The organism is Hymenobacter sp. DG01, from assembly GCF_006352025.1.
In the GTDB taxonomy this organism is placed as follows: Bacteria; Bacteroidota; Bacteroidia; order Cytophagales; family Hymenobacteraceae; genus Hymenobacter.
In genome coordinates, this window is the sequence record NZ_CP040936.1 from 57,672 (window position 1) to 115,342 (window position 57,671).

The 57,671-nt window shown below is 57.7% G+C and carries 43 protein-coding genes (1 of these 43 only partly in view); 28 read left to right on the plus strand and 15 right to left on the minus strand.

Annotation, left to right across the window (positions count from 1 at the left end):
* Positions 1-8 precede the first annotated feature (8 nt).
* Positions 9-335, plus strand: a complete 327-nt coding sequence (locus FGZ14_RS00220; RefSeq protein ID WP_139920033.1) for a nucleotide pyrophosphohydrolase — start codon at positions 9-11, stop codon at positions 333-335.
* Between the two features lie 75 nt (positions 336-410).
* Here the strand turns inward: FGZ14_RS00220 and FGZ14_RS00225 are convergent, their stop codons facing one another.
* Positions 411-1,586, minus strand: a complete 1,176-nt coding sequence (locus tag FGZ14_RS00225; protein ID WP_139920036.1) for an HRDC domain-containing protein — start codon at positions 1,584-1,586, stop codon at positions 411-413.
* 303 nt (positions 1,587-1,889) lie between these two features.
* Between FGZ14_RS00225 and FGZ14_RS00230 the strand changes: the two genes are divergently transcribed.
* Together FGZ14_RS00230 and FGZ14_RS00235 are read left to right on the plus strand one after the other, a co-directional pair.
* Positions 1,890-4,856, plus strand: a complete 2,967-nt coding sequence (locus FGZ14_RS00230; protein WP_139920038.1) for a TonB-dependent receptor — start codon at positions 1,890-1,892, stop codon at positions 4,854-4,856.
* Positions 4,857-4,876: 20 nt separating this feature from the next.
* Complete coding sequence (locus FGZ14_RS00235) at positions 4,877-6,286, plus strand: RagB/SusD family nutrient uptake outer membrane protein (protein ID WP_139920040.1); 1,410 nt, start codon at positions 4,877-4,879, stop codon at positions 6,284-6,286.
* Positions 6,287-6,389: 103 nt separating this feature from the next.
* On the opposite strand, the gene FGZ14_RS00240 is transcribed toward FGZ14_RS00235, so the two are convergent.
* Positions 6,390-6,866 carry a hypothetical protein gene (locus FGZ14_RS00240; RefSeq protein WP_139920042.1) on the minus strand — a complete coding sequence of 159 codons (477 nt, stop codon included), beginning with the start codon at positions 6,864-6,866 and terminating at the stop codon, positions 6,390-6,392.
* 165 nt (positions 6,867-7,031) lie between these two features.
* Between FGZ14_RS00240 and FGZ14_RS00245 the strand changes: the two genes are divergently transcribed.
* Complete coding sequence (locus FGZ14_RS00245) at positions 7,032-7,292, plus strand: hypothetical protein (RefSeq protein ID WP_139920044.1); 261 nt, start codon at positions 7,032-7,034, stop codon at positions 7,290-7,292.
* A gap of 255 nt (positions 7,293-7,547) precedes the next feature.
* On the opposite strand, the gene FGZ14_RS00250 is transcribed toward FGZ14_RS00245, so the two are convergent.
* Positions 7,548-9,485, minus strand: a complete 1,938-nt coding sequence (locus FGZ14_RS00250) for a CocE/NonD family hydrolase (RefSeq protein ID WP_139920046.1) — start codon at positions 9,483-9,485, stop codon at positions 7,548-7,550.
* 201 nt (positions 9,486-9,686) lie between these two features.
* Here FGZ14_RS00250 and FGZ14_RS00255 point away from each other — a divergent pair, with 201 nt between their 5' ends.
* Positions 9,687-12,248, plus strand: a complete 2,562-nt coding sequence (locus FGZ14_RS00255; RefSeq protein WP_257883296.1) for a M14 family metallopeptidase — start codon at positions 9,687-9,689, stop codon at positions 12,246-12,248.
* Positions 12,249-12,396: 148 nt separating this feature from the next.
* Here FGZ14_RS00255 and FGZ14_RS00260 read toward each other — a convergent pair whose 3' ends face one another.
* The 3 genes from FGZ14_RS00260 to FGZ14_RS00270 form a co-directional block, all read right to left on the minus strand.
* Positions 12,397-12,714 carry a hypothetical protein gene (locus FGZ14_RS00260; RefSeq protein ID WP_139920048.1) on the minus strand — a complete coding sequence of 106 codons (318 nt, stop codon included), beginning with the start codon at positions 12,712-12,714 and terminating at the stop codon, positions 12,397-12,399.
* A 356-nt stretch (positions 12,715-13,070) separates the two neighbouring features.
* Complete coding sequence (locus FGZ14_RS00265) at positions 13,071-14,303, minus strand: S-adenosylmethionine:tRNA ribosyltransferase-isomerase (protein ID WP_139920050.1); 1,233 nt, start codon at positions 14,301-14,303, stop codon at positions 13,071-13,073.
* A 77-nt stretch (positions 14,304-14,380) separates the two neighbouring features.
* Positions 14,381-15,094 carry a class I SAM-dependent methyltransferase gene (locus FGZ14_RS00270; RefSeq protein ID WP_257883297.1) on the minus strand — a complete coding sequence of 238 codons (714 nt, stop codon included), beginning with the start codon at positions 15,092-15,094 and terminating at the stop codon, positions 14,381-14,383.
* A 289-nt stretch (positions 15,095-15,383) separates the two neighbouring features.
* On the opposite strand from FGZ14_RS00270, the gene FGZ14_RS21880 reads away from it, so the two are divergent.
* On the plus strand, positions 15,384-15,968 hold the full coding sequence (locus tag FGZ14_RS21880) for a hypothetical protein (protein WP_219601038.1): 585 nt from the start codon (positions 15,384-15,386) through the stop codon (positions 15,966-15,968).
* Between the two features lie 134 nt (positions 15,969-16,102).
* Complete coding sequence (locus FGZ14_RS00280) at positions 16,103-16,864, plus strand: hypothetical protein (protein ID WP_139920054.1); 762 nt, start codon at positions 16,103-16,105, stop codon at positions 16,862-16,864.
* Between the two features lie 11 nt (positions 16,865-16,875).
* Here the strand turns inward: FGZ14_RS00280 and priA are convergent, their stop codons facing one another.
* The 6 genes from priA to rpsF all read right to left on the minus strand — a co-directional run bounded on the left by priA (position 16,876) and on the right by rpsF (position 25,504).
* Positions 16,876-19,422 (minus strand): primosomal protein N', encoded by a 2,547-nt coding sequence (priA, locus tag FGZ14_RS00285; protein WP_139920057.1) that lies wholly within the window; start codon positions 19,420-19,422, stop codon positions 16,876-16,878.
* A 70-nt stretch (positions 19,423-19,492) separates the two neighbouring features.
* Complete coding sequence (locus FGZ14_RS00290) at positions 19,493-21,514, minus strand: thioredoxin domain-containing protein (protein ID WP_139920059.1); 2,022 nt, start codon at positions 21,512-21,514, stop codon at positions 19,493-19,495.
* A 90-nt stretch (positions 21,515-21,604) separates the two neighbouring features.
* Positions 21,605-23,959: a GSCFA domain-containing protein gene (locus tag FGZ14_RS00295; RefSeq protein WP_139920061.1), complete on the minus strand. Its 2,355-nt coding sequence runs from the start codon at positions 23,957-23,959 to the stop codon at positions 21,605-21,607.
* Positions 23,960-24,404: 445 nt separating this feature from the next.
* Positions 24,405-24,848 carry a 50S ribosomal protein L9 gene (gene rplI, locus FGZ14_RS00300; protein ID WP_139920063.1) on the minus strand — a complete coding sequence of 148 codons (444 nt, stop codon included), beginning with the start codon at positions 24,846-24,848 and terminating at the stop codon, positions 24,405-24,407.
* Between the two features lie 21 nt (positions 24,849-24,869).
* Positions 24,870-25,121, minus strand: a complete 252-nt coding sequence (rpsR, locus tag FGZ14_RS00305) for a 30S ribosomal protein S18 (RefSeq protein ID WP_044002832.1) — start codon at positions 25,119-25,121, stop codon at positions 24,870-24,872.
* An 8-nt stretch (positions 25,122-25,129) separates the two neighbouring features.
* A complete protein-coding gene (gene rpsF, locus FGZ14_RS00310; protein WP_139920065.1) occupies positions 25,130-25,504 on the minus strand; it encodes a 30S ribosomal protein S6 in 375 nt (124 codons plus the stop codon).
* A gap of 378 nt (positions 25,505-25,882) precedes the next feature.
* On the opposite strand from rpsF, the gene FGZ14_RS00315 reads away from it, so the two are divergent.
* The 21 genes from FGZ14_RS00315 to FGZ14_RS00415 all read left to right on the plus strand — a co-directional run bounded on the left by FGZ14_RS00315 (position 25,883) and on the right by FGZ14_RS00415 (position 52,785).
* The gene (locus tag FGZ14_RS00315) at positions 25,883-27,232 is read left to right on the plus strand and encodes a cytochrome c3 family protein (protein WP_139920067.1); all 1,350 of its coding nucleotides are present in this window, start codon (positions 25,883-25,885) and stop codon (positions 27,230-27,232) included.
* A 157-nt stretch (positions 27,233-27,389) separates the two neighbouring features.
* A complete protein-coding gene (locus tag FGZ14_RS00320; protein ID WP_139920069.1) occupies positions 27,390-30,431 on the plus strand; it encodes a TAT-variant-translocated molybdopterin oxidoreductase in 3,042 nt (1,013 codons plus the stop codon).
* A gap of 77 nt (positions 30,432-30,508) precedes the next feature.
* Positions 30,509-31,966: an NrfD/PsrC family molybdoenzyme membrane anchor subunit gene (gene nrfD / locus FGZ14_RS00325; RefSeq protein WP_257883299.1), complete on the plus strand. Its 1,458-nt coding sequence runs from the start codon at positions 30,509-30,511 to the stop codon at positions 31,964-31,966.
* Entirely contained in the window at positions 31,959-32,483 is a 525-nt protein-coding gene (locus FGZ14_RS00330) for a DUF3341 domain-containing protein (protein ID WP_110977108.1), read from the plus strand. The genes nrfD and FGZ14_RS00330 overlap by 8 nt, the downstream gene beginning before the upstream one ends.
* Positions 32,483-33,226, plus strand: coding sequence for a cytochrome c (locus tag FGZ14_RS00335; protein WP_139920071.1), 744 nt, complete (start codon positions 32,483-32,485; stop codon positions 33,224-33,226). Before FGZ14_RS00330 ends, FGZ14_RS00335 begins: the two co-directional genes overlap by 1 nt.
* Before the next feature lie 9 nt (positions 33,227-33,235).
* Positions 33,236-34,564, plus strand: a complete 1,329-nt coding sequence (locus FGZ14_RS00340; RefSeq protein ID WP_257883300.1) for a quinol:cytochrome C oxidoreductase — start codon at positions 33,236-33,238, stop codon at positions 34,562-34,564.
* Positions 34,565-34,644: 80 nt separating this feature from the next.
* Entirely contained in the window at positions 34,645-35,712 is a 1,068-nt protein-coding gene (locus FGZ14_RS00345) for a cytochrome c oxidase subunit II (protein WP_139920073.1), read from the plus strand.
* Positions 35,713-35,737: 25 nt separating this feature from the next.
* Entirely contained in the window at positions 35,738-37,597 is a 1,860-nt protein-coding gene (locus tag FGZ14_RS00350) for a cbb3-type cytochrome c oxidase subunit I (RefSeq protein WP_257883425.1), read from the plus strand.
* A gap of 177 nt (positions 37,598-37,774) precedes the next feature.
* A complete protein-coding gene (locus FGZ14_RS00355) occupies positions 37,775-38,857 on the plus strand; it encodes a heme A synthase (protein ID WP_139920075.1) in 1,083 nt (360 codons plus the stop codon).
* Between the two features lie 54 nt (positions 38,858-38,911).
* Positions 38,912-39,763, plus strand: coding sequence for a heme o synthase (cyoE, locus tag FGZ14_RS00360; RefSeq protein ID WP_139920077.1), 852 nt, complete (start codon positions 38,912-38,914; stop codon positions 39,761-39,763).
* 102 nt (positions 39,764-39,865) lie between these two features.
* Positions 39,866-40,453, plus strand: coding sequence for a cytochrome c oxidase subunit 3 (locus FGZ14_RS00365; protein WP_139920079.1), 588 nt, complete (start codon positions 39,866-39,868; stop codon positions 40,451-40,453).
* Between the two features lie 22 nt (positions 40,454-40,475).
* The gene (locus FGZ14_RS00370) at positions 40,476-41,246 is read left to right on the plus strand and encodes a cytochrome c oxidase subunit 3 (protein ID WP_139920081.1); all 771 of its coding nucleotides are present in this window, start codon (positions 40,476-40,478) and stop codon (positions 41,244-41,246) included.
* A gap of 88 nt (positions 41,247-41,334) precedes the next feature.
* On the plus strand, positions 41,335-41,676 hold the full coding sequence (locus FGZ14_RS00375) for a cytochrome C oxidase subunit IV family protein (protein ID WP_139920083.1): 342 nt from the start codon (positions 41,335-41,337) through the stop codon (positions 41,674-41,676).
* Between the two features lie 4 nt (positions 41,677-41,680).
* Positions 41,681-42,346, plus strand: a complete 666-nt coding sequence (locus FGZ14_RS00380; RefSeq protein ID WP_139920085.1) for an SCO family protein — start codon at positions 41,681-41,683, stop codon at positions 42,344-42,346.
* Positions 42,333-42,890, plus strand: a complete 558-nt coding sequence (locus tag FGZ14_RS00385) for a DUF420 domain-containing protein (protein ID WP_139920087.1) — start codon at positions 42,333-42,335, stop codon at positions 42,888-42,890. Before FGZ14_RS00380 ends, FGZ14_RS00385 begins: the two co-directional genes overlap by 14 nt.
* Positions 42,891-42,978: 88 nt before the next feature.
* Positions 42,979-43,239 (plus strand): hypothetical protein, encoded by a 261-nt coding sequence (locus FGZ14_RS00390; RefSeq protein WP_139920090.1) that lies wholly within the window; start codon positions 42,979-42,981, stop codon positions 43,237-43,239.
* The gene (locus FGZ14_RS00395; RefSeq protein ID WP_257883301.1) at positions 43,232-43,627 is read left to right on the plus strand and encodes a DUF983 domain-containing protein; all 396 of its coding nucleotides are present in this window, start codon (positions 43,232-43,234) and stop codon (positions 43,625-43,627) included. Before FGZ14_RS00390 ends, FGZ14_RS00395 begins: the two co-directional genes overlap by 8 nt.
* A gap of 100 nt (positions 43,628-43,727) precedes the next feature.
* Positions 43,728-47,471, plus strand: coding sequence for a HAMP domain-containing sensor histidine kinase (locus tag FGZ14_RS00400; RefSeq protein ID WP_139920091.1), 3,744 nt, complete (start codon positions 43,728-43,730; stop codon positions 47,469-47,471).
* Between the two features lie 184 nt (positions 47,472-47,655).
* Entirely contained in the window at positions 47,656-51,501 is a 3,846-nt protein-coding gene (locus FGZ14_RS00405) for a hypothetical protein (RefSeq protein ID WP_139920093.1), read from the plus strand.
* A gap of 342 nt (positions 51,502-51,843) precedes the next feature.
* Positions 51,844-52,101, plus strand: a complete 258-nt coding sequence (locus FGZ14_RS00410; RefSeq protein ID WP_219601039.1) for a hypothetical protein — start codon at positions 51,844-51,846, stop codon at positions 52,099-52,101.
* Between the two features lie 60 nt (positions 52,102-52,161).
* Positions 52,162-52,785, plus strand: a complete 624-nt coding sequence (locus FGZ14_RS00415; protein ID WP_139920097.1) for a hypothetical protein — start codon at positions 52,162-52,164, stop codon at positions 52,783-52,785.
* Positions 52,786-52,911: 126 nt separating this feature from the next.
* Here the strand turns inward: FGZ14_RS00415 and FGZ14_RS00420 are convergent, their stop codons facing one another.
* From FGZ14_RS00420 to FGZ14_RS00430, 3 genes are all read right to left on the minus strand, one after another.
* On the minus strand, positions 52,912-55,017 hold the full coding sequence (locus FGZ14_RS00420) for a beta-N-acetylhexosaminidase (protein WP_139920099.1): 2,106 nt from the start codon (positions 55,015-55,017) through the stop codon (positions 52,912-52,914).
* A 244-nt stretch (positions 55,018-55,261) separates the two neighbouring features.
* Entirely contained in the window at positions 55,262-56,617 is a 1,356-nt protein-coding gene (locus FGZ14_RS00425) for a DUF58 domain-containing protein (protein WP_257883302.1), read from the minus strand.
* 117 nt (positions 56,618-56,734) lie between these two features.
* On the minus strand, positions 56,735-57,671 hold the 3' portion of the coding sequence (locus FGZ14_RS00430) for a MoxR family ATPase (RefSeq protein WP_257883303.1). Its footprint extends 110 nt past the window's final position; the window shows 937 of its 1,047 coding nt (coding positions 111-1,047); its start codon lies off the right edge, out of view; it ends in the stop codon at positions 56,735-56,737.

Here is a 57,671-nt window from a genome sequence, read left to right on the forward strand (position 1 = left end):
ACTCTGCCATGACCATTGACGAAGCCCAGCAAACCGTAGATCAGTGGATTCAGACCACCGGCGTGCGGTATTTCAACGAGCTAACCAACCTGGCAATGCTTACCGAGGAGGTAGGCGAGGTAGCCCGCATCATTGCCCGCCAGTATGGGGAGCAGTCGTTTAAAGAGTCCGATAGAAGCAAAGTGCTAGCCGATGAACTGGCCGACGTACTGTTTGTGGTGATTTGCCTAGCCAACCAGACGGGCGTCAACCTCACGGAAGCCCTGCAGCGCAACCTGGAGAAGAAAACTCAGCGCGACGCCACCCGCCACCAGCAAAACGAGAAGCTACGCTAACGCGGATACCCGCTTAAAACAAGAAAGTCGGGAGTAGCTATGTGCTCCCCCCGGCTTTCTTGTTTAACCTAGTGTTTAGCCCTTCACTTCAAACGGGTGGGCCACCTGCTCGAAATCGAGGCCGTGGCGCTGGGCCGTGTCAAGCAAAAGCTGGTGCTGCCAGGGGCGCAGGGTGTAGTTGGCGCCTTGCTCTACAATGTCGGCGATGAGGCGGTTGCTGAGCACCAGGTTGGCCATAATAGGGCTATGATCCTCGGCCAGATGAGTTTTTAGGGTCATCAGCAGGGCTTCCCGGGCATCGGCCTGGGCGGCTTTGGCACCCGTGAGCCGGCGGCGGAAGGGGAAGCGCCGCTGCTCAGCGGGCAGCGGCGGCTCGGGTTCCCGGTCTTCCTGGGCCAGGGTTACCAGGCGCTCGGCGAAGGGGCTGCGCTTTAGCTCGGGGTGCAGGCCCGGAGCGTTGCGCAGGTGCCCCGTGCTGGTTACGGGCAGACGCGTCAGCTCGGCCAGCCGGTCGTTGCTGGCTACCATGTAGCTGGGCCGGTCAATGTGGCGGGCTACCTCGTCGCGCAGCAGGTACAAGTCGCGGAACAGGGGCAGCTCCTGGGGCTGAATCCGGTACTTGCCAGCCAGGCGCAGGTAGGGCCGCTCGTCGCGGGAGTAGCGAACTTCTTCCAGGGCTTTGTTTTCCTGTTCTGCCCAGGCCGTGCGCCCCAGTGCTGCAAGCTTGGCCGTCAGGCGGTCCGTCAGCTCAAAGAGGTACAGCACGTCGTTAGCGGCGTACTGCTTCTGGGCCTCCGTGAGGGGGCGCTTCAGCCAGTTCGACTTCTGCTCGCCCTTATCCACCTCCATGCCCAGCTCCTGCTGAATCAGGCGCCCCAGGGAAATATTATTGTCGGCTTCGGCTAAAAGCGTATATTGTACGCTGGTATCGGTAATAGTGCGGACATGAACCCCGTAGAGTTCATCGAGCAGTAGGATGTCGGACTTGCAGCTGTGAAACACTTTCTCCACGGCCGGGTCGCGTAGTACCACCCAGAGCGGCTCCAGTTCCTGCGCCGGGTTGGTAAGGGGTAGGGGGTCGATGAGAAAAACGGTTTCGCCGTCAAATATCTGAATCAGAGCCAGATTTCGACCGTAGCGGTGCCGCATATCGTCAAATTCCAGGTCGATGGCTAAACGTGGGCGCTGGTGAAGAGCCTGCGCTACCTGCGCTACTACGGGGCTTTCGATTATGTACTGGGTATCAGGCATTTAACGATACTGATTCAGGAGAGAAAAAGGGTGGCGGGCTGCTATACTGGCCCCCTGACGGTTTAGTAAAGGTAGTCAGCCCAAGTTACCAAAACCACTGCCCTGGCCCGGGGTAACGGGGCTATAGAGTTCGGATTTTATATTGCTAATTGCAACCACCTTACTTCCAATTCGGTCCGGCGCCGGTAGTTCAGTGCTATGCATGCCGAATAAATGCATGTACCTTGCATATTCACCCGCACTTGCCGGCTCAGCGGACCGGCTTTCTTTCACTCTAATCGGCCTCAAGGAGGGCCAGGTTGTATGAAACAAAATTTTCTCATTCCACTGGCATGCGGTGTGCTGGTAGCTACTTCGGCTACGGCACAAACGCGCACAGTAAGTGGACGCGTAACGGACGCTACCGGCTCAGCTTTGCCGGGCGTAACCGTACTTGAGCGAGGCACTACCAATGGCACCAGCACCGGGGCCGACGGTAGCTTCTCGTTATCGGTGCAGCCGGGGGCTACACTGGTCCTGAGCTCCATCGGTTTTGAAACGCAGAACGTAGTAGTTGGCGACCGTACGACGGTGGCCGTGTCGCTGAAAAGCAGTGCCACGGAACTAGGCGAAGCGGTAGTAGTAGGCTACGGCACGCAAACCAAGGCCGACGTAACCGGCTCGGTAACCCAGCTCAGTGCCAAAGACGTTGAAAACGTACCGACCGTAAGCTTCGAGCAAGCCATTCAGGGCCGGGCGCCGGGCGTGCAGATCAACCAGACCTCGGGTAAGCTCGGGGCCGGGGTCCAGATCCGGGTGCGGGGTTCATCCTCGGTGACGGCCTCCAACCAGCCGCTTTACGTGATTGACGGCATTCCCGTGACCTCGCAGGACGTGGGCTCTGATACCGAGCCGCTGAACCCGCTGGCCGACCTGAACCCCAACGACATTGCCTCGATTACCATCCTGAAGGATGCCGCCTCGTCGGCCATCTACGGTTCGCGCGCTTCCAACGGGGTAGTGCTGGTAACCACCAAGCAGGGCCGCCAGGGCAAGACCAAGGTGAACGTAGGCTACTATATCGGCACCAGCGAAACTACCCGCCGCCGCCAGTTCCTGAACGCCGAGCAGTACAAGGAGCTGTTTGCCGAAGCTGCCACGAACGAAGGGTACGACCCGGCCGAGCAGTTTGCCGACAACGGCCTCGACTTCAACTCGGACGTGGACCAGAAGTGGAGCGACGAGCCGTTCCAGCGCGGCAAAGTGTCGCAGTACGACTTCAACGTGAGCGGCGGCGACGCTAAAACGCGCTTCTACCTGAGCACGACTTACAACGACCAGACCGGTATCATCATCGGGAACCGGTACCGCCGGGGTAGCGCCCGTATTAACCTCGACCACTCCATTTCCGAGCAGCTGAAGGTAGGCTTTAACCTCTCCTTGACCCGTTCGGTCAACGACCGCACGCCCAACGACAACGCCTTCTCCAACCCGGTGCAGCTGAACGCGCTGCCTCCGATTCAGCCCAAAATTGACCCCGCTACCGGTCAGCTGAACAAGAACACGCTCTACTACAACAACCTGCAGGATCTGGAGAACGGCCGCAACCGGGCCGGTACTTACCGTTCGTTTAGCAACGTCAACCTGCAGTACCAGCCCCTGAAAGGTCTGACGCTGCGCACCGAAGCCGGCGCCGACTTCCTGAACCTGAACGAGGAACTGTACCGCGCCGCCGGCACCCAGGACGGGGGTAACACGGGCTACGGCTACAGCAACCAGGTGCAGGTAATCAACTACACCACCAACAACACCGCTACCTACCTCAAAACCATCGGCGAAGACCACAGCATTGAAGCGCTGGCTGGCTTCTCGTTCCAGCGCTCCGATGCGCAGGGCACGTCGGCCGAAGGCCGGGGCTTCCCGAACACGGAGTTTACCAAAGTAGCCAGTGCCGCCATCAAAACCGCGGGTTCGGGCTCCGACCGGGATGGTTTCTCGTTCGTGTCGTATTTCGGCCGCGTAAACTACGCCTTCCGCAACCGCTACCTGATTTCGGGCAGTGTGCGCCGCGACGGTTCTTCGCGCTTCGGGGCTAATAACAAGTATGGTACCTTCGGGGCCGGCTCCGTGGGCTGGGTTATCACGGAAGAAGACTTCCTGAAAGATAACGGCTTCGTAAACTTCCTGAAGCTGCGGGCCAGCTACGGTCTGACGGGTAATGCCGAAATCGGCAACTTTGCCTCCCGCAGCCTCTTCGGCTCGCTGCCTTACGCCGACCAGGCGGGTATTGCGCCCGGCACCGTGCTGGGTAACCCCAACCTGACCTGGGAAAGCACCGCCCAGGCCGACCTGGGTCTGGAATTCGGTTTCTTCGACAACCGCATTTCGGGTGAGGTGGACGTGTACGAGAAGAAAACCACGGACCTGCTGCTGAGCCGGCCGCTGCGCTACTCGGGCGGCTACACCAGCGTAACCGAGAACATTGGTTCGCTGCGCAACCGGGGTCTGGAAATCTCGCTGAACACGCGCAACATCGACAAGGAGTTCAAGTGGAACACCAACTTCAACATCTCCTTCAACCGCAACAAGGTTACCTCCCTGGCGGCTCCCATCCAGAGCCAGTACCTGGGTAGCGTACGCGAGGGGCAGCCGATTGGTATTTTCTACGGCCGCAAATATGCCGGCGTAGATCCGGCCAACGGGGATGCGCTCTACTACACGGCCGAAGGAACTACCACCAACAACCCCGCGTTGGCGTCCTTGCAGATCGTGGGTAACCCCAACCCTGATTTCCAGGGTGGTATCACGAACACCTTCTCGTTCAAGGGCTTTGATTTGAGCGCGCTGGGCCAGTTCACCTACGGCAACGATATTTACAACGCGGCCGGTATTTACCAATCGGTGAACGGGGACTACTTCGACAACCAGACGATTGATCAGCTGCGGCGCTGGCAGAAGCCCGGTGACATCACCGATGTACCCCAGGCGCGTCTGTACGCCGCCAACGGCACGCAGGTATCGTCGCGCTGGGTAACCGGCGGCTCGTTCTTCCGGGTGAAGAACATCACGCTGGGCTACACCCTGCCGGCTGAGCTGGTGAAGCGGGGCCGCATGTCGTCGGTGCGGGTGTATGTGCTGGTACAGAACCTGGCCACCATCACCAACTACGATGGCTACGACCCCGAGGTAAACACGGCCGCTTTTGGTGCTGCTAACTACCTCATCGGCCACGACTTCTACACGCCCCCGCTGCAGAAAACCTTCCAGGCGGGCATCAACGTGGGTTTCTAACGCTCTAGATCAACTTTCTGATGAAATCGATATTTTCTCGTTCTGCTTACCTGCTCGCCCTGGGGCTTAGCCTGAGCCTGACGGCGTGCGACAAACAGCTGGACATCGACCCGTTCCAGTCGGTAGATGCCAGTACGGCTCTGGACTCGGAAACGAAGGTAGGCAGCGCCGTGGTGGGTATGTACGCCCGCCTCGACAGCCCCAACCTGTACGGTACCGACCTGATTCTGGTGCCTGAGTTGCTGGCCCCCGACAACTACATCGGCTTCCAGGGTACTTTCACCAACTACCGGCAGCTGGCCCTGCGTACTACTAACGCCCAAAACAGCTCGGCTGAGGCTATCTGGCGTACCGCCTACCAGGCTATAAACCAGGCCAACCTAGTGCTGGAGGCCTTGCCGGTAGTATCAACAGCCAGCCTAAAGTCGCAGTACGAAGGAGAAGCCCGCTTCATCCGGGCCGATATGTTCTTTGAGCTGGTGCGTCTTTACGCCAAGCAGTACGAGGCCGGCGGCGCCAACACTCAACTGGGCGTGCCGTTGAGCCTGACGCCCGTGCGGAGCGTACAGGAAGCTTCCACCACCCAGGCCCGCAATACGGTGGCTGAGGTGTACAACCAGGTTATCACGGACCTAACCGAGGCCATTAAGTTGCTGCCGAACTCCAACGGTACCCGGGCCACCAGCTATACGGCTAAGGCCCTGCTGGCGCGCGTTTACCTGCAGCAGAGCCGCTTTGCCGAAGCCGGCGCCCTGGCCGACGACGTTATCAAAAACAGCGGCAAATCCCTCTCGCCCACGCTGCAGTCGGTATTTACCAACCGTAACTCCTCGGAAACTCTGCTGGAAATTCAGCAGAACGACCAGAACAATGCGGGCACTTCCAACAGCGGTCTGGCTACCTTGTTTGCCAGCATCGGGCAGCTGGGTCGCGGCGACGTGCGCGTACTGCCGGCCTTTGCCAACCTTTACGAGGCAACCGATGCCCGCGGCACGGCTCAGCTGCTGTACGTAGGCACGGGCGCCCGTCCGGGTAGCCTGCGTACGGGCAAGTACACCACCTATGGCCAGAACATTCCGGTGATTCGGCTGGCGGAGATGTACCTGATCCGGGCGGAAGCTTCGTTCCGGGCTGGCAATGCTGCCGCCGCTCTGGCCGATATCAACCGCATCCGGACCCGCTCGGGCGCTACTCCCCTCACGGCGGCGCAGCTCACTCTGGCTACCATTCTGCGGGAGCGGCAGCTGGAGCTGGCCTTCGAGGGCTTCCGCATCCACGACCTGAAGCGCACGAATACCGACATCTTTATTCCGGCTTCGGGCACCAACCCGGCTACTACCTTCCCCATTACGAGCAACATTCTGGTGTTGCCCATTCCGTTCCGGGAAATAAATGTGAACACGGCTCTGGTACAAAACCCCGGCTACTAACCTAGCGGTTACCCGGTAAGGCAAAAGGCCGCAACGCTCAGCGTTGCGGCCTTTTTATTGGGGCAGGGGCCAGCACCGCGGCCGCGGTGCCGGCTCCGGGCCATTATTCCTCATCCTCCTCCTGCAGGTGGCTGAAGTCGAGGGTAGGGGCTAGGCGAAGGGCTTCCCGAATCACATCATCCATCAGGGGTTGGGAGTCGGCGTCGAGGGCGCGCTCAAACAGGTGAAGCAGCTGTTCGCCTTCCTCATTGACGTAGAGGTTGGTATAGAGCCGTTCGAATACATTGGCTTCCTTGGTAATAGTGGCATCAATGGCCGCCACGGAGGTTGCCTTGAGGGCCTGGCGCAACACCTCCATCACGCGGCGGCTTTCCTCCAGGTCGCCGAGGTCGGTGAGCAGCTTCATCAGGGACAGGGCTACCCCCAGGCGTACCCGCTCGAAACGGAAAGACAGGTCCCGCGGGTCGGCTTCCTCGAAAGTGCGGTAAGCTGACAGGGTAGTAGCCGGCAGGTAATGAGCAGCATCGGGGGCGGCGGAAAAGGCGAGCTGCAGCAGCCGCTGATAAGGAGAAACAAGCATATAAGACAGAAAAACACCCGGGCCCGATTGAAAGCCAGGGCAAACTATAATCGGGACTGAACGTAACCCCACCATCCAAAGGTACGATTGTGTATTTTGGCACGGGTAGCGCGGCGCACCTACTGCGTTACCGGCTTTCCCACTCCTAAACTCCTTCGCTTGGCCATGACCCACAGAGACAAATGGTTGGTATTTGCCCCCGCCGGGCTGGTAACGGTTGGCCTGGGCGCCTGTCTGGTGCAATGGGCCGCCGATAAAAAGCGCAACGGCCACTCGACCTCGGAATGGGTAGCGGCCGGCACGGCGGCCTTGGTTGTCTTCAACGCCGGCCTGAGCCTGTTCGGGCGGGGCGTGGCCGAAAGTGTGCTCTACCAACTCAAAGAGAAGCCGCGCGAAATGGATTACGGCAACGTAGGCCGGTTGTAGCAACTCAGATGGCGAATTTGCCGTCTGACTTTTCCTGAAGGGTAGCTCCAGCAGGGGCTTACCCGGAACCACCTACCCCTTCCTCACCGCTCAAAGCTCCAACGGGCCAGCACTAGTCGTTGAACGATTGGTGCTGGCCCGTTGGGGCTTTGTTGAGGATCTATATTAGGTCTTGCTACCGATGCAGCGCTTCATTGGGGCTACCCCTCCGAAATCAATGAACCGGCAAACGGCTCCTGGCTGCTAACTCACCGCTTACAGCACCCGCACTTTTAGCTGGGAAGCGTGCTGCGGAGAGTGATAAAGACGGTGGGTTGCGGCCTGGAAGTCTTTTTCATTGGCCTCGAAGATATTAGGCACGAAGGTTTGAGGGTTGCGGTCCACCAGCGGAAACCAGCTGCTTTGTACCTGTACCATCAGGCGGTGGCCTTTGCGGAAGGTGTGGCAGAGGTCTTGCACGGTAAACGGCACGGCCGTTACCTGGCCCGGCACGAAGGCTTCCGGCTTGCTGAAGCTATTGCGGAAGCGCCCACGCATCACCTCCGAGCGCACCATTTGCTGGTAGCCGCCCAGCTTCACGGCCGGGTTCAGGCTGGGGTTGCTGGGAGTGTCGTCGGGGTACACATCAATGATTTTTACGACCCAATCGGCGTCGGTGCCGGTGGTAGCTACCTGCAGCAGGGCCTCAATGGGGCCGGCCAGCGTCAGGTCCTCGGCGAGGACGTCGGTCTGGTAGGTGAGCACATCGGGCCGGCGCGAGGCGAAGCGCTGGTCGTCGGTCATGTACTCGCGGGTCATGCCGGTGGCTGTAGCCTCGGTGAAGGGTACGGGGTGGGCCGGGTCGCTGAGATACTGGTCGAACTCGGGGCCGGCGGCTGCCTGCTCGAAGCCGATTTTGCCATTGGCCTGGAAAAATAAGGTACGCTCCTGCGCTTCTTTTGGTGGCCAGGTAGCAAACGTGCGCCAGCGGTTGGTCCCGCCCTCGAAAATGGTGGCCTCAGGAGTGGCAGCCGGCTTGCCGTCCTTCAGATACGATTTGAAAAAGGGCGCCTCAATTTCCTTTTGGTAGTACAGGGAAGGTGACTCGCCGTAGGCCACGTTGCCTACCATTTCGCCGGTGCCGCGGGCCCAGCCCCCGTGCACCCAAGGGCCCATCACGAGGCCGTTGCGCTGACCGGGGTTCTGCTTTTCAATGGTTTCATAAATCTTCAGAGCCCCGAAGAGGTCCTCGGCATCGTTGAAGCCGCCCACGGTCAGCACGGCCGTATTCTTGTTGAGGTTTTTGAGGTGAGGCCGCAGGTTGCGGGCCTGCCAGAACTCGTCGTAGTTGGGGTGCTGCGTCAGGTCGTTCCAGAAAGCTACCTGCCCTTTGTAATAGCGGGCGTCGGCGTTTTTGAGCGGCCCCATTCGCATGAAAAAGTCGTAGCCATCGGGGGTGCCGTGCTGGAAGGCCGGGTTGCCGGTGGGGGTAGGCTGGGGGCGAGGCAGCCCGAACGAAGCCAGGAAATTGAAGGCATGCGGCAGGAAAAAGGCCCCGTTGTGGTGAAAATCATCCCAGAACCAGTCGGCAATAGGGGCCTGGGGCGAGGAGGCCTTCAGGGCTGGGTGACGGCTGAGCAGACCCGTGGCGGTATAGTAGCCGGGGTAGCTGATGCCCCACTGGCCTACCCGCCCGTTGTTCTTAGGCCCTTTTTTCAGCAACCACTCAATGGTGTCGTACGTATCGGTGCCCTCGTCGGTGTCGGTTTTGCCTTGGTACGAGGTTTTGGCCGGCCGCACATCCACAAACTGCCCCTCCGACATGTAGCGGCCCCGCACATCCTGGTAAGCAAAAATGTAGCCCTCGTGCATCATGGTGCTGCTGGGCCCCAGGTTTTTCTTGTACTTGCCCGGCCCGTAGGGCCCCACTGCGTAGGGTGTGCGGTTGAGCATGATGGGGTACTTTACCTTATCGGCATCCTTGGGCGCGTACACGATGGTGTAGAGCTTTACCCCGTCGCGCATCGGAATCTGGTACTCGAACTTGTTGTAGTGCTGCTGAATGTAGAGCGTATCGGCCAGCACTACAGCCAGCTGCTGCTTGTCGGCCTCGGAGGGCAGCGGGTACGATACCGGAGTCTGGGCCTGGGCGGCACTGGCGGCGGCAACGAGCAGGGCGACCAGCAGGGCCCGGGGCGGGGTAGGGGTAGGCATACGGATGAAGGGGTAGGAAGGTGAAACAGGTAGCAGAGTAGTGGGTAAGGTAAGCAAGTGCCCGCTGGGATGCCAGCAGGTAGCACCGCAGCGCCGGAGCATGGCATCTTTTTCCGGCGCGGACGGTCAGATTCTGTTTTCTTTGGCTACCAAACCTTTCCTTAACCTCGCCGGCCTCTGCCGGTGCTACCCCGTACCCCCGTGCTTAACTCCCGATTACGAGCGGCTTACTTCTGGCTGCTTTGCCTGCTGCTCAGCCCTCAGCTGTTTGCCCAAACTCCCGGCGCCGCCGAAGGGGCCTTGCTCACCCCGCGCCAGTTTTTAGGCTACGAGCTGGGTACCGGCTTTACTCCGCACGCCGAGCTGTTGCGCTACGTAGAGCATGTGGTGCAGCATAGCCCCGGCCGCATGAAGCAGCAGCGCTACGGTCGTACCTACGAGAACCGCCCGCTGGAGCTGGTGTACGTGGCTACCCCCGACAATTTGAGCCGCCTCGACGACATTCGGCGCAACAACTTGCGCCTGGCCGGCCTGGAAAGCGGTGCCGCCCAGCGTCAGCAGCCGGCCGTGGTGTGGCTTAGCTACAATGTGCACGGCAACGAAGCCGTGTCGTCGGAGGCAGTGATGCAGGTGCTTTACGACCTGGCCAACCCCCAGGACCAGCAGATGCAGCAGTGGCTCCAGAACCTGGTGGTTATCGTGGACCCCTGCGTGAACCCCGACGGCCGCGACCGGTATGCGCAGTGGTACAACCGCGTGGCTAACCAGCAGCCCAACTCCTCGCCCCTGAGCTGGGAGCACCACGAGCCCTGGCCTGGTGGACGCTACAACCATTACTACTTCGATCTGAACCGCGACTGGGCCTGGCAAACCCAGCAGGAAAGCCGCCAGCGCATAGCCGTGTACAACCAGTGGCTGCCCCAGGTGCACGCCGATTTCCACGAGATGGGGCCCAACAACCCGTATTACTTCTCGCCTGCGGCCAAACCCTTCCATGCTGACCTCACGGAATGGCAGCGCAAGTTCCAGAACATCATCGGCGACTATAACCGCCGGGTATTCGACAAAAACAACTGGCTGTACTTCACCCGCGAAACCTACGACCTGTTTGCGCCCTTCTACGGCGACACCTGGCCTTCCTTCAACGGGGCCATCGGCATGACCTACGAGCAGGGTGGGGGTAGTCCGGCCGGCATCAGCTACACCAAAGCCGACGGCGACACCCTCACCCTGGCCCAGCGCATTGCCCACCACCACGCCACCAGTCTGGCGACCATTCAGGCCGCCGCCGACCGCCACGACGAGCTGGTTCGGGAGTTTCAGAAGTTCTACCTCGATGCCCGCACCAAGCCCCGCGGCGACTATAAGTCCTTTGTAGTGGCCGGGACGGCTGATGCCGGCCAGGTGCGCGCCCTGACCCAATACCTCGACCGCCAGCAAATCAGATACGGCTACGCCGCCAAGCGCAGCAAGCAGCGCGCCTATAGCTACGCTACGGGCCAGACGGAAACCGTGCAGATTGAGCCCCGCGACCTGGTAGTGAGCATGTACCAGCCCAAATCAACATTGGTGAAGGTGCTGTTTGAGCCCCAGGCAGCCCTGGAAGACTCCCTGACATACGACCTCACGGCCTGGTCGTTGCCGTATGCCTTTGGCCTGAAAGCCTACGCCCTGAAAAGCACAGTAGAGGCCAATAACTCGGCCCCGGCCAAGCCCGCTACCCCCACGCTGCCCGCCAACCCTCCCTATGCCTACGTGGCCCGGTGGAATAGCCTCCCGGACGTGCGCTTTCTGGGCCGCTTGCAGCAGCTGGGCGTGAAGGTGCGCGTGGCCGATGAGCCGTTTGAAACAGAAGGCCAGCAGTACCAGCGCGGCACCCTCGTGATTCCGCGGACGGGCAACGAGCGGTTGGGAGCCCGCTTCGACCAGCTGGTGCGTGCTCAGGCCGACTCGGCCGGTGTGCAGGTGCAGGCCGTGCAGTCGGGCCTCTCCACTAGCGGCGGCGACCTGGGTTCCCGGTCGGTGCGCCCTCTGCAGCAGCCCAAGGTGGCTATTCTGGCCGGCCCGGGTATAGATGCCACCGCATTCGGAGAGGTGTGGCACTTCTTCGAGCAGCAGATCGGCTACCCCGTGTCGGTGCTGGGAACGGATTATTTCAGCAGCGTGCCCCTGGCCGAGTTCGACGTATTGATTCTGCCCGATGGCCGCTACGACAACGTTCTGACAGAGCGCAGCCTGGAAAGCGTAAAGAATTGGGTGCGGGCCGGCGGCCGCCTTATTGCTCTCGAGGGTGCTACCCGCTTTCTGGCCGACAAGAAGGATTTCCTGCTGAAGGCCAAGCCCGCCGACAGCGCCACTACCAAGAAGCCTAACCCTTACGCCGCCCTGCGCCGTTACGCCGATGCCGAGCGGGAGCAGATTGGCGAACGGGTACAAGGAAGCGTGTACCGCGTACAGCTCGATAACACCCATCCGCTGGCCTTCGGCTACGGCAGCACCTACTACGCCCTTCTGCGCGATACACCCAACTACCGGTTTATGCCCCAGGGTGGTTGGAACGTGGGCGTGCTTAAGAAAAATGGCTATGCGGCCGGCTTTACGGGCCGAAAAGCCCAGCGCGCCCTCAATGACAGCTTTGTACTGGGCTCCCAGGATCTGGGCCGCGGGCAGGTAGTATACCTGGCTGATAATCCGCTGTTCCGAGCCTTCTGGCAGGGCGGTAAGCTGCTATTCGGCAACGCGGTGTTTATGGTGGGGCAGTAGCTCAGGGAGTCTGTGCGCTGCTCATTTCAGATGCTACGGCTTCTGGTCTGCCGGTGCTAAACACAACAAAAAGAGCTTGCCGAAAGGCAAGCTCTTTTTGTTGTATCCGACATCTGCGACATCTAGTGAGTCTGCAGAGGCTGCGGTTTTAGTCCACAACGTCCTCGGCTTTGTTTTTCACGGCTTTCGCACCTTTTTTCACGGCGTGACCGGTTTTCTTGGCGCCTTTTTCTACAACCGCGCCGGTTTTCTTACCGGCCGATTTTACGTCCTGTTTCGTATTGTAGGCTTTCTGACCGGCTTTGGTGCGGCCGGAGCGGGCTTCTACTTTCACGGTGCCGTTATCGCGCTCCGTTACGGTCGTTTTGGCGCCGGAAGCATCGTCGCGGACGGTGGTTTTGTCGCCTTGGGCGAAGGCGGCCGTCGAGAAAAGCGCGGCGGCGGCCAGCATTACTATCTTTTTCATGAGGAGAGTCTGCTTAGGTAAGTAGATTATGAGTCCTTATACGGGTTGCTGAAAATTGGTTGTGAAATGCCAACTTGCGGCTACCCTCACCTGCCGGCCCCGGTCCTGGTGCCTCAGCAACCATCACACTGTAGCCCTGCCATTGTACCCATTTCCAGTATGTTTTCTGCCATATTTGCAAGTATCAGGCAATCAGATAGATATATTGATGTGCTTTATAGATATGGGATGTTTGGAATCCGTAAAGCAAAGTCAGCTTCACGAATTTGAGAATGTAGGGAAAGGTAAAGCAACATATGTCACAGAATAAAAAAGCCCCATTCATGGGGCTTTTTCGGTTAAACCAGTTCAGCTACTCAAGGCAGCAGCAAAGAAGAGTCGCCGTAGCTCAGGAAGCGGTAGTTATGAGCCAGCGCGTGGTCATAAACGCGGCGCCAGTCAGGGCCCAGCAAGGCTGCAACCAGTAGAAGCAGCGTGCTCTCGGGTTGATGAAAGTTGGTAATCAGCCCCCGAATTACCCGGAACTCATAACCTGGCGCAATCAGAAGCTGCGTGGTAGCGTGCAGCGTATCAGAGTTGCTTTCTTCTAAATGGCGCAGTAGCGCTCTGAAAGCCTCAACAGCCGGCACTGCCGACTGACCCTGGTAGGGTTGCCATTGGCTTACGTGCCACACTGGTTCGGCCTGGGGCTGCAGCATGAGGCGCGCACCTAGCCAATATAGGCTTTCCAGAGTACGCAGACTAGTGGTGCCGACTGCAATAATAGGCTGGGGCAGGTGCTCCAGCAACTGCCGCAACGTGGCGGCCGTTACGCTGATCGGCTCTCCGTGCATGGGGTGGCCCTCCATGGAGGCCGCCTTAACTGGCTGGAAAGTGCCGGCGCCTACGTGCAGGGTTACGTGGGCCGCCGCAACAGACCGAGATGCTAGCTCAGCCAGCACGGCGTCCGAGAAGTGAAGCCCTGCGGTGGGCGCGGCTACTGCCCCTTCGTGCGCGGCGTAAACCGTTTGGTACCGGACGGCGTCGGCGGCCGTATCGGTTCGATTGAGGTAAGGGGGTAGGGGCAAATGACCGGCTCCTCGCAATACTTCCGCAAAAGGCAGCGCGGCCGGCTCCCAGCTAAATCGAATCAGGGCGTATCCTTCGCCCTGTTCTACCCGCTCAGCGGTGAGCACCGCGGCCTGGCCGGCAGCCTCGAACTCCAGCGTTACCGGTCCAGTTTTCCAGCGTTTCCCGTTTCCGACCAGGCATTTCCAGACGCAGCTGCCGGTTTGCTGCATGGCAGGCTCAATGGCGCGGTGCGGGGCTACCGGCTCCAAGCAGAATAACTCTACTATGCCGCCGGTTGGCCGCCGGGCAAACAACCGCGCCCGCACCACTTTGGTATCATTGAAAACCAGCAGGCTACTGGCCGGGAGCAAGGCCGGAACCTCGTAAAACTGCCGGTCGGAGATGGTGCCGGCCTGGTACACCAGCAGCTTCGACTGGTCGCGGTTAGGCAGAGGCTCCGGGGCAATGCGCTCCGGGGGTAGCTGGTACGTGAAGTCGTGGATGGAAAGCTGACGAGGATCGGACGAGGAAAAAGCCATAGCCCGCAAAGATAAAGCGGGGCGCCTGATGCCGCTTGCTACCCCATACAACTTGCGCCGGGGTAGGCTAAAACCACCTATTTCCGGAAAAACAGCAGATGCTGCTGGGGCAGAGTTTCCACCGAATCAGTGAGGCGCAGACCGATGGCTGCCATTTCGCGGCGGGCCTGGGCCACGCTCATCTTATGAATGCGTTTGATGGGCACGTTAGGGTCTTCGGCCCGGTACTCTACCAAGGCTACCCTGCCGGTGGGGCTGAGGGAGTTCCGAATGGCGCGCATCATTTCCCGTGGGTGGTCGAACTCGTGGTAGGCGTCCACAATCAGCACCAAGTCAACTCCTCGCTCAGGAAGGTTGGGGTTCTGGGTAGTTCCGCGCACCGGTATCACGTTGTGGATATGCTGCTTTCCGGCCGTTTCACGCAAAGCGGTCAACATTTCGGGCTGAATATCCACAGCCAGCACCTTGCCTTTGGGCACCAAAGGACTAATCCGAAAAGAGAAATAACCCGTCCCGGCCCCTATATCAGCCACTACATCGGTGGGTTTGAGCTTAAGCTCGCGCAACAAAATATCGGTTCCTTCTTCCTGCTGTCGGTCAGCGCGCTCAAGCCAGCCTGCGCCCTCATGCCCCATCACGTGGGCAATCTGGCGGCCCATGTAGTAGGTGCTGATGCCGTTGGGGTCCTGAGGAGCGCGCCGCTCGTAGCCACTGGTGTCAGGCAGGGCCTGCCGACGCGCTTCTACCAGTTGAGCAGCGGTACTTTCAGTGAGAGGCTGCGTGCAGGCCAAAGGCCCGAGAAGCAAACCGGTTGCTGCGCATAGCAGCAAATACTTTGAATGGAACGGCATATGCACGGGTGCAAATAAACAGCGCGACGATAACATCTGTCCAGCCCGAACCGTTCGGTGGGAGGAGGCAACAAAAAAATAACCCTTCGCTAAGTGCCTGCGTAGCCGCAAGGAAGCAACCTGACGGGCAGTTGCTGGCAGGGAATATATCCTGTTTTTTATTTTCATTCTTTAATTTGCCCGTACAAGTCCCGTTCGCATACCATTCACCCTAATTTCTTTTCCCCTTATGAAACACCTGTCCGGAATCCTGCACAAGCTTACGGCTGTGGCGGCTGTAGCAGTAGCTCTGACCAGCTGCAACCGCGCTGAGTATGCTATGCTGCCCAAAACTTCATCGGCTTACCACGGTACCCAGCGGGGAGTAGTGGTAGCACCCGCTGTGGCCGTGGCCCCGGAAGCTACCGCTCCTGTCGCCTCAGAAGCGGTAGTAGAGCCCGCAGCACCGGCCACCAGCGCCACCACTCCGGCCGCGCAGGCTCCGGTAGCCGAGCGCTCGGCTGTAGCTAGTGCTCCTGCTAAGGCTGCAGCCCCGGCCAAAGCCACTACGGCACCCAAGCTGAACCTGGCCCAGAAAGCTCTGGTAGCCAAGTTGGCCAAGAAAGCCGATAAGCTGGCCGCTAAAGCTCAAGTGAGCAAGAAATCGGAAACGGCGGCTAAGGAAGACGCCAACGCCATCAGCCGCAACATCAAGCTCGGCATCATCCTGCTGCTGGTAGGTATTCTGGTGGGCCTGATTATCCCAATTTTGGGTAGCGTAATTGCCATCATCGGTATTGTATTCATCGTGCTGGGCCTGCTCGACGAGGTATAGTAGGATAGTAACCCGCTTTTCTACAAAAAGCCCCGACTGCCAACTGGTAGCCGGGGCTTTTTTTATAGGCTGGAATTCTCGTGCTTAGAGCTAAATATATCTCCTTGACTATTCAACAAGCTCTATTATAAAGCATGAAATTTCAGACCCTAAGTCTGCTGCTGAGCGGACTGTTGCTAGTGGGCTGCCAGTCGGCTCGGGTTCCGGCACTGTTGCCTGCAGTTCAGGAGTACGGCCAGAGCTTAAACCATCAGCTAATTTCCCCTGCTAGTCAAGCTACCGAGCCGCCCCAACTGCTGGCTGACGCTTCTGCTGCTACTCCATCTCAAGAGAGAAGCCGACGTCTACCCCCTGCTGTCCAGATAAAGCTGGCTAAGCCAGTTAATATACCTTCCAAGCAAATAATTACTGCACCCGATACGGCGGTAACGCCTACCGTAGCTCAGGCCTCAAAACCCGATCCGGAGACTACTACTGTCAATCTAATTGGAGGGGCAATTAGCTTGAGCGCAATAATCGGGGCTCTGGTGGCATTCAATGCGGAGTTCTCTTCCGGCTGGACAAATATCGGTTTGCTCCTGATTTCCATAGCTTTGTTTCCAGTGGGTATAGCCTTGCTGCTTTATCAAGGGGAAAACGGCCGATTGCGGCTACGTCGGCAAGCCCGAAGGAAGGAGCGGCGAACAGCTAAAGTTGGCGTCGGTAGTGAGCCAAAAGAAGAAGCTCTCGTGAGCAAAAAGTCACGTCTGATCAGAATAGGCTCCGTTCTATTTCTTGCAGGTGCCTTAGTAACAGCTGCCGCATATTTGTTAGGAGGATATGCAATACTCTTTTTTGGACTTCCGGGTATTATTTTAGCCATATCAGGGCTGGTTGCTATAGTAGCAGCCTTGTAGTACGCTGTGCCCTACATCGGGTCCACGTCGGCGGCGATGCGCACCTGTTTGAACTCCTTCTGGTCGCGCACGAGGTTGATAGCCTCCAGGATATCGGCTTTGGCGGCGCGGAGCACGGTATGCTCGCGACTCAGCTTGACGGTAATTTCCTGCAAGTAGAAGTTGCGGATGCGGAAGATGTAGGGCGCTTCGGGGCCCAGCACGGCCTCGCGGCCCAGGCGGTCCACTAGTTCCTGGGTAAGCAGAATGGCGGCCCGTTCGCCCACCACGGCGTCCATGTGCTTCACGGTTAGCCGGATAATGCGCATGAACGGGGGGTAGCCATGCTCGCGTCGCTGCAGAATCTCGTACTCGTAAAACTCCAGGTAGTCGTTGCGGATTACCTTGTCAAAAATCACTTGTTGCGGGTCGCCGGTCTGGATAATAACGCGGCCCTTCTTGCCCTTGCGGCCCGCCCGCCCACTTACCTGTACGAACATCTGGAAGGCCCGCTCGTGGGCCCGGAAATCGGGGTAGTGAATAATGGAGTCGGCATTGATGATGCCTACCAGGCTCACGTTGGCAAAGTCGAGGCCCTTGGTTACCATCTGAGTGCCCACCAGCACGTTGGTATTCTGCTTCTCGAAGTCGGAAATAATCTGCTGGTAGGCGTTCTTAGCCCGGGTAGTATCCAGGTCCATGCGCTGCACGTTGGCTTCGGGCAGCATCACCTTCAGGTCGTCTTCCAGCTTTTCGGTGCCGAAACCCACTGTTTTTACGTTGCGCGAGCCGCAGGCCGGGCACTGCGCGTACATGCGCTCATGGTAGCCACAGTAGTGGCAGCGCAGCTCGTGGCTGTGCTTGTGGTAGCTTAAGCTCACGGCGCAGCTCTTGCACTTCGGAATCCAGCCGCAGTCGAGGCAGTTGATGAAAGGCGCGTAGCCCCGGCGGTTCTGGAACAGAATGACCTGCTCCTTAGCCGCCAGCTTGCCTTCCATGGCCTGCATCAGCTCCGGCGTGAAGTGGTTGTGCATGGTTTTCTGCTCCCGGCTTTTGCGGGTGTCCACCAGCTCTACTTCGGGCAGGCCTGCCTCGCCAAACCGCTTCGTCAAGGAAACCAGGCCGTAGCGGCCCGTGCGCGTCTGGTAGTAGGTTTCTACGGCGGGGGTAGCCGAGCCCAACAGAGTTTTGGCCCCCTGGAAGTTGGCCATCATCAGGGCTACTTCCCGGGCGTTGTAGCGGGGGCTGGGGTCGTACTGCTTGTAGCTCGATTCGTGCTCCTCGTCTACAATAGTCAGGGCGAGGTTATCGAAGGGCAGGAACACGGAGGAGCGCACCCCAATCACCACTTGAAACCGCCCCGACAGCACCCCGTTCCACACTTCTACCCGCTCGTTGTCGGAGAACTTGGAGTGGTACACACCCAGCCGCGAGCCGAATACGCGCATCAGGCGGGTTACAATCTGGGCGGTCAGGGCAATTTCGGGTAGCAGGTACAGCACCTGCCCGCCGCCATCCAGGGCCTGCTTAATCAGGTCGATGTAGATTTCGGTTTTGCCCGCGCCCGTTACGCCGTGCAGCAGCACAATATCCTTCTCCTGAAACTGCCGCATGATGTCATTGCGGGCTTCCTGCTGGGCCTCACTCAGGGTGAAGTGCATCTTGGCCTCGGCGTCGTCCTCATCCAGCGGAAAGCGCGACACAATCACATCGAACTGCTCCAGCACCCCATTTTTGATGAGCGTGTTCACGGCCGAAGGCGAGAGGTGCGGCGCGCTGGTCAGGGCCGCCTTTTCCATGCCTTTGTGGTTGGCGTACTCGTTCTGATACACCGGCACGCGCTGCAGATAGCGCATCAGCACATCCAGCTGCTTGCTTTTGCTGGCCAGTTGGGCGAACAGCTGCTCCAGCGCCGCCTCGGCTACCAAGTGGTGAGCCAGCCGCACCTTCTTCACCACCTTGGGCGAATACTTATCCTGCAAATGCTCGAACAGAAACACCACGTCCTTCTGCATTAGGGACTTGATGTACTTATGAAATGAGGCAATACCTAGCAGGTCGCCTACCTCCGTAAACGTCAGGGACTTGCCTTCCTCGCCGGTGCTCAGGGCATCTACAATCTTCTGTTCCTGCTCACTGAGGGGGTAGGGGTTGGTTTCGGGCTCGAAGGCGGGGTGTAGCTGTACGCGGCTTTCGGAGCTGAGCTTGAGGGCCGAGGGAAGGGCCGCATTGATGACTTCGCCTAAAGTGCAGAGGTAGTAATCGGCCATCCAGCGGAAAAGCTTCAGCTGGGGCTGGGTTACTACCGGGGCATCATCAATGAACTCCAGAATGTACTTGGCCTGATACTCCTTGGGCGGGTTTTCGTGCACGGCGGCCACGATGCAGCTCAGCGTTTTCTTGGCCCCAAACTGCACAATCACCCGGCCGCCCACTACTACCTGGTCGTTCAGCTCGAACGGAACGCGGTAGGTGTACAGCTTGGGCAGCGGCAGCGGCAGAATCACGTCGGCGAACAGCGTGAGGCGGTCGGCGGCGGGTTCCGGCTGGGGCTGGACAAAGTCAAACGTGAGGCTCAAGGGAAAATCAGACTGGAAGCGGAAGGTAAAGATAACACAGCCGGGGCCGGAACCGGTAGCCGCGGGCGCATCAAAGCTGAGCTAAGGCCTCGGCTACGGAGTGCACCGGCTGCCGGCAGGTCCGGTTAAAGCAGACATAGATAGTGGTCTGCGCGTTCCGGGCGGTTCGGCCTTGCAGCAGGGGTAGGGAGCTAGCGCCCACACTACCAGCTATAACCGCGTTGGGTAAATAATGTCGGCTAAGCTCCTGGCGAAATTGTTCGGCCTGGGGCCCCACAATGGCAATTTCCGCCGAGGGCCGCAGTAGCGCCGTGTACAGCAGGGCCCAGTTTGCGAGGCTTTGTGGTTCCTGTACTACCAGCGCCTGTACCTGCCGGATCATGGCAGCGGCTAGTTCCTGGTACCGGCTGTTTTCCAGGTGCAGGCCCAGCCGATGCAGGTTGTGCGCCATCACGGAGTTGGAAGCCGGAATGACATTGTCGAACAGCTCCTTTTTGCGGGCAATGAGCGCCTCTCCGTTATCAGCCGTGAAAAAGAACAGCTGCTCCTGCTGGTCGAGGAAATGGGCTAGCACGTGCTCGGTCAGCTGCTCGGCTTCCCGTAGCCACTCCTCTGCGAAGGTAACCTCATACAGGCTGATGTGGGCCTGAATCAAGAGGGCATAGTCCTCCAGAAAAGCCGGGATGGTAGCGCGCCCGTTTTTGTAGTTGCGCTGGAGTCCTGTAGCTGTCTGAAGCTTCTCACGCAGGAAACGGGCGTTCCGCAAGGCCAGCTCCAGAAACTGTGGCTCGGAGAAGGCCCGGTAGGCATCCGTCAGACCCTGCAGGAGCAGCGCGTTCCAGCCGGTCAGGATTTTGTCGTCGAGGGCCGGGCGGGTACGGGCGTCGCGGGCGGTTAGCAGCTTCTGCTGCCATTTTTTAACCATCGTTTGCAGCTCGGCCGGGGATAGGCCATGCTGTTGGGCAAACTCCGCATCCGGGCTGGTGCGGTGCAGAATGTTCAGGCCATGCTCCCAGTTGCCTACCGGTAAGCAAGAGTAGTAGGCCGAGGCCAGCGGCTCTTCGTCGCCCAACGCAGCCTGCAGCTCCTCCTGAGTCCAGACGTAAAATCTGCCTTCCACGCCTTCCGTGTCCGCGTCCAGAGAAGAGTAAAAGCCTCCCTCTGGGCTCAGCATCTCACGCTCTAGAAAGGCCACAGTATTATACACCACCTGTTGGTAAAGCGGGTCATTGGTTTCCTGAAACGCTTCCGCATACAAAGTCAACAGTTGCCCGTTGTCGTAAAGCATCTTCTCGAAGTGCGGAACCAGCCAGGCTTCATCCACCGAGTAACGAGCGAAGCCACCTCCTATCTGGTCATAAATGCCGCCGTGGGCCATCTGGCGCAAGGTCAGGTTAAGTTGGTTCAGGAGGGTAGGGCTGCCGCTGAGGGCGTGAGTATGCAGCAGAAAACGCCAGATGCTGGGCATCGGAAACTTCGGCGCCCGATTTAATCCTCCCTTCTCCCGGTCAAATTTCGAGGCCAGGTTGTACACCAGCAGCTTGAATTCTTCGTCCGACAAGCCATCAGCAGCCTCAGCCGGACGGTACTTATCCAGCTCACCGCGCCGAAGCACCTGCACAAACTGCTCGGCGGAGGCCTGTAGCTCGCTTCGGTACTCGCCGGCGTACCCGCGCCCGATGCTGGCTAGCAGCTGCAGCCAGTTTTGGGGCGGGAAATACGTGCCCCCATAGAAGGGCTTGGCCTCAGGGGTTAGAAAGACGTTCAGGGGCCAGCCACCCTGTATTCCCATGGCGTGCAAAGCATCCATATACACCTGGTCCACGTCGGGGCGCTCCTCCCGGTCCACTTTAATGCACACGAAATGGGCATTCATCACGGCCGCGACCTGCGGGTTCTCAAACGACTCGCGCTCCATCACGTGGCACCAGTGGCAGGCGGCGTACCCTATGCTCACCAATATGGGCTTGTTCTCAGCTTGGGCCCGTTGCAGGGCCTCAGCTCCCCACGGGTACCAGTCCACGGGATTGTGCGCGTGCTGCAACAGGTAGGGGCTCGATTCCTGGGCCAGACGGTTAGGGGGGAGGTTCATACGCAGTGAGGGGGTAGGAACTAAGAAATGCAACGCTAGGACGATGCCAGTACCAAAAGAAAACCCGGCCACTGACGGCCGGGTTTTTTATTAAGTGGTTTCGGGCGAGGAAGCGTCGGGTGCCGGTTTGCGGCGGGGCGCCCGCGCCCGTGGCTTGGCTGGCTCCGGGGCAACAGGCGAAGCTTCCGGCGTTGCGGCGGGGGTAGGCTCAGGGGCCGTTGGTTTTGTTGCCGGCCGTCGAGGGGCGCGTTTGCGCACGGCCGTTGGCGGCTCACTCGCAGTGGTAGCAGGTGCTTCCGCAGGGCTTACCTCAGGTGCCGCCTTCGGTGCCGCTGCTTGCCGCTTGTTGCGGGGCTTCGGGGCGGGTTTCTGAACGGGAGCCGCTGCATCCGTAGCGGCTGATATATCAGTGGGCAGGGTAGGAGCGGGCGTCACGGGTGCGGCTTCGGGCTCTGCCACCTGTGAGGTAGTTTCAGCGGTTGGCGCTGCCTTACGGCTTCTCGGCGGCCGGGCAGCTTGGGCAGGCGCCGGCTTGCGGGAGCGGGTAGCACGCGTAGCAGCGGGCAAAGCAGCTTCCAGAGCCGCTGCGTCAGGAACATCTGCATCGGCTGGACCGGTAGGAGCTGGTGGCTCGGGTGCGGGAGCTGCTGCCTCGGGTTGGGGTTGTGCCGTTATGGCTGGCTCTGCGACAGTGGGCTCCGGCACTAAGGGTGTAGCAAGGATCTGGTTAGCTTCGGGGCGGGCCTTTTCTGAGATAGAGTCGTCCGATTCCAGGTCTTCTGCAGCATACAATGGCCGCCGGCCATTACGGCCACCCGAGCGAGCTGGAGCGTCCTCCCGGGGTTCCCGGCGCCGGTTTCGGCTACGTCGGGCGAGCTTTTCCGGTGCAGTTTCAGTAGGTTCAGCAGAATCTGCAGGGGTAGCAGCTGGAGCTTCCTCCGTTTCTACCGTTTCCGGTTCGGAAGCTGGCAGCTGGCCTCGGCGCAGCTCGGCCTCAGTAATATAAAGCACCTCTGAGGTTGGCTCCAGGCTTATCGTTTCCTGCGGCTCTTCCAGGGGCGCCAAAGTAGCAGCAGTCACCTGAGCGGCCTCAGCTTCAGCAGCCAAACGGGCGTGCTTGCGCTTGGTACGCTTGGCTCCGCCTCTCGAGCGGCGTTTTTTCTTTTTCACCGGCTCTTCACCCTCAAAGAGTTCTGAGCCTGCTACGGCGTCAGTTGGCAAACTGGCTTCCTCTTCTTCATCCGTAGCCCCTGCCAGATAAGCGTGCTCATACGCCGAATCAGGCGTAATTTCCTCCTCTTCGGGTTCTTCTACCACCTCTTCTTCGGATTCAATCAGTACACCCGCTCCCCGCCCAACAAGCGCAGCTGCTGCCCCAGCTTCTTCCTCGCCGAGGTCACCAATATCAATGCGTTCTTCGTCATCGAAGTCCTCCTCGGGCTCCGGCTCTGCGGGGGCAGGAGGAAGGGGTAGGGCGGCCAATTCCCGCTCTACGTGCAGCGTCTCCATCCGGACATCAGCTTGGCCGCTGAGCCGGCGCAGCCGCTCCAGCGTACCCTCCAGGAACTGTCGGTGTTCCGGGGCCGCCGCGTAGAGCGGCCGGTGTCCCAAGGCTTGCCGAATGGTTTCCCATTCCTTTTTGAACCGACCAAAAGCGGCATCAAAATACGTCCGGGTGAAACGCTCCCAGATATAGTTCTCGGCTACTTCCGATGGGTGCAGCATATCGGAGCTATAAAACCGATAGTCGCGCAAATCGTCCAGTAGAAGCTCGTATGCCGGGAAATAGGTGACATCAGGCAGTAAGTCACTCAGGTAATGACATGCCACCCGCAGCATCGACTTGCTGACCGAGTTGAGAACCAACGTATCCTTGACGTGCCGAACCGGGCTAACCGTCAGAATAAATCGCAGCCTGGGATTAATTCGCCGCAGATAGGCATGGGTTTCTGCCACGGCTGCGATAATCTCATCGGCGGTCAGCAGCTCCTTGTTAAACTTTTCGGCCGGTAGCTTGTGGCAGTTGCTGATAATTTCGTCGGTTTCGCGTAACCGGTAAGCGTAGGCGCTACCCAGCGTCAGCACTACTGCGTCGGCCGTAGCTAGAAATACGCCCGTCTCCCGCGTCAGGGTCTGGATATGCTGCAGTAGCTCCACCGGATTGTCGGCTCCTACTTCAGCGTGTAGGTCGTGACTCTGCCAGCGGCCCCGGGCCTCTACCAAGTGCTGCTGCCAGTCGGTGTCCTCTCCGGCGGCGGCCCGCAACAGTTTGCAGGCTGAAATAGGATTGAACACGGTACCAAAAGGGTTCACCATGGTCGCAACCTTAAAGTCGCGCAGTCGGGATCCAATGGAGTCAGAAAAGCAGGAGCCTAGCGTCAGTACCCGCGCCGAGAGGGGCAGTTGTTGCGGGTGGGGCGTAAGCGGTAGTTCAGTACGAAACATTTCTATTAATACGGCCTTTGGCGGGCCAACGGACAGGCAACCTACTCAACATCCCGCGTTCAGCCAAAAAGCAGCAGGTGCTACTCTTGGCTTCGCGTGCTGAGCAGTAGCCTAAAAAAGCAGGTTCCTAGACTTAGGGCGCCGAAGTTAGCGCAGGGAAGGAAATCGAAGCAGGCGCCAGAAGATATATTCGTCTTCGGCCGTTACCGGGTTACGCGTCGCACCGTCCTCCTGAATAAGCCTGTTGCCTTTTCGCTTTTGATGCTGATGAGAGAGGTAAAACTCTAAGCTGCCGCCGAAAACCCGATGGCACTTAGGTATATCTCGGTATGAAATGTCCTGTATAGCGGCACCATTTGCGAATGAAGTGCTATATGCCACTATAAAAAACGCCCAACCACTGTAAAAGTAGTTGGGCGTTTCCAGTTGTTTTACCGAGTGTGCCTTATTCGGCAACTACGTTGAAGTTCAGCTTGTGCTTTACTTCGCGGTGCAGGTCAACGGTAGCAGTGTAAGAACCTACTACGCTGGGCTCCGAGTCGAACGACACGCGCTTGCGGTCCACCTCGATGCCTTTGGCTTTCAGGGCATCCGTCAGCTGCAGCGTGGTTACGCGGCCGAAGATTTTGCCGCTCTCGCCCACCTTAGCCGGAATATCCAGTACCACGTCACCGATTTTGTCAGCTACCGCTTGCGCGTCAGCTTTCACTTTCTCGGCTTTGTGAGCAGCCTGACGTACGTTCTCAGCTACGATTTTCTTGTTGGATTTGTCGGCCAGAACAGCCAGACCCTGCGGGAGCAGGTAGTTACGGCCGTAGCCGGGCTTTACAGTAACAATGTCGTTCTTGTAGCCCAGGCCTTTAACGTCGTCTTTCAGAATTACTTCCATGTCAGTACTACGGTTGGCGGGTTACTTCAGCGAATCAGTTACGTAGGGCATCAGCGCCAGGTGGCGGGCTTTAGCTACGGCTTGCGCTACTTTGCGCTGAAACTTCAGGCTGGTGCCTGTGATGCGACGGGGCAGGATGCGGCCCTGCTCGTTCACGAACTTCAGCAGGAAGTTCGGGTCTTTGTAGTCTACGTACTTGATGCCGTTCTTCTGAAAGCGGCAGTATTTCTTGCGCGTATCCTGCTTGTGGATTTTTTCGTTGGCGAGGCTCATTTTCTTAACTACTGGGCTACGGCTTCCGACTGTTTAGCTTTCTGCTGGTTCATCTCGCCTTTGCGACGACGCTCGGCGTACACTACAGCGTGCTTGTCCAGAACCGTGGTGAGGAAACGGATGATGCGCTCGTCGCGGCGGAAAGCCAGCTCCAGCGTGTCCACGATGTTTCCTTCGCCGGTGAACTCCACGAGGAAGTAATAACCGGTGTTCTTTTTCTGAATTGGGTACGCCAGCTTTTTGAGGCCCCAAGCTTCAGTGTTGATGATGTCGGCGCCATTTTCCTTAAGCACCTGCGAGAACTTCTCGACCGTCTCTTGCACCTGACCCTCGTTCAGTACGGGAGTCAAAATGAAGACCGTCTCGTAATTTCTTACTGCCATTACGACGGGGTGAAAATTGTGTGAAAAACTAAATGAGGGGCAAAGATAACAGGATTTGTTGCAAGTACCATTGCGTGGCTATACTTTACTTAAATAAACCACTGAAACTGATAATTAGCACTATGTGGGTGAAACTTTCTGGCTTGCAATGAGTTGAAAAATCGGGTGAAGCTGCTTTGCTATAGTGAGTATAGGTCCTGGGTTTAGCAAACCATCCTTCATCCTGTTCAGGTAGAGGCGGGCAGCAATTTTAGAATGATTCTAAGCTAGCTGGGCCAGCCGAAAATTAGCCAAAGCGGGTTTGTTCTCTGGGTTTCCCGACCTACATTTGTGGCCTTGAAGCACCCCCGCGTTTCTTTTTTCCAGTCAAATTGTGCTATGAATAGCATCCGACTTCGTCCCCTTTCCCGCCTTTTTCTCGCTCTTTTCCTGACCGTTGCTACCATTGGTGAATCTTTGGCGCAAGCGGTTGGATCGGCTCCGGCCGTGAGCAAGGAAGGTGTGGCCCCCGGCGCTACGGCTGCCGCAACTCCCGCCACGGCGGCCGCTCCCGCTGCCGGCGGTGGCGACGCTGCTGCTATTGCAGCCGGCGATGCTCTCTTCAAAGGTAACTGTGCCCAGTGCCACGCCGTGAACGAGGTGGTGGTAGGCCCGGCCCTCGCTGGTATCTCCAAACGCCGGCCTATGTCCTGGATCATTCCTTGGGTAAAGAACTCAAGCAAAATGGTTGCCAGCGGCGACGAGTACTCGGTGAAAATATTCAACCAGTACTCCAAGCAGCAGATGCCCAGCTTCCAGCTGTCTGATCAGGAAATCACTTCTATCGTTGCGTGGGTAACCTCGCAGGAAGGTAAGGCTACTGGCCCTAATGACAATGCCAATGGTACCGGCATCAAGCCCGGTGAGCAAGGCCCTGCTGGTGGCGCTGATACCGCTGAGGCTGGCGCCGGTAAGTACATGAACGTATTGCTGATTGTGCTGGTAGTAGTACTGATTGTACTGGTAGTAACCCTGGTTATTATCGCCAACATCATGAAAGATGTGCTCCGTGGCCGCAAGGACCTGGATGGTCGCGACCGGGAGATACTGGAGCAGCGTTTCGACTTCTCGAAGATTTACAAGTCAACTGCAGTTCGTGCCATTGTAGGGGTTGTATTCGTGCTGGCTGTGCTGTACGAATCTATCCAGGGTGCCATGGGGGTAGGCCTGCAGCAGGGCTACCAGCCCACGCAGCCGATTGCCTTCTCTCACAAGCTGCACGCTGGTGAGCACCAGATTAACTGCGCCTACTGCCACACCTCGGTATATAAGAGCAAGTCGGCCAACATTCCTTCGGCCAACATCTGCATGAACTGCCATTCGCAGATCAAAACGGAGTCGCCGGAAATCAAGAAGATCTACCGTGCCATTGAGCGGAAGCAGCCCATTCAGTGGGTTCGTATCCACAACCTGCCTGATCTGGCTTACTTCAACCACTCGCAGCACACGCAGGTTGGCGGCATTGAGTGCCAAACCTGCCACGGTCCTATCCAGAACATGGACGTAGTATATCAGTACTCGCCCCTGACTATGGGCTGGTGCATTAACTGCCACCGCGAAACTCCGCTGAATACCAAAGGCAATGGCTATTACGACAACCTCGTGAAACTGCACGACAAGTCGAATGGAGCCGTTCCGTTCACGGTTTCTTCGAACGGCGGTACTGAGTGCTCGAAGTGCCACTACTAGTATTACCCAGGGCTTAAGTCCCATCAGGCTTGGAATAACTGACCGGGCCTGATGGGGTTTAAGCCCTCATTTTCCTCTAAAAAAAGCTTGCTTAGAGACTGTCCCGCCCAACAAGTGACGTCCCTAAGTCTCTAAGACCCTAAGTTCCAAAAACACGATGCAAGAGTCGCCTAAGTACTGGAAGGGAGTTGAGGAACTGGAGAACTCGCCGGAGTTTGTGAAGAATGCACTCACTGAGTTTGCTGACTTCTTGCCGGTGAAGGACTCCAATGGCGGCGCCGATGCTACCATTGCGCCGCGCCGAGACTTCCTCAAACTGATGGGCTTCGGTATTGCCGCTGCCACCCTCGCTAGCTGCGAAGCCCCCGTCCGGAAGGCTATTCCCTACCTCAACAAACCTGAAGAGGTTGATCCGGGTATTGCCAACTTCTACGCTTCTACTTTTTTCAACGGCCAAGACTATAACAGCCTCTTGGTGAAAACCCGTGAGGGTCGTCCGATTAAGTTCGAAGGAAACCCCGAGTCTCCGGTTACCCGAGGTGGTCTGTCGGCTCGGGCTCAAGCCGTGGTGCTCAGCCTCTACGATGGCGGCCGTCTGCAGCACTTCGCCAAGAAGGGTGCTAAGATCGACAAAGACCAGCTGGACCAGGAAGTGCGCAATGCACTGGCCGGTGCGGGTCGCATTGCCATTGTTTCGCCTACTATCATCAGCCCTTCCACAAAGAAGGTTATTGCTGAATTTGCTGGTCGTTTTGCTGGTACTGAGCACGTCATGTATGACGTGAACTCTGCATCGGGTCTGCTGCGTGCCAATGGTGGTGTACTACCAGCCTATGACTTCAGCAAGGCAGATGTAATTGTGAGCTTCGGTGCTGACTTCCTGGGAACCTGGTTGTCGCCAGTGGAGTACGCTCGCCAGTATATTACTAATCGGAAGGTTTCGAAGGAGAAGCAGACGATGTCTCGTCACTTCCAGTTCGAAAGCAACATGAGCCTGACTGGCTCTAATTCCGATGTGCGGGTACCACTGAAACCCTCAGAAATGGGAGAGGCGGTACTGGCTGTTTACAATGCCGTAGTTGGCGGTGGCAGCGCCTCCTCATATAGCAACAAACAGCTGCAGACAGCAGCTGCTGAGCTGAAGCGCGCCGGTGCCCGGGGTCTGGTGGTATCGGGGTCAAATGATCCGGCCGTACAGACGCTGGTCACCGCTATCAACCAAGCACTCGGCTCGGCCGCAGTTGATGTAGCTAACCCGTCCTACATCCGTCAAGGCGACGATGCCCGGATGAGCCGTTTGCTGCGTGACATCAATAGTGGTCAGGTAGGCGCCGTGATTTTCTATCACGCCAACCCGGTATTCGACCACCCCATGGGCGCTGACTTAGCAGCGGCTCTGAAGGCAGGTAAAGTACGTACGACGATTTCGTTGAACGACCGTCTGGATGAAACCGGTGAACTGTGCACCTATGCTGCTCCTGACCATCACTTCCTGGAGTCGTGGAACGATTACGAACCGAAGCGCGGCTTCCTGAGCTTAGCTCAACCTGTAATTACGCCCTTGTTCGCAACGCGTCAGGCTCAGGATTCTCTCCTGACCTGGGCCGGTAACCCTACCACCTACTATAACTACCTCCGCAACCAGTGGAAAGGTGTATTGGGCGGCGACTTCAACAAAGCCTGGGATAAAGCCGTCCATGACGGAGTTGCTACCGGCACAGCTACTGCGGCCCCTGCCGCACAAGTGGCTCCCGCACTTGACGTGACTGGTGCCATTAGTGCTATCAAGTCGGCTCCCAAGCCTTCAGGTATTGAACTGGCCGTCTATGAAAAAGTAGGTATTGGTAATGGCTCTAACCTGTTTGCTAACAACCCTTGGCTGCAGGAGCTTCCGGATCCGGTAACTAAAGCTACCTGGGGTAACTATGTAACTGTACCGCGTGCTTACGCTGCCGCCCAGAAATGGGAGCAGGGGGATGTAGTAACGGTAACGGCAAACGGTAAGTCCATTCAACTGCCCGTTTTGATCCAGCCGGGTCAGGCTGCAGGTACAATTGGTATTGCCCTGGGCTACGGTCGCACCAACGCTGGTAAAGTAGGCAACGACCTTGGCAAAAACGTGCTGCCGTTGTTAGGCATGCGCAATGATGCTATCAACTACGTTGCTTCGGTTACCCTGGCTGCTACCGGTACTCAGGAGCCAATTGCCCAGACGCAGACTCACCACACCATCATGGACCGCAAGCAAGTGGTTCAGGAGGCTACGCTTAAGCAATACATCGAGAATCCGAAAGAGGTAACGGAATACGAGAAGATTTCGACTCCCGATGGCCTGGAGAAACCAAACAAAGTTTCTCTGTGGCAGGATTACGAGTACAAGAATCACCACTGGGGTATGGCCATCGACCTCAACTCATGCATTGGCTGCGGCTCTTGCGTGATTGGGTGTCAGGCTGAAAACAACGTAGCTGTAGTTGGTAAGCAGGAAGTAATCAACCGTCGTGAAATGCACTGGATGCGTATCGACCGGTATTACAGCTCTAACCACCACAAAACGGAGTTCGAGACAGAAGGCAAGCTGGATACATACGCTGCAATGGAGGACCCCTCGGAGAATCCGCAGGTTATTTTCCAACCCATGCTATGCCAGCACTGCAACCACGCTCCTTGCGAAACAGTGTGCCCCGTACTGGCAACTACCCACAGTTCGGAAGGTCTCAACCAGATGACCTATAACCGTTGCGTAGGTACACGCTATTGCGCGAACAACTGCCCGTACAAGGTTCGTCGTTTCAACTGGTTCTCGTACTACTCGAACGAGAAGTTTGAAACCGTAAACGGCCATATGTTCACTGATCTTGGTCGTATGGTGCTGAACCCGGATGTAACGGTTCGGGCCCGCGGGGTAATGGAGAAGTGCTCGTTCTGCGTGCAGCGTATCCAACTCGGCAAGCTGGAGGCTAAGAAGCAGAAGCGTCGCCCGCAAGATGGGGAAGTTGTTTCTGCCTGTGCTCAGTCTTGCCCCACCCAAGCCATCGTGTTTGGTGATATGCGCGACCCCAATTCCCGCATCTCGCAAATCCTGCGTCGCGAAGATGGTGAACGTGCTTTCCACGTGCTCGACTCCATCAACGTGCAGCCGAATGTCACGTACCTGACGAAAATCCGGAACACGGAGTCGTCAGAGTTTAATGCCTAGAAATTGAGCCACGGGGGAGGGTAGGAGCGCCCACTGCACTGCTACCCTCCCCATCTACTCCTTTAAGTCCAAAAACTATGCAGCACGTATCGCCTGTACGGGAGCCGCTCGTTACCGGGGGGAAAACGTACCACGACGTCACCCAGGACGTGTCGCGCCAGGTAGAAGCCGCCCCCAATATCCGGTGGATGGCAGCTCTGAGCGTTGCCCTTGTCCTCCTCGGTGTATTTTTCTACTCCGTGTATCGCACCCTATGGTACGGTATCGGTGAGTGGGGTCTGAACAAAACTGTCGGTTGGGCCTGGGACATCACCAACTTCGTGTGGTGGGTAGGTATCGGTCACGCCGGTACCCTTATTTCAGCAGTTCTGCTGCTGTTCCGCCAGAAGTGGCGGACCTCCATCAACCGCGCTGCGGAGGCAATGACCATCTTCGCCGTAATCTGCGCAGCTATGTTCCCTGTGCTGCATATGGGTCGTCCATGGCTGGCATATTGGGTATTCCCGCTACAGAACACTTTCGGTTCTTTGTGGGTGAACTTTAACTCTCCCCTGCTGTGGGACGTGTTTGCCATTTCCACCTACTTCTCGGTGTCGCTGGTGTTCTGGTACACGGGCCTGGTTCCTGACTTCGCTACCATCCGTGACCGTGCTAAAGGTCCTATCGCCAAAGTAGCTTACTCGCTGCTGAGCTTTGGCTGGAAAGGTTCAGCTAAACACTGGTCGCGCTACGAAACGGTTTCCCTGATTCTGGCTGGTGTTTCTACCCCGTTGGTACTCTCGGTACACACCATCGTATCGATGGACTTTGCCACCTCTGTAGTTCCTGGCTGGCACACCACGATCTTCCCGCCCTACTTCGTAGCTGGTGCTATCTTCTCGGGCTTCGCGATGGTACTGACGCTGATGCTGATTACCCGCGTAGTATTCAAACTGGAAGACTACATCACGATTGAACACATCGCCCTCATGAATAAGATCATGATGGTAACAGGTTCTATTGTAGGGGTAGCTTACATCACAGAGTTCTTCATTGCTTGGTATTCGCAGGTAGAATTCGAGCAGTACGCTTTCATCAACCGGGCCACCGGTCCTTACTGGTGGGCATACTGGTCTATGATGACCTGCAACGTAATCACTCCGCAGCTGGTGTGGATTCGTCGCGTACGCTACAGCATTCCGCTTACTTTCGTGCTGTCCATTATCGTGAACATCGGTATGTGGTTCGAGCGCTTCGTGATTATCGTGACCTCCTTGCACCGTGACTACCTGCCGTCGAGCTGGGTGATGTTCTCTCCCTCTATCATCGATATTGGCATCTACGTTGGTACAATTGGTCTATTCTTCACCTTGTTCCTGCTCTTCGCCAAATTCTTCCCGGTGATTAACATGGCCGAAGTGAAATCCGTCCTGAAATACACGGTGGACAATGGTCCAACCTACACGGGTCACGATCCGCACCACCATACTCCCCAGCCTGCTACCACCCACGGAGTTCCAGCCTCGGCCTCTGTAAACTACGATAAGCATGACTAAGCGCTTCGCCCTCGGCATCTTCGACGACGAAGACGTGCTGCTGCACGCCGTTGAAAACGTCCGCGAGGCGGGCGTTAAGATCTACGAAGTTTTCACGCCATTCCCAATTCACGGGATGGATGATGCTCTCGGTATCGAACGTTCCCGTCTTCCCATTGCCGCTTTCTTCTTCGGCCTGACGGGGTTGAGCTTTGCGCTCTGGATGCAGATTTATATGCTGGGTTTTGACTGGCCGATGATTATTGGCGGTAAACCCCACATAGCCTTGCCGTCCTTCATTCCGGTTTCGTTTGAGCTAACGGTGTTGTTCTGCTGCCACGGTATGGTAATTACCTTCTATACCATCAGCAAACTCTACCCCCGTTGGAAAACACCGGTACTGGACGTACGCTCTACCGATGACAAATTTGTGGTAGCCATTGAGGTGAATGAAAACACCGATATGACGAAGCTGACTCAGCTGCTGCGTGATAACGGAGCTTCGGAGGTGAACCAAAAAGAAATGTCTAAGTTCTAATGACGCATTCGCTGAAAGTAACTCTGCAAGCGTCGGCGGTTCTGCTGGCATCGGTGTTCACCACCGCCTGCAACCGCGCCGATGACCCTGGCTTGGAGTACGCTCCCGAGATGTACTATCCAATCCCTTATGAGCCGCTAAAGCAGCTGAGCTCTAATAAGGTGAACCCCATGGGCCTGAATATGCGTGCTCCCGCTATCGGGACTGTGCCCCGTGGTAAAGCCAATTACTACACCCATATTGCCAAGGATGACATAGCCACGGCTGAGGCAACCCTTCGCAATCCTTACGCTTACACCAAAGACGCTCTGGAAGAAGGCAAAACGCTATACGTGCGTAACTGCCAGCACTGCCACGGAGAGTCAGGGGCCGGTGATGGTCCCGTAGGTGCTAAGTTCAAAGGTGTGCCTAACTATTCAGTAGGCAATTACAAAACCATGAATGACGGGCACATCTACCACGTCATTCAATGGGGTAAAGGCCGCATGATGCCACACGGCTCTCAGGTAAACCCACAGGAGCGTTGGAAGATTGCCATGTATGTGCGTATGCTTCAGCAGGGTAAAGGCCCTGATGGGATGACGGACTTTCTCAAAGCTAATGGGGTAGCGAATGCCGCAGTAGCTGACTCGTCGCAGACCACAGACCAGCAAAACCAATCACCGGTACAGGAAGCTCAAGCTGATAAGGCTTCACAAACTCCTGGTCAGGGTGATAAAGCACGTAACGGCACGGCTCTTTAATCTTCTCCTATGGCAACTCTGACGCATCACGAAAGCGTTACGGCTGAATACCTGGAGGTTTCGCCGAATGCTCGTAAGAAATTTATCATGATCATCGTGGCGGGCGTTGTTGTCCTGGCTGTCGGCTTGCTGCTGGCTGCTCTGGGTATCGGCGCGGAACACCACGAAGGAGCCGCCGCTGCTCATGAGGCTACCAGCCATGGTGCTGGCCCTGCCGCTGGGCACCACGGCAGCCCAGCTTGGCTGAAACGCCTGATCGTGAGTCTGTGGCACAACAACGTCTTTTTTACGGGCGTCTCGGCTATCGGAACGGTATTCATGGCCATTCAATATGTAGCCTATGCTGGCTGGTCGGTACTGATCAAGCGCATCAACGAGGCGTTGAGTGCTTGGCTTATTCCCGGCCTGATCCTGATGATCGGCATATTCGCCATTAGCCTGATCAACCACGACATCTTCCACTGGACGATGCCGGGAATTATGGATGAAGGCAGCGAGAACTATGACCACATCATTGCTGGTAAAGCAGGTTTCCTAAACCTACCTTTCTACCTTATCCGAATGGTGTTGTTCTTGGGTCTTTGGGCATTCTTCACGAAGCGTCTGCGCGACTTGTCGCTAGCTGAGGATCTGAATGGTGGCACTGAGTACTTCCATAAGAGCATCAATGTTTCGGCTCTATTCCTGGTGATTTACGCTGTTTCCTCGCCTATTGCTGCCTGGGACTGGGTAATGTCAGTTGATACCCACTGGTTCTCTACCATGTTCGGCTGGTATGTATTCGCCTCTTGGTGGGTATCGGGTATTGCCGCAGTAACGCTCTGCACGATTCTGCTTAAGCAAGCTGGTTACCTGCGCTGGGTAAAAGAAGGGCACCTGCATGACTTGGGCAAATTCATGTTCGGCTTCAGCATCTTCTGGACTTACGTGTGGTTCTCTCAGTTCATGCTGATTTGGTACGCTAACCTGCCTGAAGAATCTGTGTACTTCAACCAGCGCTTGGGTGGCTTCGATGGCCGCTACACTTGGATGTTCTATGGTAACCTGGTTATCAACTTTGTGTTCCCCTTCTTGGTGCTAATGACCCGCGACGCTAAGCGTCAGATGATCATGCTCAAGATCGTGAGCATCGCCATCCTAATTGGCCACTGGTCAGACTTCTATCTCATGCTGATGCCTGGAACGATGAAGGCTGAAAACGGGTTTATTATTGAGATAGGCACGGCACTGATTTTCCTGGGGGCTTTCCTGTTGCTAATGACCAAGCGCCTCTCGCAGGCTTCACTGGTGCCGGTTCACCATCCTTTCTTGGATGAAAGCGTTCACCACACCACCTGATTTCAGACGCTGAGTTGGGAGAGGTGAGAACTATTCATCTCTCACTTCTCGCTCTCAGTACTCACTTCTACCTCCTGCTAATGACTACTCTTGGTATTCTTCTGGTGTTGGTGTTGCTGCTGGTCGTGTTTGGCCTGCTGTTCCGCCTCCAGATTATGACTTCAATTTTCTCGGGCAGTTCTTCCCGTGAAATTGGAGTTAGCAACCGTATTAACGCCATTCTGTTCATCATCTTCTTGATTGTTGGTGGTGCGGCCTTTACCTGGTCGTTCATCGATAACTATGATAAGATGAATCCGCCCATTGCCTCTGTGCACGGTCATGCTACCGAGCGCATGTTCTGGACGACTATGATCATCTTGGGTATCGTGTTTGCCCTAACTCAGGTTTTGCTGTTCGTGTACTCTTATAAGTACCAGCACAAAGAAGGTCGGCGGGCGTTCTTCTTCCCTCATAACAACAAGATTGAGGTTATCTGGACTCTGATTCCGGCTATTGTTATGGCTGGTCTGGTGTTTGCCGGCTGGAAAGAGTGGACCCGAATCACTGGCCCTGCACCTAAGGACTCTGTGGTGGTTGAAGTAATGGGCAAGCAGTTCAACTGGCTGGTGCGCTATCCTGGTCGTGACCAGAAGCTCGGCGTTGTTAACTACCGTCTGATTGATGCTACCAACGAGTTTGGTTTTGACTTGAGCGATAAAAATGGCATCGACGATTTTGTCGCTCCTGAAATCCACGTTCCAAAAGGCCACCCTGTACTTCTGAAGATTCGCTCGCGTGATGTACTACACGCAGTGTATATGCCTCACTTCCGCGTGCAGATGTACGCAGTGCCTGGTATGCCGACTAAGTTCTGGTTTACGCCAACTAAGACTACGGACGAAATGCGGGCTCAGACAGGTAACCCAAAATTCAACTACGAACTGGCCTGTAACCAAATCTGCGGGCGTGGTCACTTCGCTATGAAGCTGAACATCGTCGTTGATGAACCGGATGACTACGTAGCTTGGTACGGACAGCAGAAATCGTTCTCTGAGCAGAACCCTGATGTGCTGGCAAGCTTTAAACAGAAGTCGGATAAACTGGTTGAGAAAGAAACGGCTGCTTCTGCTGCCGCAGTAGTTCCGGCCGCTAAGGCTTCGCTCTAACTTCATTTAATTGCACGCTTCTACTATGGCTGCTAATCTTCCCACTCAATCGCAAGTGCAAGGCGGTGCCGGTGTTACTGAGCCAGGCATTGCGCACGATGAGCATGCGCATCACGACGAGCACCACGAGCAAAATTTCCTGCAGAAGTATGTCTTTAGCACGGACCACAAAGTAATTGCCAAGCAGTTCCTGATTACAGGTATTTTCTGGGCTATTATCGGGGGTACGCTGTCGAGCTTGTTTCGTCTGCAGCTGGGCTGGCCAGAATCTACCTTTGAATGGCTTTCGCCCTTCCTAGGCAAATGGATTGAAGCCGGCAAGCTGAACCCGGAATTCTATCTAGCGCTTGTAACGATGCACGGCACTATTATGGTGTTCTTTGTGCTGACGGCCGGATTGTCGGGGACGTTCTCGAACTTCCTGATTCCGCTGCAAATTGGTGCCCGCGACATGGCTTCGGGCTTCATGAACATGCTCTCGTACTGGTTCTTTTTCCTGTCGAGCGTGGTTATGTTTGCCTCTCTCTTCATTGAAACGGGTCCTGCTGCTGCTGGTTGGACAATCTATCCCCCGTTGAGCGCCTTGCCTCAGGCAATTCCTGGTTCGGGAGCTGGCCAAACGCTGTGGTTGGTATCGATGGCCTTGTTCATCGTTTCTCAGCTGCTCGGTGGTGTGAACTACATCACTACGGTTATCAACCTGCGTACTCAGGGTATGAGCATGAGCAAATTGCCCCTCACGATCTGGGCTTTCTTCCTCACTGCTATTCTAGGCCTGCTATCTTTCCCTGTGCTGTTCTCGGCAGCGCTGCTGCTGATCTTTGACCGTTCGTTTGGCACTTCCTTCTTCCTGTCGGATATCTACATTGCTGGTCAGGCTTTGCCTAACACCGGTGGCTCGCCTATTTTGTTCCAGCACTTGTTCTGGTTCCTGGGTCACCCCGAGGTGTATATCGTAATCATGCCTGCCATGGGTATGGTATCGGAGATTCTAGCTACCAATTCCCGTAAGCCTATCTTCGGCTACCGGGCTATGATCGGTTCGCTGCTCGGTATCTCGCTGCTCTCGTTTATCGTGTGGGCTCACCACATGTTCGTAACGGGCATGAACCCCTTCTTGGGCTCTGTGTTCATGTTCCTTACCCTGATTATTGCAGTTCCATCAGCGGTAAAGACATTCAACTGGCTTGCAACGCTCTGGCGTGGTAACATCCGGTTCACCACGGCTATGCTGTTCAGTATTGGCTTCGTATCGCTGTTCATTGCTGGTGGTTTGACTGGTATTGTGCTAGGTAATGCTGCGCTGGATATTCAGATGCACAACACTTACTTCGTGGTAGCTCACTTCCACTTGGTAATGGGCTCTTCAGCCTTCTTTGGTCTGTGGGCGGGTGTTTACCACTGGTTCCCGAAGATGTTTGGCCGTATGATGGATGAGAAGCTGGGCTACGTTCACTTCTGGCTGACCTTCCTGGGCGTGTATCTGGTATTCCTGCCGATGCACTATGTAGGTATTGCTGGCTTCCCCCGTCGCTACTACGCCTGGACTGGTTTTGATACGTTCAGCCAATTCGCTGACCTGAACAAGTTTATCTCAGCAGCGGCCATTATTGCCTTCTTTGCTCAGTTCGTATTCATTTTCAATTTCTTCTACAGCATTTTCCGCGGCCGTCGTGCTACGGAAAACCCCTGGAACTCGACGACGTTGGAGTGGACTACGCCAGTAGTTCCTGGTCACGGCAACTGGCCCGGTGCTATTCCGGCCGTACACCGCTGGCCTTATGACTACAGCAAGCCGGGCGCAGCCGAGGACTTTATTCCCCAGCACATTCCTTATTCACAGACGCAGTCGTCTAACCTGCCGTACGAAAAGGAAATGGAATAAGTCCTCTTAGCACTAGCCTTCTAAAATGGGCCGCTGTAGCTACGGCGGCCCATTTTATTTATGTATAAAGGGAAACCCGGACCGGCCGCGCCGGGCCCGAGTTTCCCTTTATACTTTTTTAAGCAAACCACGGGTTCGGTGGTTTATAGATTGAATTTTCGCGTAGTCACGTTGAGTATGTCAACTCCTAATTTTGTGAGCCGTTTTCGGTTCGTCGGAATTCTGACGGTAGTAGCTGTGTACGTCCTGATTCTGGTTGGTGGTATCGTACGGAGCACTGGCTCCGGCATGGGCTGTCCGGACTGGCCTAAGTGTTTTGGTACCTGGGTACCCCCTACGCAGTTAAGTCAGTTGCCGGCCAACTACAAGGAAATCTATACGGCTCAACGAGTTGAGAAAAACAAAAAGCTGGCGGCGAAGCTAGAGCGGCTAGGCTTTCACCAAGTAGCCGGTGATATCTTCGCCCATCCTACTCAGTATATTGAAACAGACTTCAACCCGGTGAAAACCTGGATTGAGTATGTCAACCGTTTGGTGGGGGCCCTGATTGGAGTATTTGTGCTGGCAACAGTTGTCTTTGCATTGCCTTATTGGCGTCGGGACCCTATTGTTTTCTGGTTAGCGTTTGCCTCCTTCGTGCTCACCGGAGTACAGGGTTGGTTGGGCTCTCTGGTAGTGTCAACCAACTTGTTGCCCATCATGGTAACTATCCATATGGGCCTAGCACTGGTTATTGTGGCCCTGCTCATTTACGCCGTTGACCGGTCGCAGCGGGGTAGGGAGGCCAGGGTAGAAGCTGTACAGAGTATTTCCGGGTTAATGATAGTACTCTGGGCTGCAGTGGCTCTCACGTTTGTGCAAATTGTTCTGGGTACCCAGGTTCGGGAACAGATAGACTTAGTAGCTTCTGCGGCTAATTACCTTAACCGTGCTGGGTGGGTGAATCAGCTTGGTGGTACATTCCGTTTCCACCGTACATTTTCGGCAGCGCTATTGCTGCTGAATGCGTACCTGGTGTACCGGCTATACACCCTACCTTCCCTACGACTTCATAAGCTGGCTACGGCCATCCTCGTATTTATAGTCGGAGAAATAGTGGCTGGGGTAGTGCTGGCTTACTTTTCGTTTCCGGCAGCAGTACAACCCGTTCACTTGACGCTGGCCACCCTACTCTTCGGTGCACAGTTTTTGGCGTTGGTTGCATATGGGCAGGCCACGAAGTTGCGGCGGCAGGTGGTTACTCCGCCGGTTGTTGCGTAACTTTGCGGCCCCGTTTGGCGGATTTTTCGCCGCACAACTTGTTTTCAGCAGTTGATGAGTAAGGCTAGGGCTTTCTTCCAGTTAATTAAATTCCGCTTGGCGCTTACGGTAGCTTTTTCCAGCGCCATCGGCTACCTGCTGGGAGCCCATGAGCTTGATTGGGGGCGTGCGGCATTGGTGTTGGTAGGGGGCTTAGCCGTTACGGGCGCTGCCAATACGATCAACCAGATTTTTGAGATAGATCTGGACAAGCTGATGAAGCGGACGGCCAAGCGGCCACTTCCGCTTGGGATAGTGAGCGTGCAGGAGGCCTGGATTTTTACTGTGATACTGGGCGTGGCGGGGTTGGCGCTGCTAACTTTTGTCTTCAACCCGGTTGCCGCCGCGCTTTCTCTGATTTCCCTGATTCTTTACGGGTTCATTTATACCCCCCTGAAAACAATTTCGCCCATTTGCGTGGCGGTGGGAGCCATTCCTGGCGGAATGCCGCCGCTGATTGGCTGGGTGGCGGCTACGGGCTACCTGGGTCCCGAAGGATGGATCCTGTTCGGTATTCAGTTTATGTGGCAGTTTCCTCACTTCTGGGCCATTGCCTGGGTACTCGATGAGGATTATAAGAAGGCAGGGTTCAAAATGCTGCCTACCCCCGGTAAAAAGGACTTGCGCACGGCTTTCCAGATCATGACCTACACCCTGGTCCTGATTCCGCTCAGCCTGCTGCCCTTCTACTTCGGGATGACCAGTACCACCTACCCCATGGTAGCCGCTATATGTGGAGTACTGTTTCTGATGCAGACCTTTTACCTGATGCGCACCGTCAGTAAGAAAGCAGCTATGAGCATCATGTTCGGCTCTTTTCTGTACCTGCCCATAGTGCAGATAGCCTTGGTGCTGGACAAAATATAGTTCTTCTGCTAGCGGTTAAGTATCGTGGGAAAGTGAGACAAAGCCTCCCTAAACCGTGTTAAGCAGGTAACACTTTCTTGTTTATAACTCACTTCTCATCATATGCATCCTTCCGAAGCATTAACGACCAAGCAGCCGGCCACTGGGATTCACCCTCTGCGCTTTCTGCTGGTGCTGATGATGGTCAGCATCTTCATGATTTTCGCCGCCTACACCAGTGCTTACATCGTGCGGCGCAACGAGGGCAACTGGCTGGAATTTGATCTGCCTTTTGGCTTCCTGATTACTACGCTCATCTTAGCGGCTAGCTCGGCCTCTGTGCAATGGGCATGGTTTGCGGCCCGGAAAGATGAACTGGGTCAGGTGCGTACTGCCCTTGTGGTAACTACTGTGTTAGGAGCCGCTTTCCTGGTAGGGCAGTGGCAAATGTGGGAACAACTGGTAGGCGCACGCATCTTTTTTGCGGGTACAGATGCCAACCCTTCCGGCTCATTTCTGTATGTACTAACCGGCGTCCATGCATTTCACCTGATTACGGGGCTTATCTTTTTGCTGATAGTTTTGCGTAAAAGCTTTAATTATCAGGTGCATTCCCGGCAGATGCTCTCCATCGGCAACGTCACCATTTACTGGCACTACCTAGGCGCGCTTTGGTTGTACCTGTATTTGTTCCTACTTTTGAATCACTGATTTTTGTCAACCCCCGCACGCTATGTCCACCATTTCCACGACGCAGGCAATTTCTGATTCCGCCCTGGATAAGCCGCGTACCGGCACCTGGGACGGCGGGAACGAGCCCTTTAAGGCAAGCTACGGCAAGCTGATGATGTGGTTCTTCCTGTTGTCAGATGCCTTCACCTTCGCGGCCTTCCTCACCACCTACGGCCTCATCCGCCACCGGCATGGGGTGTATGAAGGTACGCCCGAAGCGTTCAAGTTCTCGACCAATTACTGGCCCATCCCCGAGAAAGTATTTGATGCCTTTCCGGGCTTGCACGGTACTCACCTGCCGCTCGGCTTTGTGGCCTTGATGACGATGATTCTCATCTTCAGCTCGGTTACGATGGTACTGGCAGTGGAAGCTGGTCACCGCTTCGATAAGAAGGACGTACAGAAATGGTTGCTCTGGACAATTCTCTTCGGTGCTACCTTCTTGAGCTGCCAGGCTTGGGAATGGACTCACTTCATCACCGGCACTGAGCAAGGTACGCTAATGAACGATGGTACTGTCTTCCATGGCGCTAACCTGGCCATGAACCAGTACGGCCCGGTGCTGTTTGCTGACCTATTCTTCTTCATTACGGGCTTCCACGGTACGCACGTATTCTCGGGTGTCTGCCTGTTGGTTTGGGCTTTCATTGCTACCACCAATGGCACTTTTGAAAAGCGTGGCCATTACGAAATGGTGGAAAAGATTGGCCTGTACTGGCACTTTGTAGACCTGGTGTGGGTGTTCGTTTTCACCTTCTTCTACCTCGTTTAATTTTTCTGAGCCACTGAGCAGTCCAGCACTTTATCTGTAGCTGGGCTGCTCAGTGGCTTTTCTCTCCGTTACTCAGCTACTCAACCTCATGGCTCAGCACGCAACGCACGATACCGTTCCGACGGGTGAGATTCCGAAGCCGAATACGGCTTGGATCTGGAAAACCTTCTGGATTATCTCGGCTATTACGGCCCTGGAATTTGTTATTGCCTACCTCATGCCGGCTAGCACGTTCCGCAACTCCATATTCATCATCCTGACCATCTTCAAGGCCTTTTTCATTGTGGCCGAGTTCATGCACCTGAAGCATGAAACGAAGGGTCTGATCTGGAGCATTCTGATTCCGATGGCTCTGCTTATCTGGCTGCTAGTGGCTCTGATAACGGAGGGTTCCTACATTGGTGAAGCAGTTCAGAACCTGATCAACTAACTCCATGAGGCCCCAACAAACGCTGGTGTTGGGCCTTATTCTGCTGGTTCCGGTTCTGGCTTTCTTATTCCTGAAAAGCTTCGGTACTAACCGTTACGCGCTGCCAACTTTCCTGCCCGACCGAGTAGATTCTACTCAGGTTGCCGGAAAGTGGCAGCGCGATACTGTTTATCACCAGATGGGTGATTTCCGGTTGGCGTCGCAATCAGGCAGGGAAGTCACGGAATCGGAGCTACGCAGCAAGGGTCTGTATGTCGCCAGCTTTTTCTCTTCTGCCTGCACTACCGACTGTCCGCGCATCAATGGGCAACTGGTTCGGGTGCAGGAAAAATTCCGGCAGGAGCCGCGGGTACGCCTTGCATCCTTCTCTGTTAACCCGGAGCAGGACTCTGTGGGAGTGCTGACGCGCTACGCCGAAGAATACGGTGCCATTGCAGGCAAGTGGTTTTTCCTTACCGGTGACAAATCGGCGGTGAACCGGTTAATTACACAGGACCTTCGCCTGCCGGCCCCAAGCGGGACCGGGCCCGGAATTGTGCACAGCTCGGAGGTGTTTCTGATTGACCGCACCGGTCACGTCAGAGGGCGCTACAATGGCACCAATGAGCGGGACATGAACCGGCTCATCACTGAAATAGAAGTGTTGCTTTACACCTATGACCACCAATGAATCGTCGGTTGCCAACCCTGGCAACTTCACCAAGTACAAAGTAGCGGCCGGTATTCTCGGGGCCGTAGTGCCGCTGGCTGTTGCCGTGCTGTATTTTTTTCCGGGAGTGTTTCGCATTCCCGGGGCCGATGTGAGGGTGTTACCCGCCGTGAATGCCGTGCTCAACTCCCTGACGGCGGTATTCCTAATGCTGGGCTACTACTTCATCCGGCGCAAGGATGTAGCTAAGCACCGTGCCATGATGGGCGTGGCCTTTCTGCTGGGCTCCCTGTTTCTGGTTTCCTACGTGGCATACCATTCCCAGGGCATTGTAACCAAATTTGGGGGGCAGGGCCTGATTCGGGGGGTGTACTATTTCATCCTGATTACTCACATTCTGCTGGCGGCCATTACCGTGGCGCTGGTGCTGTTTACCCTGTATTTCGCTCTTACGGAGCAGTTCCAAAAACACCGGCGTATTGCCCGCTGGACTTACCCCGTGTGGTTGTATGTATCCGTGACGGGGGTTATTGTGTACTTCATGATTGCGCCTTACTACCCTTAGTCTGGGCGGGAAGTTGTGCTGATCGGTCGGGGCAACGAACTAAGCAGGGGAGAGGGCCGTTTTCTTTTTAACGAAATCAGTTCACGCCATGAAAAAAGCAATGTACAGCGGCTTGGTAGCGCTGTTTCTAGGAGTACTACTAAGTCTGCTGCCCGCGGCCGCGCAGGCGCAGTGCACTATGTGTAAGACCCAGGTGGAGGCCTCGCGCCAGGAAAAGGATGGCTATGATACCACGGGCCTGAATAAGGGGATTCTGTACCTGATGACGATTCCCTACGTACTGATCGGAACGGTAGGATATTTCTGGTACCGACACAGTCAGCAAAAGAAGAAAACCACGCATGGCTAACACTAGCTCCTCTCTGGTAGGAATTCTGCAGCAGCGTTGTCCGCGCTGCCATCAGGGGCCGTTGTTCACGCACTCGGCCCTGAATCTGGCTCATTTCACGGAAATGCCGACGGCCTGTCCGGTCTGCCATCAGGTGTATGAGCCGGAGCCGGGATTCTACTGGGGAGCTATGTACATCAGCTTTGGCTTTTCGACGGCTATTATGCTGGTAGTGGGTTTCGCGGTGTATTACCTGCTGGGCGACCCGGATACCTGGGTGTACATTACAGCCGTAGCCGTGGTAGCATTGTTGCTGACTCCCTTGAGCTTACGGTACTCGCGTACCCTCATGTTGTATCTGTTTGGTGGGGTGCATTATGATGCCCGCTACGCTACCGGCCGCCGTTAACCAAGCGCCTGGGGCCAACAGTTAGGAAATGCCGCCATTGGGCGGCATTTTTGTTTGGTACCAAGCTTGCTCTGAACCGCTTTTACCATTCTCCTGACTTTTGAAATTCCTTCGTTTTCCCCCGGTCTGGCTGCTTGCGTTGGCGCTGCTCTGCTTTGGCGGCGCTTATCTCAGCAACCGGTATAGTCAGAATCCGGAGGTAGCCCTGCAGGCCTCGGCCACCCGCCTGCAAGACCTGCTGATGGAGGCCGAGCTAACGGGCGAGCGGGAATCGACGGACGTGCTGCAGCGGCTGGCTACCCGGCGGGTGAGCTTCCAGAGCCTGGCCAGCCACACCACCTTTCCTACCTTCATTTTCCGGGGCGACCAGTTGGTGTACTGGTCTAGCCATAGCGTACGGCCCGACCCGGAGCAGGCCACCCAGCGCTACCACGAGCGCCTGCTGGAAACCCGCTTCGGTAAGTTTCTGGTGCTGCGCCATACCGAGGCTCCCTACGTGGTGCTGACCTACATTCCGCTGGAAATCACTTATGGCATCAGCAACCGTTACCTGCGCGAGGGCAACGGGCAGGGCATCTTTCAGGGACAAAACGTACGGCTGGTAGTAGAAAAAGGCCCTTCTGCGCGGCCCCGGCTGGTTTCCAACGAGGGCAACTACCTGTTTTCCATTGAGAGTCTGCAGGCTGACCCCATCACGGGCAAGTACCTGCCCTTGTTGCTGTTGCTACTGGGGGTAGGGTTTTATATAGGGGCGTGGAGTTACGTAGCCCGTCAGCAGTTTAGGCAGGGCCCGGCCTGGGCGGGTGCTTTGGCCGTAGTAGTGCCGCTGGGTGGCCTGCGGGCTGTGATGCTATACTTCGGGCTGCCGTTTTCCTTTCTGGAGATTCGTCTGTTTGACCCGCGGGTGTACGCGGCCTCCTGGTTTTCCCCCTCCCTCGGCGACCTGCTTCTGAACGCGGGCCTGTTTGTGGTGGCTTCCTACTACGTGTTGCTGCTGTTTCGGCGCTATGGCGTGCTGCGCTTTACGCAGCGGGTGCGCCGGATGCCGCAACGAGTGGCGCTGGGGGCCGCTACGGTGCTGGGATTCTACGGGCTGCTGGAAATGCTCTTCGATTTCTACGCCAGCAGCTTCAGTAATTCCCAGCTCATCCTCGATATCACGCAGGATATCCAAGTCAACCTGTTCAAGGTGCTGCTGGTGGTAGCCATCGTCCTGCACACGGGCAGCTACCTCGTCGGCTTCTATATTCTGTCGCGGCTGTTTACGGGCATCGTTAGGCCTTCTACGCGCAACGCGGGCCTGATACTACTGATGGCTAGTGCCGTGGTATTCCTGGGTACGGGGGTGGGGGTAGGGCAGGTACACGCCACTATTCTGGGTATTACGCTGCTGTTTTTCTTTGTGCTACGCCTGACCGGGCTGAAGTCGAGCGGGGTGGTGCTGCCCTACCAGGTGTACCTGTTTATTTTCCTGATGCTGGGCGTGAGCTCGGCCGTAGGCGCCCTGGCTTTGTACGAAGGCTTCAACCGGCAGCTGCAGGTAAACAAGCAGAACGTTGCCGGCAACCTACTCACGGATAATGACCTGCAGGGCGAGTACCTGCTGGTAGAGCGCGGACAGGAAATGGCGCGTGACCCGGTACTGCGCACCCTGCTGGCCAGCCCCTTCGTGAACCTGGATCTGATCCGGCAGAAGGTGATTAAATACTACCTGCGCGACTACTTCAATAAGTATGAAGTGCGCGTTATCGTATTCAACCCGGCAGGCCGGGGTGTGGCCGTGGGCGGCTCGTTGGAGCAAACCCGCAGCTTTCTGCTGCAGAATGCTACCCCCACCGACCACCCCAACATCTACCTGATCCGGGACGGCAGCAACCTGTTTAACTCGCGGCGCTACGTGGCCTTTTTTCCGGTGCCTACCCCCACCGACGAGGTAGAGGAAGGCCCGAGTACCATTGTGCTGGAGCTGTCGTTGAAGAAGCTAACGGCCAATAGTGTGGTGCCTGAGCTGCTGGTTGACCAGAAGTTTTTTCAGCCCAGATTGGGCACGGAGCTTAGTTATGGTGGCTACCAGAAAGGACAGCTGGTGTACAACGAAGGAAACTTTGACTACATCAACCGCCTGCCGGCCAGTCTTTTCCGCGATGCGCGCCTTTACAGCACGGGTGTAGCGTTGGATGGCTACCACCACCTAGCCGTGAAGGCAACGGATGCGTCGGGCCGCATGGTGGTTGTTACCACGGCTACCTACTCTTTCTCCGACTGGCTGGCCAATTTCTCCTTTTTATTTCTGGCCCACAGCTTCTGCTGGCTGCTGGTGATGGGAGCCTTTCTACTGGCCCGAGGGCAGTACCGGGAGGTGTTGCGCACCAACTTCAGCACCAAAATTCAGCTGTTCCTCAACTTTGGTATCCTAGTGCCCCTCATTGTGGTGAGCGTGGCCATTGCCAGCCAGGTTACCAATGCCTACAAACACGATTTGCTGCGCACCTACCAGCGCCGGGGGCAGGCGGTTCAGGAAAACCTGCTGAAAAACCGCGACCTGCTCACGGACCCCGGCAACCGGCCCTATCTCGTGGACCTGGCCGAAAACGTGGCCTCACTCACCGAAACCGACCTCAACCTCTACAATGCCAAGGGCGAGCTGCTGGTTAGCAGCCAGCCCTCCATTTTCGAGGCCAACCTGCTCAGCTCCCTGATGAACCCCCAGGCGGTTTCGGCCCTGAAAGAGGACGGCCAGCCGCGGGTGCTGCTCACGGAGCGGGCCGGCACGCTTTCCTTTAACGCGCTGTATTTGCCGCTACGGGCAGCCGGGGTGGTGCAGTCGGGGCGGCCGGGGGCGGTGCTGGGCTACGTAGGTATTCCCTTCTTCGACTCGGAAAAAGACCTGGATAACAAGCTGACGGAACTTGTATCGACCATCCTGAACATCTTCACGGTGATGTTTATCCTATTTCTGCTGCTGGCTTTCCTGGCTTCCCGCATCCTGACCCAACCGCTTAAGCTCATCACTGAAAAGCTGAGGCAGACTACCCTGACGGGCCAGAACGAAATGCTGGCCTACGAGTCGGAAGACGAAATTGGGCTGCTGGTGCGCGAGTATAACCAGATGCTGCTGAAGCTGGAAGAAAGCAAGCAGGAGCTGGCTACCCAGGAAAAGGAGGCGGCCTGGCGCGAAATGGCCCGGCAGGTGGCCCACGAAATCAAGAACCCGCTGACGCCCATGAAGCTGAGCCTGCAGTTTCTGCAGCGGGCCATTCAGGACCGGCGCCCCAACTTGGATGAGCTGATGAACAAAGTGTCGCAGACGCTCATTACCCAGATTGATGTGCTGACCGACATTGCCACTTCCTTCAGCAACTTCACCAACCTGCCCGCCATGCGCCCCGAGCGCCTCGACGTAGCGCCCATTCTGCGGCGGTGCGTGGGCCTGCACCAGGGCGGGGTGGGCGGAGCCGGCATCCGGCTGGTGCTGCCCGACGATGCTGAAACCGGCCGCTACGTGGTATTCGCCGACGAAAGTCTGCTGGTACGGACCTTTAATAATCTGCTGATTAATGCCCTGCAGGCCATTCCGGCGGATCGGGTGCCCGCGGTAGAAGCGCGGCTCGAGGCCCGGCCCGACGACCGGATCCGCATTTGCATTCAGGATAACGGCACGGGCATTCCGCCAGAGGTACAGGAAAAAGTGTTCGTGCCCAACTTCACCACCAAGGAAAAGGGCTCGGGCATAGGCCTGGCCGTAGCCCGGCGCGGCATTGAAAGCGCCGGCGGGCGCATCTGGTTTGAGACGGAAGAAGGGAAAGGAACGTCTTTCTGCATCGAGCTACCTCTGGCTGGGTAGGAACCTGTCAAGGCCGCCGGGCTGGTTTGCGTCCGCGCCACTTGCCCCGTGAGGTTTGACAAGGTGGCGGGGGTAGGGTTGTTCCGATGCGCCGCCGTCAACCGGCCGAGGCGGCGAGTGGCACGAATTCAGGCGGCTCCGGCGTTATGGTGGCCCTGGCTTTCCGGCTTCGTATTTTTACTGAATGATCAGCAGCTCTACGCCTTTTTTCCTGCGCTTTTGGGTGCTGCTGGCGTGGCTGCTGACGATGACCGGAATGGCCCGCGCCCAGCAGCGGACCGATGCGCCGCCTACTACCCGCCGCTGCGCCTGGGTACGGCTGCTGCCCAACCGGGATACCACCGAGTTCCGGCTGCGCGATTCCCTGACCGTAGTACCTACTTCGGTGAGCATTGATGGCCGCTCGGTGGCCTATAACCCTACTACCGATCAGTACCGCTTCGTGCGGCCTGCTACCCGCTTCCCGGCGCCCGAGGCTGGCCAGCCCGATATTGTGCTACCCGGCGGGCCCGACTCGGTGCTGGTGTGCTACCGGGTACTGCCGGTGCAGCTGGCGGCGGCTCGCTACCTGCGCCCGGCCCGACAAATGGATAGCGTGCAGTTCTGGCGGCGCCCCTCGGAGCTGGGGCTGCAGGACTTTGCCGTGAAAGAGCAGATCCTGAGCACGCCGGGCATCAACAAAACCGGTAACCTCTCGCGGGGTGTGTCGTTTGGCAATGCTCAGAACGTGTTCGTCAACTCCTCGCTGAACCTGCAGCTGGAAGGTCGCCTGACGGACCAGATTAACCTGACGGCCGCTATTTCCGACCAGAATGTGCCCTTCCAGCCCGAGGGCAACACCCAGCAGCTGCAGGAGTTTGACCGCATCTACATTACCCTGACGCACCCCCGCTGGAACCTGACGGCCGGCGACGTGGTGCTGCGCAACAAGCCCGACTACTTTCTGCGGTTCTACAAGAACATTCAGGGGGCGGCCCTGGAAACCAACTTCGGTCAGTTGCCCGTGGGTGGGTTCGGGGGCGGCGTGGGGCCGGGCGTGAGTAATCCGCAGCTGTTTCAATACCCTAATGCCGCGGGCACCAGCACCGGTACCTTCGTGACGGTGCCGCCTACCGTGCCCCCACCCGCCGGCTCGGGCGCCACCCAAAACGGTTTGCCAACCAGCCCGAATAGCCCTATCGGCGTTACGCCCAACGGCGTGGGGCCGAACGGCGTCAGCCAAACGGTGACTACTGTTACGGGCGGTCCGCGCCGCGGGGGCTTGCTGTCGTTTAAGCCCGGCGAGGCCTTTGCTACCACCTCCGTGGCGGCCGGGGTAGCCAAGGGCAAGTTTGCCAGCATCGACATTACACCCCTGGAAAACGTGCAGGGGCCCTACCGCCTGCGCGGGCCCAACGGCGAGCAGTTCATCATCATTCTGGCTAACTCCGAGCGGGTGTACCTGGATGGGCGCCTGCTGGTGCGCGGGTTCGATTTCGATTATGTTATCGACTACAACCAGGCAGAGCTGACGTTTTCGCCCCGCCACCTGATTACCCGCAATTCCCGCATCAAGGTCGATTTTGAGTATTCCGACTTCAACTACGCCCGCTCCCTGCTGCAGGCCAGCCACTACCAGCAGCTGGGGCGCCTGCAGGTGCATGCCAACTTCTACCGCGAATCTGACAACCCCGATAACTCGCCTAACCTCAGTCTGAAGGAGTCGGAAAAGCGGCTGCTGCGCTCCATTGGCGACAACGTGAGCCAGGCCATTGTACCCGGCGTAGATACCGTGGCCTACGACCGCCAGCAGGTGCAGTACCGCCAGGAAACTCAGCTCGACCCCACCACCCAGCAGCCGGTAACCGTATTTGTGTATCCGCCCCTGGACACCACGCGGGCCGTGTACAACGTGCGCTTCACCAACGTAGGAGCCGGGCAGGGCAGCTATAACCTAGGCACCAGCCCCGAGGATGCCCGCGCCAACGGCCGCGTTTATCAGTTTGTGGGACGGGGGCGGGGCGCCTACGAGCCCATCCGGGTGCTGCCCACGCCCCTGCAGAAGCAGCTGATGACTATTGGCACCAGCTACCAGCTCGATTCCACGGCCACGGTATTCGTGGATCTGGCGGCTTCTGAGCTGGATTTGAACCGGTTTTCGCCGGAGTCGGCGGCGGGGCGGGCCATGCGGGTGGGCTACGTGGTGCAGGACCGGCCGCTACGCCTGCCCGGCCTGCGGGGCTACAAGCTGCGCAGCGCCCTCGACTACGAGTACACCAGCCGCCGCTTCGCGCCTATTGATCGGTACCGCGACATTGAGTTTGACCGGAACTGGAGCACCTCGAACACGCTCATCACCAACAATCAGCAGCCCCGCGAAGACAACATCCTTAACGCCTCGGTGGGGGTAGTAAAAGACGCCGACAATGCCGTGGGCTACCGCCTGAGCCGCCGCTACCGGGCCGGCGAGGTAAGCGGAGTGCAGCACTGGGTAGATGCGGCCCGGCAGGTGGGTCCGGTGCAGGTGCGCGGCAATCTGTTTCTGCTAAACTCGGAAGCCGGGCGCCGGAAGTCGCGCTGGGCGCGGGGTGAGGCTACGGCCCGTTACGTGGGTGGCCCCGTGGTGCCCGGCTACGCCTACCGCTTCGACAAAAACCGGGTGGCCCGGCCCTCTGGCGACTCCCTGACCTCGGCCAACTACTTCGATGAGCACGCCCTGTTCGTGCAAAGCCGCGACTCGGCCCGCACCCGCTTCCGGCTGGACTACAGCTACCGCCGCGACCAGGCACCCAACCCCGAGCAAACCCGCCTGCAGGAGCGGGGCCGCGCCCAAACCTGGCAGGGCAGCCTCACTTCCCGCCTCAGCGCCACCCAGGACCTGGCCGTGCTGGCTACGTACCGCGACCTGGCGGCCCGCGACTCGGCGCGGCAGCGCACGGTGCTGGGCAAGCTCGACTGGAACGCCAGCTTTTTCCAGCAGCTGCTGCGCTCCGAGCTCAGCTACGCCGTGGCCACGGGCCGGGAGCTGCGGCGCGACTACACGTTTCTGCCGGTGCCCAACGGCCAGGGCACGCACTACTACGGCGGCGACGCCAACAACAACGGCCGGCAGGACAAGGATGAGTTTTTCGAGGCCCAAACCCCCGACGCCCAGTACCGCACTCACATCAAGGTGTTTCTGCCCACCGACGACTACATTCCGGCCTTCACCAACCGCTTCAGCTACCGCCTGACCACCAGCGCCCCGCGCGGCTGGCGGGAGCTGCCGGGGCTGCGGGGCTTTGTAGGGCGCTTCTCGGCCCTGAGTACCGTTACCCTGGACCGCCGCACCACCGAAAACACGCTGTCCTCGCGCCTGAACCCGTTTGCCTTCCAGACCGCCGATTCCTTGCTGCTGAGCCTGAACAAGCTGCTGCGCAACACGCTCTACTTCAATCGGTCCAACCCCATCTTCGGGGCCGAGTTTACAGTGCAGCAAACCCAGCAGAAAGTGCTGCTGACCCAGGGTTCCGACACGCGCAACCTGGCCAGCCAGAGCCTGCTGCTGCGCCGGACGCTGGCGCAGACGTTTACGGGGCGCTTTACGGCTACCCGCAGCATCCGCGAAAACCTCTCGAACTACCTCGATACGCGCAATTTTCGGGTGCTGCAGTACGAGCTAGCCCCCGAAATCAGTTACCAGCCCACCAACGTGCTGCGCCTCACGGGTACCTACCTGCGCACCACCAAGCAAAACACCAACGGCCCCGACGAGGACGCCGAGGGCACCTTCGATGAGCTGGGCGTGGAAACCCGCCTCAGCCAGGTGGGGAAGCGCACCCTGTCGGCTACTACCCGCTACGTGCGCGTGGGCTTCACCGGCGACCAGGGCTCGTTGGTGGGGCTGGAAATTCTAAATGCCCTGCGTCCCGGCAGCAACTTCACCTGGAACCTGAACATAGAGCAGCGCCTCAGCAACGGCCTCAACGTCACGCTGGCCTACGACGGGCGCAAAGCCAACGGCCTGGGCGCCGTGCACACCGGCCGCATGCAGGTATCGGTGCTGTTTTAGGCAGGTTATTGATTTAACGCTATGTTTATGCGTTCAACAACTACTTAAATTACCAGTGAAACCATCTACTTTTTTTGGCACTAGTAAAATAGCAGGTGATTAGTTTGTTGTTTCTAGTCGCCGATTATGCTCGTCAATGACGAGTTGGATGCGGATGCGGTGCATGGTTAGGAAACGGCTGAACGAACAAGTTTTGGCGGTGGTCTAAAGTGAGGTGATACTTTCTTGATGGTTCTGCTTATAATCTCTTTGCTGGAAGGTAAGAAGCAGATTTTGTCGTCAGCGCCCCGAACATGCATCACCTCGTTTTAGACCACCGCCGCTTTTGCTTTAAAAAAATCTGTGAAAAAGCTGCGATATTCTCTGCTACTATTTGGGGGCCTGACTATAGGTAATGGCTTCGCATTGAGCACTGCTTATAGTCAGGTTCCCGAGGGCAAGGGCCAGTTGCCCTACGCTGACGACTTTCTGTACGTGGACCTATCGGGGAGAGCAATCAATAACATGCCCTTGCACTGGGTACAAACTCAGCGCGTAAGTAAGGGGCAGCCCCAGCAACTGGAGCTGCTGAACCTGCTGGTTCCGCGCCAGGTAGTATAGGCCCATCCGCCGCAAGGGAAGTCATCACACGCCCTGCTGGAAGATGAGCTGTTGATTGCCATGGCCATTCTGCCCGATAAGGAAACCGGCCGCGTAACCTGGGAGCCGGTCCGCCCCGATACGCTTGCGGCGGTGCGCCGCGTGAGCGTATCAGGGCTCCTGGATGACTGCTACGCCCGGGTGTACGCCTACGAAACCCAGCGGACGCATTTGTACAATCAGCTTACCCGGCGCACCGACGTGAAGCCGCTGGTGGAGCGGAACGGGCAGCTCTGGACGACGCCCAACGTAGTGCTGACCGAATACTTCCTGTTGCGCAACCGGCCCACCTACTGGCCCACGGCCGGCGACAATATCACCATCAACGTGCAGGCGCGCCCCTTCACCCGTGCCGATTTCAGGCAGGCCGAGCAAGTCAGCGCGAAAGATTCTTTCCCATCCGTGGAGGCGGAATTGGGAACAAGCTTATTGCTGGAGGAGCAGCACAACGGCATCTACACGTTCTGGTCGCTGGAACCCTTGATTGCGGATGGTCCGATGCGCGATTATGGCTCCGTTGACATTCAATTTAAGCCGGGGGTAGGGCTGGTGTCCGGCAAGTACAACCAGTATTTCAGCATTCCCCAGAGCAGTGAGGCCAACACCTTTTTCAAGGTTACCCGCATTACGAAGCTGAGCAAGTAGAAGTACGTAGCGCAGCAGTACCCTCCGGCCCGGGAGCCTGATCTGGCGTCCTCACGGCCTCACCTCCAACCACAAAAAAAGAGCAGCCGGTACGCCGGCTGCTCTTTTTGCTTTCTCATTCCCAGACTACTTCGCCTCTACCAGCCGCCGGATGGCGGGCACTACGGCCAGCTCGGTTTGGCCGGCCGGGGCTTTGGCGGCGTCGAGCTGCTTGAGGGCGTTGGTCAGCCAGGTGGGGGTAGGGGCCTGGCCTTTCTCCAGCAGCCGGAGGCGCTCCAGGCCCAGGGTCGCCACGGTTTTCAGGCGGGCTGAATGGGGGGCGTACTCCTGGAGGCTGGGGTTTTGCTTGAGCAGAGGCTGCACCAGCGCGTCGTTGGCCTGCCAGTATTCCAGCTCATTAGTGAGGTAGGCTACCAGCGCCTTGCCCGGCTGCCCCTGCAGGTCGTTGCCCGCGGCTGTGCGGCGGTACGCCAGCAGCCCATCCACGGCCACACCAAACTGCCGGGCCTCTTCCGACTCCGAGGGCGCGGCGTCCACCAAGCGGTTGAGCGGGGTTTGGGTGGTGTAGTTGAAGCCCTGGAAATGGCGCTTGTATTCTTTTACGGGCTCCAGCACCTGGGCCAGGGTGCGCAGCGGGGCTACGGCCGTTTGCCGGCCGCCGGCCAGCTGGGTCAGGAGCTGCTCCGGGGCGCGGCGGTGGCGCAGGCCCATCGTTTCCAGCTGCCTACTGACCAGAGCCAGACGGCGGTACATATCGGGCACGTCGCGGACGGTGCCGACGCTCCAGAGCCGCTCAGCTACGGCCGCGGCCCGGGGCCAGATGCGCGAATCGACGATGACGGAATCGGCAAACTCGCTCCACATGGTAGCCTCGCCGCCCAGCACCAGCTTCTGCTGCGCCGGGGTTAGGGGCGCATCCTGGGGTAAGGGGTCGGGGGCGTAGTGCGAGGCGGCCGTAAGGTTCAGGTCGATGTAGTAGCCGTTGGAGAGCAACGTAGGGTGGCCGGCCTTGGCGGCCTCGTAGAGGCCTTTCTTGCCCCGCCAGCTCTGAATGACGGCATCCTGGGGCAGGTCGGGGCCCAGAATTTCGTCCCAGCCGACCATCTTTTTCTGGTAGCGCGTGAGCATCTGCAGCACCCGGCGACTGAAGTAGGTTTGCAGGGCGTGGTTATCGGGCTGGCCCTTGGCATTGATGAAACCCTGCTGCTTCATGAAGGCCACAATGCGCGGATTGCGCTTCCACTGACGGCCGTCGTTTTCGTCGCCGCCAATGTGGAAATACGGGTCCGGAAACAGGCCGGTCATTTCGCTTAGCAGCGAGTCGATGAGCGTATAAGTAGTTTCCTTGGTGGGGTCCAGGGCGATATTGAGCACGCCCCATTTGCGGGCTACACCATAAATGGAGTCGTTGGAAGCCAGGCGGGGGTAGGCGGCCAGCCAGGCGGTAGCGTGGCCCGGCATATCCAGCTCGGGCACTACCCGGATGCCGCGCCGGGCCGCGTACCGAATGACCTCGCGTACCTGCTGCTGGGTGTAAAACTGGCCTTCGCCGCCCACGGTGTGCAAACGCGGAAACAGCTTGCTTTCCACCCGGAAGCCCTGGTCGTCGGCCAGGTGCCAGTGCATCACATTGAACTTGGTGGCCCACATGCCATCCAGGTTGCGCTTAATCACCGAAACGGGCATAAAGTGGCGGGCCGGGTCCATGAGCAGTCCGCGCCACGGGAAGCGCGGCGAGTCCACCACGTCAACTTCGGGCAGCCATACCATCTTTTTCTCGGGGGTAGCCAGCTGGCGCAGCGTGGCAAGGCCGCGCAGAATGCCCAGGTGGGTGGGGGCGTTCAGGGCCACGCCCATAGGCGTCACGCGCAGGGTGTACGACTCGTCTTCGCCCAGCTTCAGTAAATTTCCCGGCCGACCGTACTGCAGCACCATGCTGGCCGTGGGCATGGGGGACGCTTGCCGCCGTGAGGGGCCTACCCCCATCCGGCCGGGCAACAGGGCCGGCAGCACCAACTGCTCTACCGCCTGCGCCACCGCCGAATCGGCGGCCTGACTGGCGGGCGTTTGGGTGGGCGTAAACACCTGCCACGACAGATCGGGCTTAACCGTGAAGCGGCTCTGGCCCCAGGTGGCCTGGGTAGGCACGGGCAGCAGCATCCGCGTGTCGGGGGTTTGGGCGGCCAGCGGGCCAGCCAGCAACAACAGCAAGAACAGGAAAGGGCGCATCATGGGAAGGAAGTAGGCAGAGAAGCGAAGGTAGCAAGCCCCGCGCCAGAAGTGATAATCGGTAAGGAGAGGACGCAGGGCAAAGCCGTCCTTCCATAGCAAAGTGCTACCCCCTAAAACGCAACCAGCCCTTGACGACGGTGCGAGTGTCAAGGGCTGGACATACTAGAGGGCCGGGAGGCGAAGCAGAGGAAGGGTGGCTTCGCGCCGCAACCGCGCCATGGCATTGGCTTTGGTTTATCCAGGCTTATATCAGCCCGCGGGCTTTGAACTCCAGGTACTTATTGATGGTATTTACCGTCAGGTTTTGGGGGGCAGTCAACAGGGCATGGATGCCGTAGCGGTTCAGCTCCCGCACAATCTGGCGTTTTTCCTGGGCAAATTTCTCCGCCACGGTCTGGTTGTACACGTCCTGGGTGGAGTCGGCGGGGCCTTCGAGGTAGGTGCGCAGCTCGGTATTTTCGAAGAACACAACCAGCAGCAGGTGGTCTTTGGCCATGCGGCGCAGGTAGGGCAGTTGGCGCTGCATGCCGTAAAGCGTCTCGAAGTTGGTAAACAGAATCAGCAGGCTGCGCTGCCGGATGTTGGTACGCACGGAGATGTAGAGCCGTTCGTAATCGGTTTCGAGGTACTTGGTTTTCTGGCGGTAGAGCACCTCCAGCAGCTTGCGCAGCTGGCCGCTACGGCGGTCGGCGGGCACGGTAGCGCCGGGCTGGTGCGAAAAGGTGAGCAAGCCCGCTTTGTCGTGTTTGAGCAGGGCAATGTTGCTTACCACCAGCGTGGCATTAATGGCGTAATCCAGCAGGCTCAGCCCCTCGAACGGCATGCGCATCACCCGGCCTTTGTCGATGAGGCAGTACACCTGTTGGGCACGCTCGTCCTGATAGTGGTTGACCACGAGGGCGTCGGCGGCTTCGGGGGTAGTGGCGCGGCGGGCGGTGGCTTTCCAGTTAATGGCCCGCGGGTCGTCGCCGGGCACGTAGGGCCGGATCTGCTCGAATTCCATGCTGTGGCCTACCCGCCGGATGCGCTTCACCCCGGCCTCGGTGAGGCGGTTATGAATAGCCAGCAACTCGTACTGGCGCATCTGCAGAAACGAAGGGTACACCGGCACTACGCGGCTGTCATCGAACCGGAACCGGCGCCGCACCAAACCCAGGGGCGAGGCCACGTACACGTTCACAGCCCCAAACTCATACTCGCCGCGCTTGGTGGGGCGCAGCTGGTAGCGGATAATGCTGGTTTCGCCGGGCTTGATGGCCGACCGGAACAGCACGTCGCGGCGCTGAAACTGGTGCGGTATCTCGTCAATGGTTTCGGTACTAATGTGGAAGCGGTAGTGGTTTTCGAGGTAGATGGCAATGTCGTTGTCGGAGCCGTTGGCCAGCTTGTCGCCCAGCACCCGCCGCCCGAACACCCCGCCCGCACCCTCCCGCGCCGGGGCGTACAGCAGCACCGCGTCCAGCACCGTCAGCACCAGCAGCAGCCCGAGGGCCAGCTGCACCGGGGCCAGCCAGCCGGGCAGGAAAAAGGCCACCACCAGCCCTGCCAGCAGGGCCACGACAACCAGAAAAAAGCGGCGCGTAAGAAAGAAGGATTTCACAGTCAAAGAGTAGAGTAGCACGGGCTTCAGCCCGTCGCATCATCGGGAGCAGGGCAGATTGGTTGTGCGCTGCAAAAAATAGGCTGGCGGGGAGACGGACTAAAGTCCGTGCTACTGCTACCGGGGCACTTCAATCTGCTGCAGAATCTGCTTTACTACGTCGTCGGGGGTGCCGCCTTCCATTTCGCGCTCCGGGGTGAGCTGGATGCGGTGACGCAGTACCATGGGCGCTAGATACTGCACATCTTCGGGCGTCACGAAGTCGCGGCCCCGGAGGGCGGCCAGGGCTTTGGCACCGTTGAGCAGGGCCAGCGAAGCCCGCGGCGAAGCCCCCAGGTACAGGCCCTTGTGGGCGCGCGTCTGGCCTACAAGGCGGGCAATGTATTCCAGCAGCTTGGGCTCTACGTGCTGGCGGCGCACCTGCTCCCGCAGCTTCTGCAAATCTTCGGCCGACACCACGGCCCGCACCGCATCCAGCGGCGTGCCGCCGAAGCCCGCGTGGTGGCCCTGCAGAATAGCCACTTCCTCTTCCACGGTGGGGTAGCCCACGTTCAGCTTAAACAGGAATCGGTCGAGCTGGGCTTCCGGGAGGCGGTAGGTGCCTTCCTGCTCCACGGGGTTCTGGGTGGCCAGCACAATGAAGGGCGCCGGCATGGGGTAGCGGGTGCCGTCCTGGGTTACCTGGCGTTCCTCCATCACCTCAAACAGCGCCGATTGGGTTTTGGCCGGAGCCCGGTTGATTTCGTCAATCAGGACAATGCTGGCGAAGATAGGGCCGGGCCGAAACTCGAACTCTGCTTTGTTGGGCCGGAAAACCGAGGTGCCCAGCACATCGGAAGGCATCAGGTCGGGGGTGAACTGCAGGCGGCTGAACGGCACGCTCAGGGTGCGGGCAAGCAGCTTAGCGGTAAGGGTTTTTGCTACCCCCGGCACGCCCTCCAACAGTACGTGCCCGTCGGCGAGCAGCGCGGTCAGCAGCAGCTCGGCCAGCGCCTGTTGCCCCACAATCACCTTGCTTAGCTCCTGCCGAATGGCCTCGGCGTGGCGGCTCAGG

Bases quoted from the DNA above. Each gene is read 5' to 3' on its own strand.
- FGZ14_RS00220 (WP_139920033.1), top strand. From the start codon at position 9: ATGACCATTGACGAAGCCCAGCAAACCGTAGATCAGTGGATTCAGACC.
- FGZ14_RS00225 (WP_139920036.1), bottom strand. From the start codon at position 1,586: ATGCCTGATACCCAGTACATAATCGAAAGCCCCGTAGTAGCGCAGGTA.
- FGZ14_RS00230 (WP_139920038.1), top strand. From the start codon at position 1,890: ATGAAACAAAATTTTCTCATTCCACTGGCATGCGGTGTGCTGGTAGCT.
- FGZ14_RS00235 (WP_139920040.1), top strand. From the start codon at position 4,877: ATGAAATCGATATTTTCTCGTTCTGCTTACCTGCTCGCCCTGGGGCTT.
- FGZ14_RS00240 (WP_139920042.1), bottom strand. From the start codon at position 6,866: ATGCTTGTTTCTCCTTATCAGCGGCTGCTGCAGCTCGCCTTTTCCGCC.
- FGZ14_RS00245 (WP_139920044.1), top strand. From the start codon at position 7,032: ATGACCCACAGAGACAAATGGTTGGTATTTGCCCCCGCCGGGCTGGTA.
- FGZ14_RS00250 (WP_139920046.1), bottom strand. From the start codon at position 9,485: ATGCCTACCCCTACCCCGCCCCGGGCCCTGCTGGTCGCCCTGCTCGTT.
- FGZ14_RS00260 (WP_139920048.1), bottom strand. From the start codon at position 12,714: ATGAAAAAGATAGTAATGCTGGCCGCCGCCGCGCTTTTCTCGACGGCC.
- FGZ14_RS00265 (WP_139920050.1), bottom strand. From the start codon at position 14,303: ATGGCTTTTTCCTCGTCCGATCCTCGTCAGCTTTCCATCCACGACTTC.
- FGZ14_RS21880 (WP_219601038.1), top strand. From the start codon at position 15,384: ATGAAACACCTGTCCGGAATCCTGCACAAGCTTACGGCTGTGGCGGCT.
- FGZ14_RS00280 (WP_139920054.1), top strand. From the start codon at position 16,103: ATGAAATTTCAGACCCTAAGTCTGCTGCTGAGCGGACTGTTGCTAGTG.
- FGZ14_RS00290 (WP_139920059.1), bottom strand. From the start codon at position 21,514: ATGAACCTCCCCCCTAACCGTCTGGCCCAGGAATCGAGCCCCTACCTG.
- FGZ14_RS00295 (WP_139920061.1), bottom strand. From the start codon at position 23,959: ATGTTTCGTACTGAACTACCGCTTACGCCCCACCCGCAACAACTGCCC.
- rplI (WP_139920063.1), bottom strand. From the start codon at position 24,848: ATGGAAGTAATTCTGAAAGACGACGTTAAAGGCCTGGGCTACAAGAAC.
- rpsR (WP_044002832.1), bottom strand. From the start codon at position 25,121: ATGAGCCTCGCCAACGAAAAAATCCACAAGCAGGATACGCGCAAGAAA.
- rpsF (WP_139920065.1), bottom strand. From the start codon at position 25,504: ATGGCAGTAAGAAATTACGAGACGGTCTTCATTTTGACTCCCGTACTG.
- FGZ14_RS00315 (WP_139920067.1), top strand. From the start codon at position 25,883: ATGAATAGCATCCGACTTCGTCCCCTTTCCCGCCTTTTTCTCGCTCTT.
- FGZ14_RS00320 (WP_139920069.1), top strand. From the start codon at position 27,390: ATGCAAGAGTCGCCTAAGTACTGGAAGGGAGTTGAGGAACTGGAGAAC.
- nrfD (WP_257883299.1), top strand. From the start codon at position 30,509: ATGCAGCACGTATCGCCTGTACGGGAGCCGCTCGTTACCGGGGGGAAA.
- FGZ14_RS00330 (WP_110977108.1), top strand. From the start codon at position 31,959: ATGACTAAGCGCTTCGCCCTCGGCATCTTCGACGACGAAGACGTGCTG.
- FGZ14_RS00335 (WP_139920071.1), top strand. From the start codon at position 32,483: ATGACGCATTCGCTGAAAGTAACTCTGCAAGCGTCGGCGGTTCTGCTG.
- FGZ14_RS00340 (WP_257883300.1), top strand. From the start codon at position 33,236: ATGGCAACTCTGACGCATCACGAAAGCGTTACGGCTGAATACCTGGAG.
- FGZ14_RS00345 (WP_139920073.1), top strand. From the start codon at position 34,645: ATGACTACTCTTGGTATTCTTCTGGTGTTGGTGTTGCTGCTGGTCGTG.
- FGZ14_RS00350 (WP_257883425.1), top strand. From the start codon at position 35,738: ATGGCTGCTAATCTTCCCACTCAATCGCAAGTGCAAGGCGGTGCCGGT.
- FGZ14_RS00355 (WP_139920075.1), top strand. From the start codon at position 37,775: ATGTCAACTCCTAATTTTGTGAGCCGTTTTCGGTTCGTCGGAATTCTG.
- cyoE (WP_139920077.1), top strand. From the start codon at position 38,912: ATGAGTAAGGCTAGGGCTTTCTTCCAGTTAATTAAATTCCGCTTGGCG.
- FGZ14_RS00365 (WP_139920079.1), top strand. From the start codon at position 39,866: ATGCATCCTTCCGAAGCATTAACGACCAAGCAGCCGGCCACTGGGATT.
- FGZ14_RS00370 (WP_139920081.1), top strand. From the start codon at position 40,476: ATGTCCACCATTTCCACGACGCAGGCAATTTCTGATTCCGCCCTGGAT.
- FGZ14_RS00375 (WP_139920083.1), top strand. From the start codon at position 41,335: ATGGCTCAGCACGCAACGCACGATACCGTTCCGACGGGTGAGATTCCG.
- FGZ14_RS00380 (WP_139920085.1), top strand. From the start codon at position 41,681: ATGAGGCCCCAACAAACGCTGGTGTTGGGCCTTATTCTGCTGGTTCCG.
- FGZ14_RS00385 (WP_139920087.1), top strand. From the start codon at position 42,333: ATGACCACCAATGAATCGTCGGTTGCCAACCCTGGCAACTTCACCAAG.
- FGZ14_RS00390 (WP_139920090.1), top strand. From the start codon at position 42,979: ATGAAAAAAGCAATGTACAGCGGCTTGGTAGCGCTGTTTCTAGGAGTA.
- FGZ14_RS00395 (WP_257883301.1), top strand. From the start codon at position 43,232: ATGGCTAACACTAGCTCCTCTCTGGTAGGAATTCTGCAGCAGCGTTGT.
- FGZ14_RS00405 (WP_139920093.1), top strand. From the start codon at position 47,656: ATGATCAGCAGCTCTACGCCTTTTTTCCTGCGCTTTTGGGTGCTGCTG.
- FGZ14_RS00415 (WP_139920097.1), top strand. From the start codon at position 52,162: ATGGCCATTCTGCCCGATAAGGAAACCGGCCGCGTAACCTGGGAGCCG.
- FGZ14_RS00420 (WP_139920099.1), bottom strand. From the start codon at position 55,017: ATGATGCGCCCTTTCCTGTTCTTGCTGTTGTTGCTGGCTGGCCCGCTG.